The following is a 57,671-nucleotide window of genomic DNA, read 5'->3' on the forward strand; positions in this document are numbered from 1 at the left end:
GTTCTAACAGGTGTGGTGAATAATGAAAGTTCAAATCCTGTATTCTGTATTGTTCCGATATTCGCAGGATAATCACTGATTCCTACAGATGGAGCAACTGGTACATTAAACAGAAGATCCTGACTTTCTCTTTTAAAGTATTCGATATTTCCTTTAATTCTGTTATTCAAAATGGCAAATTCTAATCCTACGTTTAAGTTGAGATTGGTTTCCCATTTTAGATCTGGTGTACCGGCTTTCTCTAATGTTGTTCCAGATTCTCCACCCAGATTAAAGGTTTTGTATAATTCCTGATACGCATAATAAAGCGGCTCTCCATTTGGTCTCAATAATTTATCATTCCCTTGCCCACCATAACTCGCACGTAGCGTTAACTGATTGAAGAAATTCAGGTTTTTGATAAACTCTTCATTCGAAATTTTCCATGAAGCCCCTACAGACCAGAATCTCCCCCATCTGTTATCTTTACTGAATCTGGAAGAACCGTCTGCTCTACCTGAAGCCGATAGGAAATAGGTATTATTAAAATCATATTCCACTTTCCCAAGGTAACTTAACAAGCTTAATTTATCACTATTCCCTCCAAAATCTACCAATAAAGAAGCGGCATCCGGCTCATAGTAATAAGGCAGCCCAAAACGGTTTCTTGTTCCCGAAATAGTCTGATAATCATATTTATAAAATTCTTGCCCTGCTAAAACATTAATGTGGTGTTTACCAAATTTCTTATCATAGGTAAGAATATTACTGGTGGTATAAGAAAGTGTTCTTGTATTGGATTTTGTTACTGAACCTCCAGTCTCACTTCCTTGTCCAAGAAGTGGATTGGTATAATAATGTCCGTTATAGTTAACTAAATCGACAGAAAAACTGGTCTTGAACTTCAATTCCGGAAGGAATGTAAACTCCATGAATCCTTTCCCTGAAAAGTTATCTTCCTTATTATCATTTTTATCTAAAGGCAGGCTTGCCGCAGCATTCTGATTCTGGAGTGCTACCGTAGGTCTGTATTTTCCGAAATCATAAATCTTGTTTCCTTCTGCATCCAGCACATAAGATCCATCTGCATTTCTTTCATAGTACGGATAGAATGATGGAACGAATCTAGCGGCATTAATAATGTTACTCGACTTGGAATCTGAAGAGGTAGGGGCCTGCTGAAGACTATTTGTATAACTTAAATTCACACCAACATTCAACCATTTTTTAACTTCAGAATTGATCTTTAATCTGGTGTTATATCTTTTAAAACCAGATTCAATGGCCATCCCTTTATCATCCAAATACCCCAATGAAAAGAAGTAATTGCTTTTTTCACTTCCACCACTGATATCCAGATCTACCTGATTTCTGGAAGCCACTCTTTGCAAAATATCTCTCCAGTCATCATTCCATAGAGGAGTTGCTCCTGGCAATAGTTTTCCGTCTGTCCCTACAGGTTTTGAATAATTAATTCCATAAGGGTTAATTCCCAGGGCTGAAACAATATTATCCGATGCCATCTGCCCTGCCTGCTGTGCATTCACTTTATCAGACTGATATCCGTTTCTCATCGCTTCCCAGTATAATTGAAAATACTGGTCTGTATTCACCTGTTCGTAATCTTTTACGGCTCTTCCGGAAAATCCCTGACTAATATTAAGATTAACCTTTGCTTCTCCTTTCTTACCGGATTTTGTTGTAATGATAATAATCCCGTTCGCGCCTCTTGAACCATACAATGCACTTGCCGTAGCATCTTTCAAAACGCTGATGGATTCTATATCATTAGGACTTATTGAGTTTATATTTCCGTCAAAAGGAATTCCGTCAACAACAAATAAAGGGTCGCTGGAAGCACTTACCGAACCAATTCCCCTGATTCGAATAGTGGACAACGCTCCCGGTTGTCCTGAAGCTCCTGTAGTCTGAACTCCGGCGATCTGCCCATCCAATGCCTTGGTAATATTGGTGATCGGTCTGTTATTGATCTTGTCCCCTGAAAGAGTAGCCACAGAACCGGTATAGCTGCTTCTTTTAGCTTTCCCATAGGCTACCACTACTACCTCATCAATCTCCTTTTCTTTAAGTGTATCTTTTTTCGGCTTGGAATTCTGTCCACTTACGCTGAAGATTCCCAAGAAAAATGCAGCAACTGGCGGAATCCAAACTTTAGAATTAATTAAACTTTTATTAATCATAATCAATTTTATTTATCATATATTAAAATTTTGCCCTTTGCAGAAAAGTCAGCAAAGGGCATCGATAAATACGATAAACCAAATGCTTATTTTTCCTTTAAAGGCTGAATGTAACACCTTACGCGAAGCAGGTTGTCAAGATTTCATAGGGTCAGTTCCCTCCATCTTTCTCTATAAGCCGATCGAAATATGATTGCAAAGCTATAAACTTTTAGTCTACAAAACAAGTAGACTTATTATTTTCTCATGATAAATTTTCAAAAATTAACATAAGATTATATTAAAAGCCATTAAAATAAGGAGTTGCAGGAATTATCAATTTTTCAAACATGATAAATATCATTAAATATAATTCAATGGATAAAAATCAAAGAGTTGCAGAAATTATAAGCTTTAATTAAAAAAACTTTTTAATTTTATAGAATGAAAGTTTTGATTATAAACGGGCCTAATTTAAATCTTCTAGGCACAAGAGAACCTGAAATCTATGGTACAGTTTCCATGGAAGCTTATTTGGAGAATTTAAAATCCGAGTTTCATTCTCACGAATTAAAATATTACCAGTCTAATATTGAAGGAGAAATTATCAACAGACTTCAGGAGGATGATTTTGATGCCGTAGTGATCAATCCCGGAGCCTTTACTCATTATTCTTATGCGATAGCCGATTGTTTAAAGAACATTCGTAAACCTAAGGTTGAGGTTCACATCAGCAATATCTACAAAAGAGAAGAATTCAGACAAAAATCTGTAACTTCAGCTAACACTGATGCCGTTTTATCCGGATTTGGAATGGATGGATATAGGTTGGCTTTATTAAGTTTAAAGTAAATCCAAATACATAAATAAATACACCTCACTAAGAATGTAATACTCTTTTTTATGAAAACAAAAGACAATGTTTACTGTAATAATGTCGGGGTATATTTTAATCAATTAACAAAAAGAAAGTCTTATACTATTGAGGAAGTAAATTCTGAAAATGTGAGAATTTGCAATGATGAAAGCAAACTTAAATGGTATTCAAAATTTTATTTCAGTTTGCACAATGAACCTGAAATCATTTCAATTCATATAGATGATGAAATTAATGATTCAAAATGTGATGCTATAGAAGTAACAATTGAGTTTTCAAACAGCGATAAATACTGGTTAACTTTCGTAACACCAAAATATTTAGAGGAAATACTGAAATTAGAACCTCATTTTTATTCAAAAAACTTCGTTATCGTTAAAAACCTAAATAAAGATTTAATACAATCCACAATTCACCAAATGGATACACAGAATGAATTAATTGAAAATTGCCATAAATATTAAAAATAAAAAGCCTCATCAATGATGAGGCTTTTATCTATATAAACAATACTATTAGATTGTTTGTTCCTGTAGTTGAGGTCCTGAAGGGATCAATCTCTTACCCTCTTCAGTATCACAATACTGTTCAAAGTTTTTGATATATCTTGAAGCAAGATCTTTTGCTTTTTCTTCCCATTCAGAAGCATTCTCATAAGTTTCTCTAGGATCCAGGATACCTGCAGAAACGTTTGGAAGTTCAGTAGGAATCTCAAGGTTCATGATTGGAACCTGAGTTTTAGGAGCATTATCAATAGATCCATCGATGATTGCATCAATGATTGCTCTTGTATCTTTTAAAGAAATTCTCTTTCCTGTACCATTCCAACCTGTATTCACTAAGTAAGCCTTAGCTCCGTGCTCTTTCATTTTACCAATCAAGGTTTTAGAATACATTGTTGGGTGTAAGGTAAGGAACGCTTCACCAAATGCCGGTGAGAAAGATGGTTGAGGTTCTGTAATTCCTCTTTCAGTTCCGGCTAATTTAGATGTATAACCGCAAAGGAAGTGGTATTGCGCCTGATCTTCATTCAAGATGGAAACTGGAGGAAGTACTCCGAACGCATCTGCTGAAAGATAAACGATCTTCTTAGCATGACCAGCCTTAGATGGTAATACAATTTTATTGATATGATAGATTGGATAAGAAACTCTTGTATTTTCAGTAATAGATCCGTCTGTATAATCTGCTACTCCATTGTTGATGACAACGTTTTCAAGAAGTGCATCTCTCTTGATTGCTCTGAAGATATCCGGTTCTTTTTCTTCTGAAAGGTCAATAACTTTAGCGTAGCATCCTCCCTCGTAGTTGAATACTCCGTTATTATCCCATCCATGCTCATCGTCTCCGATAAGGTATCTTTTTGGATCTGCCGATAAAGTAGTTTTACCAGTACCAGAAAGACCAAAGAATAAAGCAACATCACCTTTTTCTCCTACGTTTGCAGAACAGTGCATTGAAGCCATACCTTTTAATGGTAGGTAATAGTTCATCATAGCGAACATTCCTTTCTTCATTTCACCTCCGTACCAAGTACCTCCAATAATCTGTAGTTTTTCAGTAAGGTTGAACATAACGAAGTTTTCAGAGTTCAATCCTTGAGCTTCCCAGTTCGGGTTTGTCGTTTTAGAACCGTTGATTACAGTGAAATCAGGCTCTCCAAAGCTTTCCAGCTCATAATGAGAAGGACGGATAAACATATTAGTAACAAAATGCGCCTGCCATGCTACTTCAACGATAAATCTTACCTTAAGTCTTGTATCTGCATTTGTTCCACAGAAAGCATCTACAACATAAATTTTCTTTGCTTCAGCAAGTTGGTCCAGCACTAGTTCTTTACAAGACGCAAAAATTTCTGTACTCGTTGGTAAGTTTACTTTACCATCCCAGAAAATCGTATCTCTTGTAACATCATCCTGAACAATATATCTGTCTTTAGGTGAACGACCTGTGAAAATTCCTGTTTTTACTGATACCGCGCCAGATTCTGTAAGTTCAGCTTTCTCAAACCCTTGATTTTCAGGAGAAACTTCAGCCTGATATAATTCTTCGTAAGAAGGATTATACACTACTTCATAGTTTCCTTTAATCCCTAATTTCTCTAAATCCTGGATGATTTTAGTGTTTTTCATTTTACTTATATTTTCTATTTCTTTATTGACTTCAACAAAAATAATATTAATTATTTGTTAAAGGAGGTTTAAATATACTGATATAAGTCAGAATGACAAATAAAAAAACAGGACGGTAAACAATTGATTATAAATAAATTATATTTTTCCATTCAAAAATAGTTGTAAAACCTTTCTCCCAAAAATAGTCTTTAAAGCCCCCAAATTTGGCACTCATCACAAAATCTCCACCCCAAGCGCCTAAACTTTTGACGAAAGAAGGACAATCTGAGAATATTTTATCCTTAACTGTGGGTATTTCAAGAAAATCGGCAATTTTACGCTCATGAATCATCATTAATTCCGAAAAACTTTCCAATTCACTGCATAATAAAATTTTCTTTGTGATATCTGAAAATTCATTAACAAGTTCAGGAGACTTAATTTTGGACTTGTAAAGATTGATTCCTTCTCTGCTATCTTGTTTTTGATTTAAATGGATAAAAATCAATTCATTTTTAAAGGATGGGTTAAAGTTTACCTTTTCAAACTTAACCTCAGGCTTGCTTCGAAAAAGAATGGCAGATTTCTCCTTTGCAACAGCAATGTCATATCCACTGCCTCCTAAACTGATGGTGTTTAAATGAAAAGGATCTATCTCAGCCCATTCTGCAAGGTTGTTCATTAAAGTAGAACTGCTTCCAAGGCCAAAATCCGCAGGAAACTGAAGATTGGTCTTTAAATGGTAAGTGAGGTTGTTTTTGAATTGAGTAGTAGAAAGCAGATGAACATTCTTTAATGTTTTTAAAATAAATTCAGCGCTTGATGGAATATTGGTTTCCAGAATCTGCCAGTTTTTATAATCTATGACAGCGGTTAACCAATGTTTGTCTTGATGGAAAGCTTCCCAGAAAATCAGAGATCTATCATCATCTTTTTCATCAAAAAAAAACTCTTGTCCCAGCTTGGTAGGTACTGCTAAGACAAGAGCTCCATCGATTGCGAAATATTCTGAAGTAAGCATAAGCTTTCCCGGTGAAAATATCGCGTTCATATTTTTTAATTAGATTGCAGACGCAGCATCTACTGATCCATCAATTTTCTTGATTAATCCCTGAAGGGTCTTTCCTGGTCCAACTTCTATAAAGTTAGATGCACCATCTTTGATCATATTCTGAACAGACTGCGTCCATTTCACAGGACCTGTAAGTTGAGCAATAAGATTTTGCTTGATCTCATCAGGGTTTGTTACCGCTGTAGTGGTGATATTCTGATATACAGGAATTGTTGCTTTTCTGAACTTTGTGTTCTCAATAGCAGCTGCCAATCTTTCTTGTGCAGGCTGCATTAATGGTGAATGGAAAGCTCCATTTACCGGTAATAATAAGGCTCTTTTTGCTCCTGCTTCTTTTAATTTAGCGCAAGCTTCTTCTACTGCAGAAGTTTCACCTGAGATTACCAATTGTCCCGGACAGTTATAATTTGCAGGAACCACTATCCCACTGATCTGAGCACAGATTTCTTCAACCTTAGCATCTTCTAATCCTAAAATAGCTGCCATAGAACTTGGATTTGCATCACAAGCATCCTGCATAGCCTTAGCTCTCTCAGATACTAATTTCAACCCATCATCAAATGATAAAACACCATTGGCTACCAATGCAGAGAACTCTCCTAGGGAATGTCCTGCTACCATTTCAGCGCCAAGGCCATTTACTGCTTTTAATGCTGCTACTGAATGTATAAAAATAGAAGGCTGGGTAACCTCGGTTTTCTTTAGATCTGCATCTGTTCCGTTAAACATAATAGAAAGAATATCGAAACCTAAAATTTCATTAGCAGATTCCATCAGATCTTTAATATCTTTTCTGGAATCATACAATTCTTTTCCCATTCCTATGAACTGAGAACCCTGACCTGGAAATACAAGTGCTTTCATGTATTGAATTAAATATTATGCAAATATAACTATAATGTTAACAATATTCCTTTTTATGAAGTATATCATTTAAGGAACTAACCTGATTACTCTGTAACCAGTGTTTACATAAGCTCCATTAGCTTTTGATTTTACAAACTCAAATTTTGTTGCCAACTGAGTCTGAACCTTATTCATTTGTTTAAAGATTTCTCCTTTTTTATTTTCTCTAGTCAGCATATCATTCACCACATCAAAACCTACAACGGCATATTTTGGAGGTGTTTTGCAGTATTTACTTTTATAAGCTGCTAAAATTTCCTTTTCAAAATTACCCTCTGTATTGATTTTTCTATCCATCAGATAGACCAAGCTTGCCTGGCTTAATTCATCCACTTTCTTTTCGAAAACTGGGGCATAGAACATACTGAAAGCCTTTACTCCTTGTACTTCTTTAGAAAGAGCTGTGATTTTGTTTGCAAAAGCATCTCCCATATCATCATTTGCCAAAATAGCAATAACCGGAGCAGATTGTCCTGTCATCATATTCTGATCTAGCTGAATATCTGCCGGAGAATTAACAATAACAATATTAGGATTCTTTACCGCTTTTTCAAGACCAGATTTAATGTAATTTGCATTTTCTTTTTTAGCGTCTGCAACTACATATATTTTTTGATCTGAATATACAGCTTTTACTTCTTCTACAATTTTGTCTGCATACGTCTGATTGTTTGTTTCAACAATAATCAGATTGCTGTAGTTGTACAATTCCGGTGTATTGGCAAATGGTGCTACTACAGGAATCTTTTGATTTTTAGTAAAATCCAGAACATCAATTACGTTTGATTTGAAGAATGGACCAATAATAAGATCTGTATTATCAGGATTGATCTGCGTTAGAGAGTTTTTGAAAGAAGCTTCATTTCCTGAATCTACGATTTTCACATCCAATTTCAGTCCTCCTTTTGCATTTCTCTCAATAGCTAGCTTGGCACCCGTCAAAAAGTCAAGAGCCATTCCTCTGTACTGCGTTTCATTTGTGCTATATCCAAAAGGAAGCATCAATACTACGCTTAGGACCTCTCCATTTTTCTTAACATACGCAGCATCCAGTTTTTTGATTTTCAAAACCATTCCGGTCTTCAATCCATGTGAAAGATCTGGGTTCAACGCAATCAATTCATCGATTGAAACTCCAAATTTATTTACGATAGAGAATACAGTATCACCCTGCTGAACAGTGTAAGTAACATAATCATCTCCTACAACTACATTGGAAGCAGTGGATGATTTTTCGTTTCCTGAATCCATTTTTTCTTTTGGATTAGCAACAGGTTCAGTAACGGTAGCTGTATTGGTATTTGATTTTTTTATTTTAATGGTATCTCCAGGTTTTAATCCTTTCTCTTCCAATCCTGGGTTTAGAACAAAAAGATCCTGTTGACTGATACCAAATTGTTTTGTAATTCTATAATAATTATCCTTAGCCTGAATCACATAAGCTTCTCCCTCAGCAGCGGGTGTAGTTGTTTCGGATTTTTCAACAGGAGTTTCTACAGGCTTTGTGGCAACTACAGCTTGTTGATCTCCGCCATATTTTTTTATGCTCGCAAGAGGCAATGTAATCTCATCACCAATTTTCATATGAGAATCCAATTCAGGATTCAACTTTCTTAAATCGGTTTCGGAGATTCGGTATTGTTTTGTAATTCCGTAAATTGTTTGCTTAGGCTGTAAAACAATCTTACCAACTGTTGTACCTGCAGCATGGGTTACTTTTTCAGCAACCACTGCTTTGGTAACAACCGGAGTTTTTTTCTCTGAGTTTATAGTTAAGACATCTCCAATAGCTAGCTTGCCATCTTTATGCTTTGGGTTTAGCTTCAGCAATTCATCTACAGTTATTCCATACTTTTTTGCAATGTTGTAAGGGTTATCACCTTGTACAACCGTATGTGATTTCTGGGCTGAAACTCCCAAAACCATACATAAACTAGATAGAATAAAAAACCTCTTTATCATATTCGATAATTATAATTTACAAAAATACTTCTTTAAAATTAAATGGCAACAATTATTAATTTGGAATCTTGAACCACCATCTCTTCCAAACAATTTTCAAGCCATGAATAGCCGTAATCTGAAAAGAATACACTAAAGTTGTAGACTCTTTCCTGCCAGGTTTTAGATGGATGTACATCTAGAAACAGATTTTCAAGTCTTTCCAGTAATTCGTTCTGTTTTATTTTTTCGGCATGAAGCAGACGTTTTTTCATTCTTTTAAAAGATTTCAATTGTCTTACTTCTTCTGCTTTTACCATATTTCCAAAGGATTTCTCTGTAGATTCCGCAGAAGTTTTCAGCTGAGCAAAATTGTTGATTAAAAGTTCTTCTTTCTCTTCCAGTAATTTTAAAATAGGATTATTCTTTAAAATTTTATGATTGGTAATTACTGTAAAGTTTTGGAAAAAATCTTCAATTTTAAGATCCAGCTTCTCAACTTTTCCTAATGTTTTCTCTTTCAGGAAAAGCATAGAGTTTCTTGGGATCAGGATTGGAAACGGAATATTAATTTTTGAGAAATAATCTTTCAGTTCCAGCCAGTACATGATTTCTGCATTTCCTCCAATGTAAGCTAAATTGGGCAATACCTTCTCCTGATATACCGGACGCATTAGAGCATTTGGACTGAATCTTTCAGGATGATTTTCCAGCTCTGCGATGATTTCTTCTTCTGTAAACTGGATATTGGTATCTACAACACTATATTTCTGACCATTAAAATCTATTCTGTCTCTTGTTTCAGAAAGATAAAAAAGATTGATATCACGAGGATTTACCTGAACCTTTCCGTATTTTTCTGTTAGGAAATCGACTTTATTCTTTGATGTTTTTTGCAAACTGAAATGAAGCAATTCATCTTTAAAAACATCTTTGATCTGTTCTTTAAGCGTTCTTGAATCGCCATCCAATATTAAAAGTCCAAATTCAGAAAAAAGGCGGTTAACCAATATTTTGATGGCTTGCGTTAAGGTATTTCCAACTTTATAGGCCTCTTTCATCATTAAGATCAATTCAGTACCAAAAATAGAATCCTTGAACTCTTTTTCAAATTCTGAAATAAAATAGGTGTCATTAATTTGAATTCTACCTACAGGACCACCAGATGTCTCGTTAGTTTCGTAGTAGTTATTTTCGGTCTTGAAATGGTTGATCTCTGCAAAATCATGATCCTCGGATGCCATCCAGTAAACCGGTACAAAGTTAAAGTCCGGAAAATGTTCTTTTAGGTAGGTACACGTCTTAATGGTCTGCAAAATTTTGTAGACAAAGAAAACAGGTCCTGAAAAAAGGTTCAACTGATGCCCTGTTGTGATCGTAAACGTATTAGGCAACTTAAGATTTTCCAGATTTTCTTTCTGTTTTGAAGAAAGGGTAAGCTCCGACAATTGCTTTTCAAACACATCAAATAAAACACCCCTTTGCTCTGATGAAAAGGAATCTTTTTTCAGATGGATTTGCTGGCTAAAGTGATCCAAAGAGAATGTATTGTTTTCAAAACCCTCAATTCTTTGATTCAAAAAATCCTTCACCAATTGAGGGATGCTTTCTATATCGTTAAATGATATTTTATTAATTGTTTTCAACTTGTATAATTTTTAGTTGAACATATACCACACAATCCCAATATTCAATCTGAAATCATACACCGGATAATGTGGGAACGCATATGCTTTGTTATGAGAAATAAAGGTTCCCATTTGCTGACCTTCTATGAAAAAGAACATCTTTTTAACTTTCATATTAATGTATAGATCAACCATAGGCTGTCCTCCGATTGAGAAAGAATCTGTATTGGGGAGGATATATTCATTAAGGATTGGTGAATAATCTCTTGAAGCAAACTTAGAGAAATAATACACCTTAAGTCCTGCCTGAATTTCAGCTGCCTTTTTGAATGCCTGTGTCTGGTAGAAGAAATTGGCTCTTCCGATAAAACTTGGCATCGGTAACAAATTTTTATTAGTCATTACATTTTGGAAATGTAATCTTGTATTCAAATGGAATTTACCATAACTGAATGTTGCATCTCCACCGATCTGAGAAATATTCACTGAGCTTTCGCTTTGTTTTGGGGTGGCTCCGAATCCAGGTTTAGCATCGTTATCAAGGTACGTATAATTATCAATTCTGAAATAGTTGGCAAAGATTTGTGTCTTGAACCATTTCAGATTGATACTTCCCCCAATTTCCATCACAGATTGATTCTTCGCATTTTCAAGATAATAATTGAAATTGTTGTACACCGAAGTATTTAATAAGTAGTTGAATGATGGATAAGCGCTTTGGAAATTCACTTTTGCATTAACAAAGTAATCTTTTATGGGTTCAAATTTCAGGTTGTTGGTTGTTTTAAGAAAACTCTTAAACTGACTTCCGTTGGAAAACTCTAAAAATGAATTCAACTGAACTTTATCCCATAGTTTTACCTGTAGATTTCCTACAGCTCCAATTCTATTCTCCTTAAGCTCTTCAGGAAAAGGAACCCCGTTAAGGGAAACAAGATCTCTTATTCCCAACTTAATGGTCTGGTAACGAACCCCCGCATCCAGCTTGAATTTTTCATTGTTAAAAACCAAGCTTACTGTATTACTAAAGTTACTGGAGTATTTTTTTGTAGTCAGTGGAAAACCGTTAACTAATTCCGTAGGCAGATCATACCAGTAAGCTTCCAATGCCCCTTGATTATAATAGTATTTATTTCCTTGGTGAGACATTGTATGTCTGATACTGAAAGGAAACTTTTCCGCATTGAATGGCGTAAACTGGTGGCTCAAATAGTATCTTCTATAAGCATATTGTGAGCTACTAGATGCTAAATTCACCTGAGCATTCTGTCTATTTTTATAATCACTGGACCCCTCTTGAAACAGATTATCTTCAGTAATACCACCACTTTCCTGATTATTTATATTTTGATGAAGATAGTGGGCAAAAAGTTCATAGTTCCCACTTTTAGAAGTATAATGTCCCGAGAATAGGGTATTGTTATTTGCTGATAATGAATTTCTATACAATCCTTGCGAGCGAAGTCCCATATATTCAAGGGCAAAGTTGAATCTTTTTCCAATATTTTGGGTGTAGGTAGATTGCAAAGCGGCTCCGTTTCTCATGGCATTATGATAGATAAACGTTGCAGTAGGAGTTTTTACATCATAATACTTTACATCATTGGCTCCAAGAATCATGTAAGATTTATTGGATGGCAGTAAGGAAAGATTTTGTTCAGCATTTACTTCAAATACCAATGGATTGAATCCTGCTCCTATATTAGCAGGCTGTACTCTTCCAAAGTTATCAGCATTATTGTATTGTGAAAAAATAAGGGTTTTATCAAAAGTCATCACCGTATCAAAAACTTTCTTTTCTGAAAATTGGGTTTGAAATTGATAGTCGTTAATGGTAGGTTTAAAGATCTTTAAGGAATCTTTCTTGCCTGAATCTATGACTATGGTATCTTCCGATGGCTTAGACTTGTTTGCATCTGTTGTATTTACAACTTGTGCCTTGACAGCAAAGCTAAAGAGAGTGATTATGAAAAGTATATACTTCATTATTCATTATTGTACAGCAAAAATAAGAAATAATAGTAAATAAAATAGGCTGTCTCGAAAGTGAGACAGCCTATTTAGTATTATCAATATTAAACTAGCCGATTAAGGGTTTTGTTTAATATTTGGATTAGCCAAAATTTCCGTTTGAGGAATTTGGAAAGTAAATCTTAAATCTCCAGCTGGAATATTGATTCTACCTGCAGCAAGATTATGGTTAGTTCCTGGGTAGTCTCTTAATAGACCAACTCCTAATCTCTTCATATCAGTCCAAGCACATCCTTCACCCCAAAGTTCAATTCTTTTTTGTAAGATAATTTCGTTAATTAATGCAGGTCCTGATGCTGTTACAGTATAAGCAGAGTTTCTTTTTAAAGAAATTTCGTTTAGAACATTTTTAGCACCAGCCTCATCTCCTGTTCTTGCCAAAGCTTCAGCTTCAATATAATACATCTCTGAAGCTCTCATATAGATATAATCTCCTCCTTGTCCTATTGACTTATCAATAAACTTAAGGCCAGCATATTTAGGTAAGCCTACTCCACTTACTCCATCATAAGGAGCTGCATTATTAGCAGACTGGAAAGCTTTTTTTCTATAGTCAGTTGCAGGCATTGCGTCATACAATCTTCTATCAATTAACTTATTAAAAGCAACAGCATAGCCTCCCGGATCAGTATTATCAAAGTGTGCAAAGAAACTCGCTACGAAAGAAGTAGTAGCTTCAGAGATAATACCTCCCCAAATAGCATCTGGGCTTGACTGAAGATCATAGAAACCATCCAACCATTGTTCTTCTGTTGGTTGTACAACACCCGTTCTTGCATTCTTAGCCATTGTAGCAGCAGAAGCATAATTACCCATTTCTAGATAAACTTCCGCAAGAAATGCCTGAGCAACACGAGTATCTACTTTCTCTTTATTTTCTCTAGTATAACCACTTAAATATCCTAATGAGTCTGTTAAATCCTTAACAATTTGTTTGTAAACAACATCTACACTAGAACGAGGTTTCCCCACCAATGTAACTTCAGTATATAAAGGTATGCTATCGTCAGCTAGATGACCTACATAGGTTGGTCCAAAAACACGAGCCAACATAAAGTGCATATACCCTCTCAATGCAAGAGCCTGACCATAGATCATTTTATTCTGAGGTGACACTCCAGTCTTTTCAATAGAAGCAATAACATAATTCACAGCTTTAATTTGCTGATAATATGTATTCCAAATCATATCAGTTCTAATACTTGTTTGGATTCTTGCTGTATAGTTATAGAAATTATTGAACCAGCTTCCTCTATTATTCAACATATCATTAGACATCATATCCATAGCAGAAAGTACCGCTTTATGTCCCCAAGCTTCGTGAGTAGAAGATTCTGCCAGACCGTAAGTATGAAGACTGGTATAAACCCCGTTTACAAGCCCTTGTAGAGCTGTAGGTGATGAATCAATCTGATCCTGATTGATTGTTGACTTCAAATCTGTGTCCAGATAATCCTTGCTACACCCTGTCAATATAATAGTGGAACAAAATAGTATTCCGAATATTTTTTTCATTTTAATTAAAATTTAACTGTTAAACCAAAAGAGATTGTTCTTTGTGCTCCATATTTATTGGTAGAAACACCATTGGTAGCTAATGAGTTACCCAAGTTAATCAAACGTGGATCCATTCCTTTTCTTTTTGACCAAACTGCCAAGTTAGTACCGAACACTCCAAAAGTAACTCCTGAAATTCCTTCTGGTAATAGATTCTTGCTAAGATCATAAGTAATGGAAGCATCCTCTAAACTGATATAATCTGATTTGATCAAGAATAGATCAGAAGCTGACATATTATTTTGTCTAGATCTATCAACAGCTGGCATTGAAGCATTAGTGTTATTAGGTGTCCATGTATTGTAGATATCCTTGTGGAAATTAGTAACATCACCTGATGATCTAGATGTTAACATACCTGCATAAGTAGCATCATACATGTACCCTCCGAATTGGTATCCGAAATTCACAGAAAGGTTAATTCCTTTATATCCTACTTTAGTTCCAAATCCTCCATAATATTTAGGGTTTGCAGATTTATCTAGTGAATAAAGAGTAGCAGCAGCATAGTTCTCAGTAGTTGTTTGTCCTGTAACATTACCATTTGCATCTTTTGTATCTACATACCATATACCATTACCATTAGCAGCATTTACCCCTGCAAACTTTCTCATATAGTAAGTATATGCTTCTTGCCCTTCATTGAATTTAAATGATCCTGCAACGAATGAACTTGGTAAAGAGGTAATTTTATTTTTATAATATGTACCGTTTCCATAAACTGACCAGTTAAAGTCTGCTCCTTTGATGATATCTGCTGAAATATTCAATTCAACCCCAGTATTCTGCATATCACCAACATTTCTTGTTTGGAATGCAGTTCCTGTAGATGTTGCTATAGGGAAGTTAAATAATAGATCATTTACTTTTCTCTGGAAATATTCAACATCAATGTTAACTCTATTGAACAATTCTAATTCAAAACCTGTATTAAAGTTCTTAGAAGTTTCCCATTTTATGTTATCATTTCCTTCATATACCTGTACAATTGAAGTGTTTCCACTTGCATCAGGGATATTTTCCCATTGAGACTGGTAAGCCTTGTAGTTTCTAGCAAATCCAAAATAACTTCTGTGATTTAAAGTTACTGAAGATGGGTAATATAAAGCATCATTTCCTTGCTCTCCGTAACTTGCTTTAAGTTTTAAACTTGAAACAATTTTGTTACCTTTTAGGAAGTTCTCGTTAGATACCATCCACGCACCACCTAAACCAAAGAAATTCCCCCATCTGTTTTCTGGACTGAATACGGAAGAACCATCTCTTCTGAAACTGGCATTAACAAAGTATTTATTGTCATAACCATAATTCACTCTGGATAAGAAACCTTCAACATTATAGTAGTCATTATAACCATTCAGATCAGAGAATCTTGATCCGTTACTAACGTTATTCAAACCAGGAATTACTAAGTTTGTTCTTGTTCCTGAAAGCATCTTTGAACTAAAGTCATTATTTTCATGACCAACCATAATATCTAGATTATGATTTCCAAAGTTCTTTTTCCAAGATAATAACTGTTGGTTATTGAATGTTTGTTCAAACGAAGTGGAAGATCTTACCTGTCCATTATATGGATAATAATCTCCCCCTAAACCATTTCCATAAACACTATAGTTACCATCAACGATATCCATACCGAAGTTATAGGTAAAGTTAAAGCCATCATAGAAATCCCAAGATAAGCTAGCTCTACCACTAATATTATCCTCAACATTTCTAACTTGGTCTAATTGAGCCTTAGCATATGTATTCAATCCACCTCCATAAGGTCTCATTAATCCCATTCCATTAGGGTTTCCTGGATGACCAAAATCATACATCACATCTCCTTCTCTGGTATATTTTAAGCTACCATCAGAATTTCTTGCCCAAATTGGATAAATAGGAGCGATACTTCTCCCCCATCCTATTAGGTTAGAGTAAGTTGCATTTCCTGTTAAAGAGTTTGGAGCAACCTGATCAGCTCTGGTATAGTTGATTGCAGTACTTAATTTTAATTTATCTGTGATTTGATAATCAACCTTTGAACGTCCTGTAAATCTCTTAAACCCTGAATTCAACAAGAAACCTTGGTCATTTAAATATCCAGCTGAGAAATAGGTGTTAAGTTTATCTGAACCTGCCTGAATACTAACGTTATATTCCTGTCTAGTGTTTGGCTTAAACATTTCTTTTTGCCAATCATCTTGATATAAAAGCTTAGCATTTGGATTAAGTCTTCCTGTTACAGGATCAATTAATTGATCACCAGGCACGTTATAAGCGTTATAACGTAGTCCTTCATCTCCATCAATAAGATCAGCAGCAGCAGCAGCAGATGCATCTGCATAATTCATACCCTGAGCCATATTGGTTATTCTAAGTCTCTCAAAATAAACCTGATAAAACTCTCCCGGGTCTGTTATTAAATCATACTCTTTTACAGCTCTTGAGTTAACCCCAAATTTTGTATCAAAAGTAATGTTCATTTTTCCTTTTTTCCCTTTCTTAGTTGTAACCATTACAACCCCGTTTGCCCCTCTACTTCCGTATAATGCGTTAGCAGATGCATCCTTTAAGAAAGTGATACTTTCAATATCATTATTATTCAATGCATTGATATTCCCATTATAAGGCATCCCATCTACTACATATAGAGGGTTGTTAGAAGAAGAAAGTGATCCGATACCTCTAAATCTAACTTGTGGTGGATCCCCAGGTTGTCCTGAGTTCGTAGTAATCTGTACCCCACCCACTTTACCGGATAGTGATGTAATCATGTTACTCGATTGAACATTAGCTAATTCTTTAGCATCAATCTTTGCAACAGATCCAGCAATAGATTGCTTCTTTTGAGTTCCGAAAGCAACAACTACTACTTCATCAATCTCCTTCGTTTCAGAAATTGTATCATTAGTTTTTTTTTGTGCCAGCAACGTCTGTCCTCCCATAAAGAACAAAACTCCTGCAGATAATACACGTAGTTTAACATTCATATTAACAAATTTTAATATATTTTAGAGGCAAATATGTTAATAAATATTAACACTAGCAAATTTTTTACTTGCAAACATGGTGCTTTTATTCACAATCCGATAGGCCAACAGCTACATATATAGAAGAATTCATAATTTTTCATGATTTAAATTTAACAAAATTTAAAATCACGCTTTGAAAACCCCAATTTTAACACTTAATAATCAGTTAAAAAAAAATTATTTATAATAAATCTAAATTATAATAGTACTAATTTTCAACGAACTAAGTAGATCTAAGTAAAATATCAACCTTATTTACAGAATTGATTATCGATATATAGTAAAATTTTAACAAATGACTTTTCTATAAACCTAAAAAAGCCTTTTGAAACATCAATTCTAGATAGTGTATTATATCCTCTTAAAGGGAAATCGTAAAACTCAGCATCATCCAGAAAAAACTTTTCAAAGGTTAAAATTTCCTTATCTACATTCTATAAGGAAATCCATAAATAAAAATAGCTATCATGAAAAAAAGAAGCCATAGTAACTTTCCTCAAGTACAGCAAAGCAAATTCTGACAAGGGTAAGAATCCAGTTAAGAAAGATATTATTTACAGAAATTCTACACAAAAAAGCCGCCCCAATGGGACGGCTTTTTATAATTTATCTGAATTATGTTATTTCAGTTTTTTCTTAACAGCTACTTCTTCGTAAACTTCAAGAATATCTCCGACTTCAATATCGTTATACCCTTTCAGGTTCAGACCACATTCGTAACCTTTAGTTACTTCCTTCACATCATCCTTGAAACGTTTCAAGCTTTCAAGCTCTCCGTCAAACTTCACGATACCATCTCTTAGCACTCTTACTTTAGAGTTTCTAGCCACTTTTCCTGTAAGAACCATACATCCTGCAATTGTTCCGACTTTAGAGATTTTAAATACCTCTCTGATCTCAACATTACCGATTACTTGTTCTTTAATCTCAGGAGAAAGCATTCCCTCCATAGCTTCTTTCACTTCTTCAATAGCAGCATAGATTACAGAATAGTTTCTGATCTCAATTTCTTCTCTATCAGCAAGATCTTTAGCGTTACCACCAGCTCTCACGTTAAATCCAATAATAATTGCATCTGAAGCAGCGGCTAAGTTAACATCAGATTCAGTAATCTGACCTACTCCTTTATGAAGAATATTTACGTTAATCTCTGCAGTAGACAATCTTTGTAATTGATCAGATAATGCCTCAACAGAACCATCCACGTCACCTTTCAAGATAATGTTCAATTCTTTGAAATCACCTAAGGCAATTCTTCTACCTAATTCTTCAAGTGTAGTATGCTTCTTAGTTCTGATTGAAAGTTCTCTCTGAAGCTGCTCTCTCTTATTGGCAATAGTTTTAGCCTCACTCTCATCTTCATATACTTTAAACTTATCACCAGCTGTAGGCGCTCCGTCTAAACCTAAAATAGTTACAGGAATAGATGGGCCTGCTTCTGTAAGGTTTCTTCCTCTTTCATCAAGCATTGCTTTTACCTTACCGTGGTTTTTACCAGCCACTACATAATCTCCTACTCTTAGTGTACCTGTTTGTACCAACATTGTAGCAACATATCCTCTTCCTTTATCTAGTGAAGCTTCAATAACAACTCCTTGAGCATTTCTATCAGGATTAGCTTTTAAATCAAGCATTTCTGCCTGAAGTAATACTTTCTCTAATAGAACATCCATATTATTACCAAATTTTGCAGAAATTTCCTGCGCCTGAACATTTCCACCCCATTCTTCTACCAGGATATTCATTCCTGAAAGTTGCTGACGGATATTATCAGGATTTGCAGTTGGTCTATCTACCTTGTTTAAAGCAATAATCATTGGTACACCAGCTGCTTGTGCGTGGGAGATTGCTTCTCTTGTTTGTGGCATTACATCATCATCGGCAGCAATCACAATAATTGCAATATCCGTGATTTGAGCACCTCTGGCTCTCATCGCTGTAAATGCTTCGTGACCAGGAGTATCTAAGAAAGTAATTCTCTGTCCGTTTTCAAGCTTCACATTATAAGCACCAATGTGCTGTGTAATTCCTCCAGATTCACCAGCAATTACATTCGTTTTTCTGATGTAGTCAAGCAATGAAGTTTTACCGTGGTCAACGTGACCCATTACCGTTACAATTGGAGCTCTTGATACAAGATCCTCTTCGTTATCGATTTCTTCTTCGCTATCGCTTTCTTCAAGATCAGCATCGGAGAATTCAATTTTATAACCGAATTCATCTGCTACTAATAATAAGGTATCAGCTTCCAGTCTTTGGTTCATGGTAACCATAACCCCAAGTGAGAAACATGCAGAAATCACTTCTGTTGGTGAAACGTTCATTAAGCTCGCTAATTCACCTACTGTAATAAATTCTGTAACCTTTAGAGTTCTGTCTTGTGCTTCAAGCTCTTGCTGACGTTCATCCTGTTCTCTACGATACGTTCTCTTATCTTTTCTGTGTTTTGCAGATTTAGATTTACCTCCTTTATTGGTAAGTTTTTCAAGTGTTTCCTTGATCTGGTTTTTAACTTGTTCGTCAGTTAATTCAACTGGCATAACTCTCTGACCAGGTCTGTTGTTTTGACCACCTTTCTTAAATCCACCACCTTGACCGCCTGGACGGTTTTGGTTATTGTTTCCGAAACGGTTTCCACCTTGACCTCCCTGACCTGGTGGACGGTTTCCTTGACCCCCTTGTCCTGGTGGACGGTTTCCTTGGCCGCCTTGACCACCATTGTTATGCGGGCGGTTTCCACCTTGCCCACCTCCTTGGTTGTTATTTCCGGAGTTTTGATTATTCCCTTGGCCTTGTTGGTTATTATTCTGACCTCCGGGTTTTTCAATTCTTTTTCTTTTCTTTTTTGCTCCAGAACCTGGTTTTGGTGCAAACTGAGTTAAGTCAATCTTTTCTCCGACAATCTTAGGACCGTCAAGTTTTTGATAAACTGTCTCGATTTTCTGAGGTTCCTGAGATTCTGGTTCAGCTTCTACTTTTGGAGCTTCCACTTTTTTCTCTTCCGTAACGACAGGTTTGGGAGTTTCTTTCACTGGTTCCACAGGTTTTATTTCTTCTTTTTTCTCCTCTACTTTTGGTTTGTCTTTTTTCACAGGTCTATTTCTAGATTCTATTTGAGACAAATCAATTTTATCTAAAACTTTAAATTCCTGCTTTTCAGGAGCTGCCTTTACTTCCGGTTCTTCTTTCACTATTTCTTCTTTCTTTTCTTCAACCGGTTTCGCTACAGGCGCCACAGGAGCTGCAGGTGCCTCTTCAACTTCGGGCTTACTAGGTTCTAGATCTATCTTACCTAAAATCTTAGTTTCTGGTTTATTTGCTTTAGCTCTTATCACTTCAGGGGTTTTCTTTTCTTCAATTTCCAGTTTTTCTTCCGGAACTTTAGTGATCACCACCTCATGGGAAGCTTTTCTTTGTTCGCCATCTTTAGCAAACTCAGCTTCCAATGCAGAATATGCCGATTCTTCCAATTGAGCGTTAGGATTGCTTTCAACCACGAAACCTCTAGACTGTAAAAACTCTACTAATCTGGACATCGAAATGTTGAATTCCTTAACCGCTTTATTTAATCTAATTTTTGGCATCTATATTATTTACTGTTTTTTAATTTTTAAAATTAAAGTATTTCCTTTTTACTGTTTATTAAGATTTATTTTACATCTTAATCTTCAAATTCTTCTCTCAGAATACGCTTAACATCCTCGATAGTTTCTTCTTCAAGGTCAACCATATTTAGAAGACTTTCAGTTTCTTTATCTAATACTGATTTTGCAGTTGTAAGTCCTACTTTCTTAAACTCATCCAAAATCCACTGCTCGATATCGTCATTAAATTCTCTCAATTCAACGTCGTCATCCTCGCTGGATTCTCTGTATACATCAATTTCATATCCTGACAACCAAGAAGCCAGTCTAATATTCTGTCCTTGTTTTCCAATTACTTTAGAAATCTCTTCAACAGGAGTATATACTAACGCGTAGTTTTGCTCCTCATTGATATCAATTTTATTGATGGTAACATTTCCTAAAGCTCTCTTCACCAAAATCTCAGGGTTTTTAGACCACTGAATAACATCGATGTTTTCATTTCTCAACTCTCTTACAACCCCATGAATTCTGGATCCTTTCACTCCTACACAAGCTCCTACAGGATCAATTCTGTCATCATAAGCATCTACTGCAATCTTCGCCTTTTCTCCAGGTATTCTCACTACCTTTTTCAAGATAATGGTTCCATCCTGAATTTCAGGAATTTCCAGCTCTAATAACTTCTCAAGGAACTTAGGTGCAGTTCTGGAAATAATAATCTGTGGTTTTGAACCTTTAAAGTCTACTGTCTCAACAATAGCTCTGATATTCTCACCCTTTTTAAAGAAATCAGATGGGATCTGGTTTTCTTTTGGTAAAATAAATTCGTTTCCTTCATCATCCAGCAAGATCACATGCTTATGACGGATATGGTGGATTTCTCCAACAACAATTTCACCAATTTTATCTCTAAATTGCTCATACAGCATTGCATTGTTATGCTCCTGAAGTTTTGTAGCCAAGATCTGCTTCAGGGTAAGAATATTTCTTCTTCCTAACTGAGCAACAGGAATTTCCATGGTAAAGTCTTCGCCTACTTCGAAAGTAGGGTCAATTTTCTTTGCTTCAGAAATTTCAATTTCCAGGTCATCGTCTTCAGACATTTCGTCTTCAACAATCGTTTTATTTAAAAATATCTGAAAATCTCCTTTATCCGGGTTTACAATCACGTCAAAGTGGTCATCTGAATCAAATCTTTTTCTCAAAAGTGTCTTCAGTGAATCCTCAATAATTGCCATAAGATCAATCTTACTGATCCCCTTTTCGTCTTTAAAATCACCAAAGGATTCAATCAACGCTATATTATCCATCTATTCTTTTTTCTTTTTAAAATTTAATTACTACTAATGCTTTTTTAATCTCAGAGTAAGGAATTTCCTTTTCCTCCTCCACGTCTACTTTCCCTTTTCCAATATCTTTTGGTTTGCGGTAACGTAAAACAAGTGTGATCTTATCTTCATCTGCCTTTGACAGCTCTCCTTCAATTTTAGAAGCATCTTCCAACATCACCTCAATCTCTCTTCCTAAATTTTTTCTAAACTGTCTTGGAGTAGACAATGGTTCACTTAATCCTGCAGACATTACCTGAAGGCTAAAGTCATGTTCTTCACGATCCATATTGAATTCAACTGCACGGCTTGCATCAAGGCAATCTTGCAAAGAAACTCCGTTGTCACCATCTAAAATCACCGTAATATCATCCCCTGTAGAGAACTTAAGATCAATAAGAAACAGATCTTTTCTGGTCTCAAGGAATTCATTTAATAATTCTTCAATTCTTTTTCTAAACTCCATAAATTTTTATCTTGATTTACCAGTACGAAAAAAGGCTTTCTTCCGAAGCCTTCCCATTTTTTCCGTAAATCCAATGCAAATATACGTCTTTTTTCCAAAAATGCAAAATTATCTTATTATCAAGTAAATAGCGTGAATTCCATTTACCATAAATTAAAAGAGCAAGTGAAAGTATTTTTATTATTTTTGTCTTTGAATTTAAAAAAACAAACATTTTGAATATAACAATTGTAGGAACAGGTTATGTAGGATTGGTTACAGGAACTACTCTGGCAGAGCTTGGCAATTCAGTATACTGTGTTGATATTGATGAAAAAAAAGTAGAAGGTATGAAAAACGGCATTGTTCCCATCTATGAGCCGAACCTTGAAGAGATGTTCCTTAGAAACATCCAATCTGAAAGACTATTCTTCACTACTAATCTTAAAGAAGCCCTGGACAAAAGTGAGGTAATTTATTTAGCCCTACCCACCCCTCCCGGAGAAGACGGATCTGCAGATTTGTCTTATGTACTTCAGGTTTCCAATAATATCGGTGAGATGATGACGGAATATAAGGTCATTGTGAATAAAAGCACTGTACCTGTAGGCACTGCGGACAGGGTAAGGGAAGCGATCTCTTCTAAAACCAACATTCCTTTTGATGTTGTTTCAAATCCAGAATTTTTAAGAGAAGGCTTCGCTGTTGAAGACTCTATGAATCCCTCAAGAGTAGTTGTTGGAGCCAGTTCCGAGAAAGCAAAAGACATTATGGCTAAAATATATCAGCCATTTACCAATACAGGAATTCCTATTATTTTTATGGATGAGAAATCATCTGAACTTACGAAATATGCCGCCAATTCATTCTTAGCTGTAAAAATCACTTTTATGAATGAAATTGCAAATTACTGTGAAAAGGTAGGCGCTGATGTAGATAAGGTAAGATTAGGAATGGGAAGCGATGACAGAATTGGGCATAGATTCCTGTTTCCGGGTATTGGATACGGAGGAAGCTGTTTTCCTAAGGATGTAAAAGCACTTATAAAATCCGGAAAACAAGAGGATTTTAATTTCCAGATCCTTGAAGCGACAGAAAATGTAAATACCGCACAGAAAGTAATTCTTGTTTCTGAAATTGAAAAATACTTCGGAGGAAATATTAAAGGAAAGAAGATTGCCATGTGGGGGCTTGCATTCAAAGCCAATACAGATGATATCAGAGAGGCTTCTTCTTTAGATAATATTGCCCTCTTATTAGAAAAAGGCGCAGAAATTGTAGCTTATGATGCTGTTGCAGAAAATAATGTAAAAAAACTTCTTGGTGATAAAATACAATATGCCAAAGGCATGTATGATGCACTGGAAGATGCAGATGCTTTATTTATTTCTACTGAATGGCCTGAATTCAAAAATCCTAATTTTGAGCTTATGGCTAAAAAAATGAAAAACAAGGTAATTTTTGATGGAAGAAATATGTATCCGCTAGAAATCCCGGAACAAAATGGATTTTATTATAAAAGTATAGGTAGAAAGACAATCTCAAAATAAATAAATGAAAAGTATAATCATTACCGGAGGAGCCGGATTTATCGGATCTCATGTTGTAAGAGAATTTGTAAAAAACAATCCGGACATGACAATCATCAACCTTGATGCATTAACCTACGCCGGAAATCTTGAAAACTTGAAGGACATTGAAAATGAACCTAATTATGTTTTTGAAAAAGCTGATATTACAAAACCTGAAGAACTAAGAAAAGTTTTTGAAAAGTATAATCCGGACGCTGTTATTCATTTGGCAGCAGAAAGCCACGTGGACAGAAGTATTACAGATCCAATGGCTTTCATCAATACCAATGTAAATGGAACGGCTAATCTTCTTAATCTATGTAAGGAATTTTGGACATTAAATCCTGACCATACCCACGGAAGATTCCCCAATGAGAAAAGAACAAACTTATTCTATCATGTGTCTACGGATGAAGTGTATGGAAGTTTAGGAGAAACCGGTTTTTTCCTTGAAACAACTTCTTATGATCCACAATCACCGTATTCTGCATCAAAAGCAGCATCTGACCACTTGGTAAGAGCCTATGGAAATACATATGGGATGCCATTCATTGTTTCAAACTGTTCAAACAATTATGGCCCCAATCACTTTCCGGAAAAGTTAATTCCACTTTGTATTTCCAATATTATCAATGAAAGACCTTTACCTATCTACGGTGACGGAAAATATACCAGAGACTGGTTATTTGTAATTGATCATGCCAGAGCGATTCATCAAATCTTCAATGATGCAAAAACTGGTGAAACCTATAATATCGGAGGCTTCAATGAGTGGCAGAATATCGATTTGGTAAAAGAACTTATCAAGCAAATGGACGCTAAACTAGGTAAACCTGAAGGTCATTCTGAAAAGCTAATCACTTTTGTAAAGGATAGACCAGGCCATGACAAACGTTACGCTATTGATGCCACTAAACTCAATAAAGATTTAGGATGGAAACCATCTGTAACTTTTGAAGAGGGATTGGGGAAAACCATCGATTGGTACCTTGAAAACAAAGAATGGTTAGAGAATGTGACCAGTGGAGATTATCAGAAGTATTACGAAAACCAATACAACTAAAACAACATAATGAAGTATATTGTTTCATTGTTTTTTGTAGCATTCTATTCTTTTGCCGTGGCTCAGGAGCTTCCCCCTCCGCCTCCGGCAATGTCAAATTTGTCTCAACAAAAGTTGATTGATGAATTTATAGAAGCATCTCATTACAAGGAAGCATTGATCAATTATGCTAAAGAGTATCTTGAACTCAAAATGTTTGATTATAATGTAGATCCCCCAAAGGAACTGCTTACAAAGAAACAAGCCAATTCAATCATCAACAGTTTTAATTTTGATGATTTTAAAATTTCATTATATAGTTCATTCTCTTTTATATCAGAAAAAAATCTAAAAGAGCTGATCAGGTTTCATAAGAGTATAGGAGGCGAATTGTCCAGAGGCAACTCTGCACTATTAATGACTCCTACCATTGATCTGAATATTAAAAATCAGATGGACTATGCAATAGAGAATATAAAATAATAAAAAGATGAAAGGAATAATATTAGCCGGAGGATCCGGAACAAGACTTTACCCTCTAACAATTGCCGTAAGCAAGCAGCTAATGCCTGTTTATGACAAACCTATGATTTACTATCCGCTCTCTACTTTGCTTTTAGCAGGGATTAAGGATATCCTGATTATTACAACTCCGCATGACCAAGCAGGATTCATCAAACTTTTGGGTGACGGATCCCAAATTGGCTGTAATATAGAATATATTGTACAGCCAAGCCCGGATGGTTTAGCTCAAGCCTTTATTCTGGGGGATCAATTTATTGGTAACGACCCAGCAGCACTTGTTTTAGGAGACAATATCTTCTATGGTTCCGAAATGGGCAACTTACTAAAAAACAAAACTAATCCCAATGGAGGTGTAGTTTTCGCCTACCACGTAGCTGATCCTGAAAGATATGGTGTAGTAGAATTTGATGAGAATTTCAAAGCTGTTTCTATTGAGGAAAAACCGTTGAAACCTAAATCAAACTATGCTGTTCCAGGATTATATTTTTATGATAATGATGTCGTGGAGATTGCTAAAAATATACAACCATCTGCAAGAGGTGAGCTTGAAATCACGGACATTAACAACGTTTATCTAAAGAACGGAAAGCTTGAAGTTGGTGTCTTGGATAGAGGAACCGCATGGCTGGATACAGGAACTTTTGATTCTCTTCATGACGCTTCTGAATTTGTGAGCGTAATTGAAAAAAGACAAGGTTTCAAAATTGGATGTATTGAAGAAATTGCTTTCAGAAATAAATTCATCAACGAAGAAAAGTTATTGGAAACGGCTGCAAAGTATGGAAAAAGCGGCTATGGAGAATACCTGAAACAACTCGTAGGGAAATAATTACATAATTTATAGATCTTACAAACTATTGGCTTTATGGCCAATAGTTTTTGTCCATAACAACAAATATCAATATATTAGTTGTTATTTTTTAGTTTTATATGAATAATCATTTGCAAACTGAAAAATCCGGTAAGAATTAATTATTATAAATTTGCAAAAACTTACACAGATGAATGAACCACAACAAAAGTGGACAGAAACGATTGAAGCAGATCATTCTTTATTTGATTTAAAACTCAAGGAGGTCTGGAGATATAAAGATCTTATTTACATGTTTGTAAAGAGAGACTTTATATCAAGCTTTAAGCAAACCATTTTAGGACCGATTTGGTTTTTTATTAATCCTATTTTAACAACGATCGTATATTTGGTTGTTTTTGGTGCTATTGCCAAGCTTCCTACAGATGGCGCTCCGCCTATTTTGTTTTATCTGGCAGGCGTAACACTTTGGAATTACTTCTCAGCTTCACTGCTGGCAACCTCCAGTACATTTGTAGGAAATTCAACTATTTTTGGAAAAGTATACTTTCCAAGGCTTGTTACTCCTATTTCCATTGTTATTTCTAACCTGATGCGCTTTTCCGTGCAGTTTCTTTTATTTATTCTTGCATGGGCCTATTATCTAAGCCAAGGAAAAGTACATCCTAATATATGGATTCTTGCAACTCCTTTTTTAGTTATATTAATGGCGTTTTTCGCCCTAGGTATGGGGATGATATTTTCTGCGCTTACTACCAAATATAAGGACCTTAGTATGCTACTGGGATTTGGAATCAGCTTATATATGTATGCAACTCCGGTAATCTATCCGGTTTCTTCACTTCCTGCCGGTTTCAAAAAACTGGCGTATTACAATCCTCTTACAGGGATTTTTGAATGTTTTAAATACGCCTGGTTAGGCGTAGGTGATTTCTCGCCTTTAATGCTGGGAATCAGTACGGTCATTATTCTTATTCTTTTACTAATAGGAATACTTATCTTTAATAAGGTTGAAAAAACCTTTATGGATACTGTATAATACTTGGGAATTACCTTCTATTAATTTAAAATTCAAATTAAACATGCTGGCTTTAAAAGCAGAAAATATATCAAAACAGTACCGCCTCGGACAGGTGGGAACGGGAACCTTATCTCATGACCTTAATAGATTTTGGCACAAGGTAAGAGGAAAGGAAGATCCTTATTTAAAAATAGGTGAAGCTAACGACAGAACAACAAAGGGAGATTCTGAGTATGTTTGGTCTCTTCGTGATATCAATTTTGAAATTGAACAAGGGGATGCCGTAGGAATCATTGGAAAAAATGGAGCTGGAAAATCTACCCTGTTAAAACTACTAAGTAAAGTTACCAAGCCTACTACAGGGCAAATATACACCAATGGAAGAATCGCTTCACTGCTAGAAGTAGGAACTGGTTTCCATCCTGAGATGACAGGCCGTGAAAACGTATTCCTGAATGGAGCTATTCTGGGAATGACCAGAAAAGAGATCAAGCGTAAATTTGACGAAATTGTAGATTTTTCGGGTGTTGAAAGATATATTGACACTCCTGTAAAAAGATATTCTTCAGGAATGTATGTTCGTCTTGCTTTTGCCGTAGCAGCTCACTTAGAATCTGAAATTCTTATTGTAGATGAAGTATTGGCTGTAGGTGATGCAGAATTCCAGAAAAAATGTCTGGGAAAAATGGGAGATGTTACAAAAGGAGAAGGAAGAACAATTCTTTTTGTAAGCCATAATCTTCCTAGCATTTTGCAGCTTTGCAAAAAAGGAATTCTTTTAGAGAATGGATTATTGAAAGGGTCTTCTGATATCAGCACGATCATAAGCATGTATTCCCACAATGCGGAAAGTGAAGATATCATTCCTAATTCTGACAAAGAGGTTTACTTGAAAAATTTCAATTCCTATAGTGAAGATGATAATGAAAGCAATTTACAAACCGCTAAAAATGGTGTTTTGGAATTTAACATCTACTCTAGCCAGAATTTAAAAAATGTTAAAATAGGTATTGGCTTTAATGATGACATGGGAAACAGGTTATTTACTCCTTTCTCTGCTCATTTTCAAAAAATGTTTGATCTATCCATCGGAGAAAACATGATTTATTGTACAATAGATAATTTCCCACTAAAATCAGGTAAATACACCTGTGAAATTTATATAGGTGACAATGCTGAAACATTAGATTACTACGACAAAGGACTAAAAGTGAATGTGAAAGATAATTTCACATTAGAAAAACCCGATTATTCACAAGGATATTTTATTATAAACCAAAACTGGACAAATGAGAGAAAATAATATTGAAGAAGAATTATTCTGTACAAATTTTGAACTGAGAAATCTGTCTGACTTACTTGTATATGGAAAAGCAGAAAGATGGGTATATGGCTTTATGTTAAAAAGATATGAAGACGAACATCTGGATAGATATAAATATGCACAAGGCTACACAAAAGGGAAAAAAGTTCTGGATATTGCCTGCGGTTGTGGCTATGGCACTTATCTTCTGGCAAACCAAGGTGAGGCTGAATCTATAATTGGTGTGGATCTAAGTGAGGAAGCAGTTCGTTACGGAAATTACAGATACTCTCACCACAACCTAAAAAGATTAGTTGAAGATGGTGTAAAATACAAAAATGAATATCCTTTCGATGTCATTGTAAGCTTTGAAACCATCGAGCATGTTCCTGATTACATTGACTTTATCGACAACTTATATAAAAACCTAAGCGATGCCGGAGTGTTATTAATCTCTACTCCCATTACTAAAGTTACCAATACAAAACCCAATAATCCATTTCACGTTATTGAATGGAATTTCTATGATTTCCACAAGCTGTTTACAGATAAATTCGAAATCGTTGAGATTATGCTACAACAGATAAAAATACCGGGTGAAAGAAAAAGACAAGAATATACCATCAAAAACCGTATTCTCAATAGAATATCTCCGGAAAAAGTATTAGATATAACCGGAAAAGATATTGAAAAATTCACTAATCAATATGATATGAATTTATGTAATGAAGGGTATCAGCTACTAGTATTGAAGAAAAAATCCAGTAAGTAAAATATTGAATGGTTCTTCTGAACAAGAATCAACTAAGTATTAAATCATCATCTATTTATTGTGTAGTTCATTACTGATTGGAAAAATATAACATAAAAAACCTGATACAATGACGCCTCAGAATCATCAGAATAAGCTGGCTATAGTGATCCCTTACTATAAGATAGATTTTTTTGAGGAAACCTTAAAATCTGTTGCAGCACAAACCAACAAGAACTTTACTTTATATATAGGTAATGACGCCAGCCCAAATGATCCCCTGCCCATCATTCAGAAATATTTTGAAGGGGGGACCTATCATTATTTTGATTATAAAAAAAATATTGGCGGTCAAAATCTGGCGCTTCAATGGGAGCGAATATTGGAAAATGTTCAGGAAAAATGGTTTCAGATCTTAGGGGATGATGATATGATCTCTGAAAATTTCGTAGATGTATTTTATCAAAGCTTACCTTTAGTTGAGGCTAAAAAGATTTCTGTGATTAAGTTTTCACATCAATGGATTGACGAACATGATCAGGTGATAGAAGATTTTGATTATGATTTTTCAGAGCTGAAACCGTCAGAGTTTTTCATCAAAAAATACACTCACGAAATACAGAGCAGTCTTTCCGAAAACATCTTCAAGCTTGACAGCTATAAAAAAATAGGGTTTCAAAAAATGACATTAGCTTGGGGAAGCGATGATTTGGCCATATTTTTATTTGCTCAAGGAAATAATATCCTCTACACCAAGAACAGCAAAGTAAAGGTAAGAATTTCAGGTTCCAGCATTTCAGGTTCAGATCATTTAGATGATCAAAAGCAGAAAGCTTATTTTGAGTTAAAGGAAATTCTGGTTACCCAGTATTCTTCATTATTTGATTACCAGTTCATATCCGGAGTGGTAGAAGAATATTTAAACGTCAGTAATTACAAAACCTATAATGCTCATTATTCGATAATATTCTTTTATCTTAAACATTTTAAAATTAAAGCTTTTTTAAAGGCACTCAAAAAAATTTATTACATCAAAAGAAAATGTCGTCTACAATTTCCATCATAGTACCATGCTATAATCAAGAGAATTATCTTGATGAATGTCTGCAGTCTTTATTGAACCAATCCTTTACAGATTGGGAATGCATTATTGTAAACGACGGGTCTACGGATCACTCCGCAGAGGTAGCCAAAAGATGGCTGGAAAAAGACAGCCGGTTTATCTATATATATAAAGAAAACGGAGGTATTTCTTCTGCAAGAAATGCAGGTCTTGATAAAGCTTCAGGAGAATATGTACAATTCTTAGATGGAGATGACATTCTTGATCCTGAAAAATTTTCAAAAAGTCTCATCGGAAATGAAAATTACGAATTGATTGTAAGCCAGTTTACAATCTATAGAAACGGCCAACACTTACCTGGTTACAACAGGATTGAACAAGACTATCTGACATTTGACAATATCGTTTTCGGATGGAATCTAAAATTCACCATTCCCATACATTGTGCTTTAATTTCCAGAAAACTACTGGATGGGTTTCGTTTTGATCTTACCTTACAACATAATGAAGACTGGTTGATGTGGATATACATCACCAAAAACCACCCGAAAGCCGTGCTTATTGATGAACCGTTAGCCCATTATCGGAAAGAAAATGATAAACAAAGTTTGTCTTCTGATTATAATAACATTCTTCTTCGCAGGGTTCAGCTACTTCCTGTCCTAAAAAAATTATACGGTGAGGATCTTCACGACAGACTGGCCTATCATATGATTGATGTACATACCAATCAGCTTATACAATTAAGATCTGAGTTTAATAAAATAACAGGTGGTAGATTTATAGCAGGTTATCTCGCTTTTAAGAAGTATTATTATAACCTTTTTCAGAAAAAAAAATAACCACATCTGCTCGTGAGATTCATTCAAATTCAGGAAAAATTTGAGATATTGAATTTCATGTTTGATGTTATCTGATCGTCTTTGATTACAAAAACAAGATAAATTCATAATTTTACACCCTCAATAGTCGTTTAGCAATCTAATGTATCTCTCATCCCTGAGGTTCAAAACACCTCCGAGGTTGGTTTAATAATAAGAATAGCCTTAACTTCGATGATTTTATTACATTGACAATTGTTGAACATTTTAAATATATTAATGGAAAAACATAAGCCACATATTCTTCTTCTTGACAAGATAGGTTCTTCAGAATTAGGTTACATTACAATAGCTGAAGCACAAAAGGATGTACCTTTTGACATACAACGTGTATATTGGACTTATTATACTCCACAAGATGTGACCCGTGGAGGTCATGCACATAAAAAACTTCAACAGGTCATATTTGCAGTGTCCGGAACAATAACCTTTAATACTGAAGATAAAGAAGGAAATAAGGAAACTTTTGTTTTAGATCATCCTACCAAAGGATTGTATATCCCTGAATTAATTTGGAGAGATATTCAGTTTACTCATAATGCCGTTTTGCTTTGCCTGGCTTCAGAATTGTATGATGAGAAAGATTACTTCAGAGATTTTGAAGAATTTAAAAATTATTAACATGATACATCCTTTAGCTGACGTACAGTCTCAAAATATAGGTGAGGGAACTTTTGTATGGCAATTCTGTGTCATTTTAAAAGGAGCAAAAATTGGAAATGGATGCAATATCAATTGCCAGGTTCTTATAGAAAATGATGTGATCATTGGAAATAATGTCACCATAAAACCGGGAGTTCAAATTTGGGACGGGGTTAATCTTGAAGACGATGTATTCATTGGGCCTAATGTAACATTTACCAACGATCTTTTTCCTAAATCTAAAAATAAGGATTTTAAACTGGAAAAAACATTTGTAAAAAAAGGAGCTTCTATTGGAGCCAATGCCACAATCCTTGCAGGAATTACCATTGGGGAAAATGCCCTTGTTGGCGCAGGAAGCGTTGTAACTAAAGATATACCGGAAAACGAAATATGGGTAGGAAACCCCGCTAAATTTTTAAAGAAAAATCAACATGATAAAATTTCTTGATTTACAGAAAGTAAACCTTAATTATCAACAAGAAATAGAAGAAGCCTTATTACAGACATTCAGATCCGGATGGTATCTTCAGGGAGAAAGAAATAAAGGTTTTGAAACCAATTTAGCCCAATATATAGGAACTAAGCATGCCATTGGTGTAGCTAACGGACTAGATGCATTGCGTCTTATTCTGCGTGCCTATATAGAACTTGGCATAATGAAAGCAGGAGATGAGATCATTGTTCCTTCCAACACGTATATCGCATCCATATTAGCTGTTTCAGACAACGGTTTAGTTCCGGTATTGGTAGAACCTGAACTTAATACCTACAATATTGATATTTCTAAAATTGAAGAAAAAATAACTTCAAAAACAAAGGGTCTTCTCATTGTTCACCTTCAGGGAAGAGTTGTTTTTTCTGATCAGCTTAAAGAAATAGCAGCAAAGCATAATTTAAAAATTATTGAAGACAATGCTCAGGCCATAGGAGCAGAATGGAATGATAAAAAAACAGGAAATCTGGGAGATGCTGCCGGATTCAGTTTTTATCCCGGAAAAAATCTGGGTGCATTAGGTGATGGCGGCGCCGTGACGACCAACGATGAGGAGCTGGCTAAAACCATCCGAGCTTTGGCCAACTACGGATCTAACCAAAAATATGTAAATATTTACAAAGGTTTAAACTCCAGATTAGATGAGCTTCAGGCAGCTGTTTTAGATGTTAAGCTGAAACATATTGACGAGGAGAACAACACGAGGAGAACAGTAGCCAAAAGGTTTATTGAAGAAATCAAAAATACAAATATCATTCTCCCTGAAAATCCTGAAAATGAAGCAGAGCATGTATGGCATGTTTTCGTTATCAGAACAACCAAAAGAGATGAGCTGCAGGCTTACCTTACAGAACAAGGGATACAAACCATTATCCACTATCCTATTCCTCCTCATCAACAGCAAGCGTATAAAGAATGGAATGAGCTTTCTTTCCCTATAAGTGAAAAAATTCATGCAGAAGTTTTAAGTCTTCCTATTTCCTCTGTTTTAGAAGAAGAAGAAATACAAATGATCATTAAAACGGTAAACAACTTTTAAATGGAGCAGCCATTAGTAACAATTGTCGTAGTTTCCTATAATCATTCCCGGTTTATAAAAGAAAATCTGGACAGTATAAAAAATCAGACCTACAAAAATATCCAATTAATTGTGGGGGATGATGCTTCTCCTGATCATTCAGTAGAAGTTTTTGAAGAATGGTTGAGAGAAAACAATTACCCTGCAGAAAAAAACTTTCACACTCAAAATACAGGATTGCCTACAATGCTTAACGAGTGTGTTGAACTTGCCAGGGGAAAATATATAAAGATAATTGCGGCTGATGATTTTCTTCATCCGGAGTCCATTGAAAAATCAGTTTCTACCCTTGAACAGCTGGGAAATGAATACGGAATGTCTTTTTCAAACACGCATGTTATAGATAATGACAGCCAAATCATTCAGGATATTGCAGATTATGATGCGATGGGAAAAGTAGATCCATCCATTTTTAAAGAAGACTTATTAAAAGGTAACAGAATTGCGGCTTTAACCGTACTGGCAAAAACAGAAGTTATTAGAGAAACCGGCACCTATGATACTCAATTTATTATTGAGGATTACTACCGTTGGCTAAAGATCAGTCAAAAATATTTGATCGCCTATATTCCTGAAAAGCTGGCTTATTACCGGCTGCATGAAGAAAATATTTCCAAGGTTAAAGCAGAAAAAATTGAAAAAGAGGCTGCTTTACTTCAGATGCTGTTTGATAAAAAAGGTATTGCAAAGAGTAGCATCAATACAGCTATCGAAAAATTTTATTTCTCAGGAACAGAACTTTCAGAGGAATATCTTACTTCATATCGTGCCTATCCCTTTCATCTAAAAAAGTTGGATTTTGCTATAAAAAAGAATCTTCCCGTTCCTTTATACAAGATATTAAAGAAACTTTTTTAAAATAGCATATCTTTGAAAATAATGTCGTAAAAGAAATTATTACAACCCCTTGCAGAAGTAATACTGAAAAAAACAAAACACAATGACTTCATCTGTAGCCCTCTGTACTTATAATGGCGGAACATATATCGCAGAACAGCTGGAAAGTATTCTCAGCCAGACAAAACCTGTGTATGAGATTATCATCTGTGATGATGGTTCTACCGATGATACTTTAAAAATTCTTTCTGATTATAATGACCGTTACCCCAACCTTATCAAAGTACACCTCAACCCTGAAAATCTAGGCTATGTAGGAAATTTTGAAAAGGCAATGAGTCTTTGTACCGGAGACTTAGTGTTCTTATGTGATCAGGATGACCGATGGTATACCCAAAAAGTTGCTACCATCACTGAAACATTCGAAAAGCAATCTACTGTGGACATTGTATGCCACAACATTAAGCTTTTTGGCGAAATGATCAATAATTCAGAGGAAACAACTTATTGGGATCTGGACAACATCAAACCACAGGATTTTACTCAGCCACAGGATATTATTAAAAGAATTTTATACCATGGAAATATATTTCCGGGGATGAGTACAGCGATCAGAAATACTTTTTTGAAAAAAAATCTACCCTTAAAAAAAATCAATCCTGTAATCATCCACGATTATGAGCTTTTGCTTCTTGCCTCCAACAACGATTCTGTATGGATGGAAAAAACCATTCTAGGAGAATACAGAATTCACCCTAAACAAAGTATTGGGTATAAGACTTTTTCTCACTTTAAGGCTTCCGAAGAAGAACTATTAACCCGAGAAGCTTTATTTGCAATATTTCAAAGACATCCTTTTGTAAAAAAAGCGATTATCAAACTTAATTTAAATAATAATCTGGAAAACGGATATAAGAAATACAGCCTTCAGCAGTATCAGAATTATCTTAAAAAATTGCCTCTTTTGGAGCGCCTAATAGCCAGATTAAAAATGAAATACTATTTTCATATATTTGATTATCTGAAATAATTTGTTGATAATTTAGATATGAAAAATGGCTTTCCCACCACATCATTAATGAAAACACCTAACATATGATTATTGGCAACGGTATTATAGCAAATGCTATAAAATCCCATGACAGAGAGAATATCGTTTTTTTTGCTTCAGGAGTTTCAAACTCACTGGAAACAAGAACATCAGAATTTGAAAGAGAATTTTCTCTTTTAAAAACGGTATGCAACGAAAATAGAGACAAAAAACTAATCTATTTTTCTACCCTTAGCATTCATGACCAGTCCAAACAAAACAGTCCCTATGTAATTCATAAAAAAGAAATTGAACAGTATATAGAAAGCAATGTTGATCATTATCTGATCCTAAGGATTGGAAACATTGTTGGAAAAGGAGGAAACCCCAATACGCTTTTTAATTTTCTTACCACACAGATTACCAACGACACCCAATTTACCTTGCACATTAAAGCAAGAAGACTGCTTTTAGATATCGAGGACATTTCAAAGTTCATAGATTCGCATTGCCTGGAAGCCGGCAATAAAATTATCAATATCTCCTATCCTTACTATTATGATTTAAAGGAGATCATTAGTGCCATTGAAAAAAAGGCCAGCAAGAAAGGATTTTATTCAGAAGTCGACGAAGGGGATTTCTATAAAGTAGATTTTGATCAAGATATTATTACATTTTTCTCCCAAATAAGTCCTGCCGATTATTTGGAGAATCTAACTCAAAAGTATATCTAAAATGGCTACTATCTACGTTATCATCGTTACTTACAATGCCATGAAATGGGCAGAGAAGTGCTTTACCAGTTTAAGAAATTCTTCTGTCCCGGTTAAATGTATCACTATAGACAACGGTTCTACAGATGGAACACAAGAATATATAAAAACGTATTTCCCAGAAGTAGATTTCATTCAGGCACCGGAAAATCTAGGTTTTGGGAAAGCCAATAATCTTGGAATTGAAAAAGCCTACAAAGAAGGAACAGACTTTTTCTATCTGATGAATCAGGATGCATGGATATATCCTGACAGTTTTCAAAAACTATTAGAAGTATACAATAATCATCCGGACAACCATACAATTGGAATTCTTAGCCCTATGCACCTTGACGGAAGTGAAAAAAAATTGGATCTTCACTTTGAAAATTATTTGGCCAAGGACCTGAGAAATAACAGAATGCTTTCTGACATCTATTTTGGAGAAGCAAAAGAATACTACGAAATAAGCTTTGTGAATGCCGCACATTGGTGTATCCCAAGGAATATCATTGAAAAAATAGGAGGTTTCAATCCTTATTTCTTTCATGGAGCCGAAGATTACGAATATGTAAACCGAATTACCTATTTCGGGCTTAAAATAGTGGTATGTACCCAAAGCAAAGTTATACATGACACCGTTCAGTCATTTTACAAAAAAGAACCTAATGATAAAGCTGAACTATTGAAGAATAAAAGGCAGTCCATGATCATGCAAAGGGAAACCAAATATCTTGACCCCAACTATGGTTATGATACCAAAAGGGAAAAGACTGCTCTACTCTCTTTTGCCCTAAAAATGGGAGCCAAAGGAAATATAAATGAGTATAAGTTTTATATGGAGCAGTATCAGTATTTTTCTAAAAAATGTAAAGAAATAGAAACTGCCAGAAAAACATCTATGACCGCAAAGCATCCATTCCTGAATCTTTAAGCCCCAATGAATATGGAAAAATTACCCATAAGTATCTGCATCCTTTCCTGGAAAACAGGAAAAACGCTGAAGAATACGCTCAAATCCTACAGTAAATTCGGTCTTCTGAACATGACCGAGGATATTGTTATTCTTTTTCAGGAAGTAAGTAAAGAGGATAAGAAACTGGCGGATCAGTATAAGATCAGATACATTGGTCTACAAGATAATATTGGAATCGGGAAAGGGATGAAAATGCTTGCAGAAAATGCAATTTGTGATAACATTCTCTTTCTGGAGCATGACTGGGAGCTTATTGAAGACCAAAAAACCGTATTTACACAACTGAATGGCGGACTGGAAATGCTTGACAGCGGATTTGATGTAATCCGCTACCGCAGCAGAGAAAATCCGGGATATCCACTCATATCAATCAGACACAAGGGAAATGAGCTGAACTATTATGATGACTGGCATGAGTGCACCTCTCCACATCTTTTAGAATCTTTACACTGGCTGGATCCCGCAGCCGAATTTCCTGATAAAATACAAAAGCAGGGAGAATTTTTTATCACTACCTCACGCTGGGCCAATTGGACCAATAATCCTTATCTTGTCAAGAAAAAATTCCTGCTGGGTACCATTATCCCATTTTCAGGGGAAACAGCATCACTGGAAAGAAATATTGCAGCCTGGTGGGTAAAACAAAACTTCAAAATTGCACAGGGAGAAGGTCTTTTTATGCACAATGACCTTACCAAATATCCGAAGAAAACCATTATTCAGAAAATAACAGGAAGGCTGAAAAATAAATTTAAATAACACAACTAAGATGAAAATTCTTTTCCATGAGGATGAACTCAACTATAGAGGGACTTCCATCGCAGTATATGATTATGCAGATTTCAATGAAAGATATCTGGGAAATGAATCTATAATTATTTACAATAAAAACTCAAAGACCAATCATCCATTGGGAATTGAAAAGTTTGAAAAACGCTTTCGTGTACACGGTTACTCCGATTTTAAGGAAGTTGATCAACTCATTCGCGAAAGTAACATAGACCTTTTCTATGCTATTAAAAACGGATATGTAGACGGAATAGATTCTAAGGAATGTAAAACCGGCATACACAGTGTTTTCACCCATTTTGAACCTCATGGAGATGTCTATGCTTATGTTTCAGAATGGCTGAGTGAGGAAATGACAGGTTCAAAATATCCCTACGTCCCTCATATGGTCAATTTTGACTCTCAAACCAATGAAGATTTGAGAGCAGAGCTGAACATCCCTCCAAAGTCAAAAGTATTTGGATATTATGGCGGACACATTAGCTTTAATCTTGTTTTTGCCCAAAAGACGATTGAAAAAATAGCATCCAGGTATAAGGATGTCTATTTTATCTTCATGGGCGTGGATCCTTTTATCAAAAAGAAATGGTGGAAGTCTGCTCCATCCAATATTATATTTTTACCTCCAAGTTCGGATATTATTATGAAACAGAAATTTATCAATACTTGTGACGCTTTGCTTCATGCCCGTGAAAGAGGAGAAACATTCGGGATCACCGTTGCGGAATTTGCCATTATGGGAAAACCGGTGATTGCTTTTGCCAATCCCCCTGAGAAAGCCCATATCAATCACATGAAAGATCAGGCTTACTACTACCAGGACAGTAAAGAACTTCATGATATTATTCTGGATGCTGATCTCAATCTGTCGGCAAAGGAATTATATGAAAAATTTCTTCCTCATCCCGTAATGGATACTTTTAAAAAGGTGTTTATTGATTAAAGTAAATATTAAAAATCCAATTTAATAACCAATCAAGAGGCATATGAAAACAAAAATAATCAATTATATAATTGGTTCAATATTTATCATTTACTATTGGATCTGTCTTCAAAACAGCTATCTTCAGATCGCTTTCCATAAAAATGGATGGTACCTTGGTGAATGGCTGATTAATTATCAGGATGGCGGGTTCAAGCGCCGAGGACTTTTCGGAACCCTATTCATATGGATCAATGAGCTCACCAATATTCAGCTGGAATATATCGTATTTGCATTTGTAGCTCTACTGTATGCCCTGTTTTTTTCACTTTTGATACAGCTTTTTGTTCAGAAAAAAAATACACTGCTTACCATAAGTATCCTTTTACTTCCAGCAGGATTGGGGATGATGTTGAAAGATCCTACCATCATTGCAAAAAAGGAAATCTTCATTTTTGTTTTGTATCTGATTTATTTTTTATGCCTTCAATCAAAAAAGAGGGTAAAAGATCTTACCGTTACATTTTTTATTATTGTTGCCATTCTTAATCATGAAGCTGCATTTTTCTATATCCCTTTTGTAAGTTTTACCTACTTTGTAAAAGATAGCTCAACAACTTTTATCAAATTAAAAAAAATCTTGTTTTATCATCTTGCCCCTGCAGCGGTTGTCATGTTACTGCTTTATAAATTCGGGTATAGCATCAGTACAGAAAACTCTTTGCAATTTCTGAAAAACCACGGGCTGGAATTGGTTCTTAAAGGTATTTACGGTTATGATCCTCAATATAATGTCCTGAATTTTTACAAGTCTCATCTTTATGGTTATCAAACCTACCTGATCAGTCTGTTTTTCGCCTCCCTTACCTTTTTCATCTACTGTAAATTTAATAAGATACATATCAGCAAAAAGTTTCTGATAATCCAGTTCATTTTCCTGATTCCTCTATTTTATATTGCTTATGACTGGGGAAGATGGATTAATATTTTCTTTACATTGTTAACTATCTTTATAGCAGGAGAAAGACAATTAATCAGTTCGGCGAAAGAAAATAGGATTGCCATTGCTTTAATCATATTCAATTCATTATGGACGATGATGCTTTTCACGGCAGGGTTCATGACCTTTCCGGCACTTGATGCTTTCATTAAAAAACTTTACTATTTTTTCTATTTCAAAATTTTTTAAAGGATATATAAATACCCGGCTCAAGCTTGGATAATAAGTATGAAAACAAAAATAATCAATTACATAATCAACTTAATATTAATTACTTATTATTGTATAAGTATCAAAACGTCCTACTTTCTGATTGTAACACAAAAGGGAGGGTGGTGCTTTGGAGAATGGATTATCAATTATCAGGATGGAGGTTTTAAGCGTAGAGGACTTTTTGGGACTCTTTTCATATGGATCAATGAGCTTACCCATATTCAGCTTGAATACATTGTGTTTGCATTTGTATTTCTCTTATACACGGTTCTTTTCTTCCTCCTGATACAACTTTTCCGAAAAGAAAGAAACAACCTGCTTACTATTGCTCTTATATTACTTCCTGCGGGCTTGGGAATGATGTTTAAAGATCCTAACATCGCCACAAGAAAAGAGATTTTATTCTTTCTACTTTATCTTATATATGTTTTATGTCTTCGTTCTAAAATTATTATAAAGGACCTTAGTATTACCCTTTTTATCATCATTGCCCTTCTCACCCATGAGGCAGCATTTTTTTATTTACCTTTTGTAGGGATGGCTTACTTTATGAAAAATAAAGGTTCATCACTTGAGAAAATAAAGAGAATACTACTCTACCAGTTCCTCCCATCGGTTATTATCATGCTCCTTCTTTATAAGTTTGGAATAAACCTAAGGACAGAAAATACGATATCATTCTTTAAAGCTCATGGATTGATTCTTAATGAGATGGGAATTTTTGATTACGATCCCAATTATAATGTCTTGAACCATTACAAATCTCACTTATATGATTATCAAACCTATGGAATAAGCATCTTGATTGGAGCATTTACATTTTACATGTACTGCAGGTTCAATAAGGTTAAAATCAATGCCATTTTTCTTGTAATACAAATTATTTTTCTTGTTCCATTATTTTATATGGCTATAGATTGGGGAAGATGGACTTATATCTTCTTCTCTCTGCTAACGATATTTATAGCGATAGAACAGAAAGCAATACTTACCAGGAAGCAGGAAATTATAGCAGGATTAATCATCGTATTTAACCTTTCCTGGAAGATGATGTTGATGACCCAAGGATTTTTAGTCTTTCCGGAATTTGATGGCTTTCTTAAGCGCGTATACTATTTTTTGTATTTTAGAATCACTAATTTGCTTTAAAATTATGGGCAACTTTGTTTCCCGATGAAAATATTAAAATAAACAATGTCGAAGATTCATATTATTATTGTCACCTACAATGCCATGAAGTGGGCAGAAAGATGCTTTAGCAGTCTAAGGAGATCTTCTGTTCCTGTAAAATGCTTCGTTATAGATAACGGATCTACAGATGGCACTCAGGAGTATATTCAATACCATTTTCCTGAAGTAGATTTTACCCAGTCTGAATCCAATCTTGGTTTTGGAAAGGCGAATAATATTGGCATTGAAAAGGCATATAAAGATGGGGCAGACTTTTTCTATCTGATGAATCAGGACGCTTGGTTGTATGAGAACAGCATGGAAAAAATGCTGGAAGTTTATAACAATCACCCCAACAAAGATGAAATTGGAATCATAAGTCCCATTCATGTGGATGGCACAGAAAAATACCTCGATATTTTCCTGGATCAGTATATCGCAAAGAATTACGAAAAAACAAGAATGATCTCAGATCTGTACTTTCAGACCCTGAAACCTTACTATGAAATTCATTTTGTAAATGCCGCTCACTGGCTTTTACCCACGAAAACGATAGAAACAATTGGAGGCTTCAACCCTTACTTTTTCCATTATGGGGAAGATGATGAATACGTAAACAGAGTTCATTTCCACCAAAAGAAAGTACTTCTTGTTCCTGGTAGCAAAGTTGTACATGACGGAGTGCAGCAACTTCATAAAATAGACTTTAATAAATATGAAGATGTTCGTATTGAAATCAATACGCTAAACCCCAATTTCCCTAACGGTTTACGGCAGGAAAAGAAGTCATTACAACAAAGCATGTTTAAAAGCCTCATGACAGGAAACATGGGAAAGTACAAAGAATCTTCTTTGAAATATAAAAAAATCACAAGAGATAGTGAAAAATTGAGCAGTTTAAGAGAGCAATTAATTCAGGCTGGCCCTACTTTTCTGAATCTATCGTAAATTAGCTCACACAAAAATTGAAAAATAATGATGAAAAATAAAATATTATGTGTGGAATAGCGGGAATTATAGGCAATAATGCAAGAAATTATCAGGAAGAGATTCAGAAAATGACGGATTCACTGATCCATCGCGGACCAGATTCTTCACACCATGAATTTTATGACAATGCTGCATTAGGCCATCGCAGACTTTCCATTATAGACCTCTCTGAAAACGGGAAACAGCCCATGTTCTCCAATACTAAAAATGAATGTATTGTTCTCAACGGTGAAATCTATGGCTATCAGGATATAAAAAAGCAATACTGCGAATATCCTTACCATGGAACTTCTGACACTGAAGTTATTCTTGCCATGTACCAGAGAAAACAGGAAAAACTTATCCATGATCTTCCGGGTATGTTTGCATTTGCTATTTGGGATAACCAGAAGCAACAACTATTCTGTGCCAGAGATCGTTTTGGAGAAAAACCTTTTTACTATGCCATTGGTAAAAACAATGAATTTATTTTCGCATCAGAAATTAAGGCTATTCTGGCGTCCGGACTTATTCAGCCTAAGGTGAGTTCTGATGCACTCTCCCACTATCTTCAATATGGATATGTAAGTTCCAATCAAAGCATTTACAGCAATATATTTACCCTTCCACCAGCACACCAGCTGATCTGGAAAGACGGAAATTTTACCGTATCACGCTATTACAGCCTCCCTGCAAAAGACAGAGTAATAAGCCTTTCTGATGCTAAGGAAGAATTTTTGTATCTTTTAAAAAATGCAGTTAAGAAACAGCTTATTGCAGATGTAGAAGTAGGAAGTTTTCTAAGCGGGGGATTGGATTCATCTTCTGTTGTAGCCTTGGTAGATGAATTTCTACCCCATCAGACTACGATCAGCTTCGGGTATGACCACAAGGACAACGAACTGAAATATGCAAAGGAAATTGCTGATAAATACAAAACCAATCATATAGAGGTTCATGAGCAAAAATCTGATCTTGTCTCCTCTCTTTTAAAAATATCACCATTCTTTGACGAACCTTTCGCAGATGCCTCTTTTATCCCTCATTACGAGATCTGCAGGGCAGCTAAAAAGAATCTTACCGTAGTATTATCAGGAGATGTAGGAGATGAACTGTTTGGAGGTTATCATTTCTATACTGTTGAAAATAAATTAAAGAAGCATTTCAGCTATAAAAATATGATTGCTCAGTTTGGGCTAAAACTATATCAGCAGCTTAAGCCAACCTCATTCCTTACCCAGAAAAATATGGAGTTTTCTTCCATTATGGATTTTCACCTGAATGATGTAAGAAATGCATTCAATAAAAAGGAACGTAACCTTCTAGGGGTAACCTCCGATTATCTGCAAACGTATAGCTTTACTCCCAATCCGGATTCTCTCAACGATATTATGAGGGTAGATCTTGAAAATTATGTTCCAGCCAATATGATGGTGAAATCTGATAGAATGGCTATGGCCAACTCTTTAGAGGTAAGAACTCCATTCCTTGATCTTGACTTCGCTGAGTTCTGTATTCAACTGCCAGATCAATTGAAACTAAATGATACCAATGATAAAATCATCCTTCGTGAGGCCATGGGATCCTACTGGACTGATACCATCAGAACACGACATAAACAAGGGTTTGGTCTTGGAGTAAAAAGCTGGTTTGCAGAAGACAACCTGATGAACTTTTCCAATGACTTATTAAAAGATCCTAATCATAAAGTTTTCAATTATATCGACTTTAAGGCTGCTCAAAATTTCCTTGACAAGGATGAAAGGCATTGGAATCTTTTACAGCTTGCCTTATGGGCTGATAATAATAAATCTGTACTGTAATGCTTGACATCTCTGTTATTATTCCTGTATACAATGCAGCTGAGTTTCTGGAAAAGGCTGTGCAGTCTGCTATACAATTTGAAGAAGTAAGGGAAATCATCTTAATTGAGGATAAATCTACAGATAATTCCCTAAAAATTTGCGAGCATTTAAGCAATGAAAATCCCAAGGTAAAGTTATTTCAGCATGCTGACCGGGGAAACCATGGCGCAGGAGCAGCAAGAAATCTGGGCATTGAAAAAGCAACAGCTCATTTCATTGCATTTCTTGATGCAGATGACTATTATCTTCCCAATAGATTTGATGCAGAAAAAGAACTCTTTAAAGATTTAAAGGTAGAGGGTGTTTTTAATGCCATTGGTACTGAGTATTTAACAGAAAAAGGAAAAGAGGAATTTGAATCCAAATTTAAGGAGACCTCACTCAGTACTGTTAATTATCCGGCAGAGGGAGAAGAAGTATTTAAAGGCCTTCTAGGCTTAACAACTAAAACTTTCGGTACTTCCTTTCACCTCAATTCACTTACCATTAGAAAAGAGTCTTTGGAACCTCATCACATCCGATTCAATAAGGATCTTCGGGTACATCAGGACACGGAATTCATTATTAAACTGGCTTACCATTGTCATTTAAAGACAGGGTGTATAGATAAGGCTGTAGCTATAAGAGGTGTTCACGACAATAACAGGATCACCAAGATTATTAAATATTCTCCACAATACAATCAAAGACAACTTCTTTTATGGAGCTCACTGAATAGTTGGGCTTCCAATAATAAAATTCCATCTGAGCCAAGAAAAAGGATCTATTTAATTTATAAATCATTTGATCTTTCCTTACAAAAAGGATTTGTCAAATATTGTACTATTTTGGGTGAAGTTCTAAAAAACCCGGAAATATTAAAGACCAAGTATCGTTTCACTTATTACAATAAATGAAAATGAAAATTTCAATAATTATTCCTGTTTATAATGCAGAAAAGTATGTATCAAAAGCTGTAGAATCTGCTTTACAACTTGATGAAGTATATGAAGTTATTCTGGTAGAAGATAAATCACCAGACCATGCTCTTCAGATTTGCCATGAGCTCGTAAAAAAACATGACCGGGTAAAACTTTTTCAACATCCTGATCAGGAAAATCATGGAGCCGGAGCCAGCAGAAACCTTGGGTTAGAAAAAGCAACTGGAGACTTTATTGCCTTTCTGGACGCAGATGATTATTTTCTGCCTAACAGGTTTACCGCTGAAAAAGAATTATTCAAAAGCCCAAAGGTAGATGGTGTATTCAATGCCATTGGTACTGAATACCTGACTGAGAAAGGAAAGGAAGAATTTCTTTCCAACATCAATGACAGCGACTTATTAACCGTAAATTATTCTGCAGAAGGAAATCAGGTCTTTAGAGGTTTATTGGGGCTTACCCCTAAAGTATTCGGTTCTTTTTTCACGCTGGATGCTCTTACCATTCGAAGATCTTCCCTCGAATCCAGTAAATTGAGATTCAATGAAGCACTCCGCCTCCATCAGGATTCTGATTTTATTATGAAACTTGCTCATCATTGCTATCTGAAATCCGGAATTATAGATCAACCGGTTGCTATGAGAGGAATGCATGATGATAACCGGATCACCAAGATTGTAAAATATTCTCCACAATACAACCGTAGACAATTCCTCTTCTGGGATTCCCTTGACAAATGGTCCAGAACTTTAACATTGGAAAAGGACGTTGCACAGCACATTTATCTTCAGAAAAAAGCATTTGAACTTTCGACGAAAAAGGGGCTCTCAAAAGCTGCAGACTTATTAGTTTCTATACTTAAGAATCCCAATATATTAAGAACAAAATATAGATTTACTTATTCCCACACTTAGAATGAAATATTTATCAATTTTATAACACACTGGCTTAAAACGTTTATTTAAGGGAGTAAATTAATAGTAAATTTTTCTCTATAGTGAGATTTTTAACATTTTTTACCTCAAAAAAAATAATTTACATAAAAAAAAAACATATTGTAATTACTTCAGTAGTGTTTGCTCGTTATTTTATTGGAAAAAAATATACTTAGTGTGTAAAACTAAAATTAAAAGCTTAAATTTCGTAATTCAAAAGGTACTAAATAAAACACAATTGTAATTCTAAATTTATTATAAAAAGGAGAAATGAAAATGAAAATCTCAGTAGTTATTCCCGTTTATAATGCAGAAAAGTATGTTTCCCATGCAGTAGACTCAGCTCTTCAGCTTGAGGAGGTATACGAGATTATTCTTATTGAAGACAAGTCACCAGATAATGCATTAGCGGTATGCCAACAGCTCGCAAAAAAACATGAAAGAGTAAAGCTTTACCAACATCCTGATAAGGAAAACCATGGGGCAAGCCCAAGTAGAAATTTAGGTATTGAAAAGTCAACAGGTGACTTTATAGCTTTTTTAGACGCCGACGACTATTTCCTATCCAATAGATTCGATGCTGAAAAAGAATTATTTAAAAATCCTAAAGTAGAAGGTGTTTACGGTGCTCTTGGGGTACAATATTATTCTGAAAAAGCAAAGCAACAATATTATCAGTTATTCGGAGACCGATTAACCACCGTCTATAAAAAATATGATCCTAAGGATGTTTTTCCTGGGCAACTGCATATGTTGGGGAGTTTTGGGCTTTTCAGTATTGATACACTAACAGTCCGCAGGGATTCTTTAATCAAGAAAATGAACCCTTTATTCAAATCGCATTTAAGGCTTCATGAAGATACGGAATTCCTGTTCCGTCTTTCTTATTACCTCGATCTCTATCCCGGAATTTTAGATAAGGCTGTTGCCATAAGAGGAGTACACGAAAACAATAGAATAACAAAGGTAGATCTTCGCATGATAGACCCATCATTTTCAAGGGCTTTACTTTGGAATGAGGTAGATCTTTGGTCACAAACCGAAAATGAAATTTCTGATGACATCAGAATCCATATCAAAAGAATGCACCGCAGCTTTGAAATTGCCAAAGCTCCCCGATTAAAAAAATGGGGAATGATTATTAAATATCTGTTCACTGATTATAGAAGTATAAGATCTGGATTGTATAACATCAATTTCAGGCATTCATTAATCTCATAAAAATTAAATACCATCCAAAATTTTGTAACTTAAAAAAAGCAAAATTTTAATAGTTTTCTGCAAAAATCGGCTGAATGGAAAATATTCAGCCGATTTTTGGGTCTTAAACTTAATTTATCAATATATCTACTTTTTTTATGTAAAAAAAATCCAAACATAAGTCCTGATAATTAACTATATTGCAGTGCTCTTACACACAAATGATCTAAAAAATTAAGTTGACAAAAAAATGAAAATCTCAGTAATCATTCCCGTTTACAACGCCGAAAGGTTCGTATCCCAAGCTGTAAAATCTGCACTTCAGTTTGATGAAGTACACGAGGTTATTCTTATAGAGGATAAGTCTCCCGACCAGGCATTGCAGGTATGTGAACAGCTTGCCAAAGAATATGACAGAGTAAAGCTTTATCAACATCCTGATAAAGGAAACCACGGTGCGGGCCCTACCAGAAATTTGGGAATAGAAAAATCTACCGGAGATTTCATTTCCTTTTTAGATGCTGATGATTATTATCTTCCCAATAGATTTGATGCTGAAAAAGAACTCTTTAAACGACCTGAAGTAGAGGGAGTTTATGGCGCACTTGGCGTGCATTATTACACTGAAAAAGCAAAACAACAATATTATCCATTATTTGGAGACAGACTAACTACCGTTTATAAAAGACACGATCCTAGGGACGTTTTTCTTGGACAAATTTACATGTTGGGAAGCTTCGGACTTTTTAGTATTGACGCGCTAACGATACGTAAGGACGCTCTGATGAAAAAAATGGACAGCTTATTTAAGGCCAGCCTAAGGCTTCATCAGGATACGGAATTCTTATTCAGGCTTTCTTATTATCTCGATCTGTATCCTGGTATTTTGGAAAAAGCCGTTGCTATAAGAGGAGTACATGAAGACAATAGAATTACACAAGTAGATTCTAAAAAGGTAAACCCGGCTACAACCCGTGTTCTTCTATGGAAAGAAGTAAACGACTGGGCAGAGAATGAGACTACTATTCCTGATCATGTAAAATTACATATCAAAAGAATGCACAGAAGTTTTCAAATTGCCAATACCTCAACTCCCAAAAAATGGGAAATGATCCTAAAATACTTTTTAACAGACTATAAGAGTATACGATCCGGAATTTATAATATCAACTTCAGGAATAATTTATTTTAGCACCTGCGCAGGTATGAATTCGCGTATTGAAATAGGTATTTAAGATATTTTTTATTGTTTCCTGCTGGCGATGATAGAGTCTGCAATCTGAGAAGTAAGTTTTTTACCGGATTCTTTATACATATGGTTTCCATCCGTATAATCATAATCTGCATAATTTTTTGAAAAGTCAAAAACCTTTACATTTTGTTTGCGGGCAATATCCTGCAATAATTTACTGAAATGGGGGTATTTTTTATTTTCAATAGCCGTGAGACTTTTAGAGGTAGGAATTCGAACAATATAAACAGATCCTTTTGTTCTCAGATAATTGATGATTTCATTAAAAGCTTTTAGACGTTCCGGCGACAGTTCTACACCACCAGCCATCTCTTTATAAAACATTGTTTTTTCATGGGTCCTTACTGCTACAGAGTCGGCATTCATGTCTATGGTTACCTCCAGCCAACCATCATTATGAAGAAAGGTATTCGATCGTCCTGCTTCAGCTCGTTCAGTGTAAATTTTAAACCAACTTCTTGTATAGTGTTTCAGCAGGTATTCATAATTAGGGGAGCAATCATAAAAGTGCATGTCATTGAGCGGAGAATGTTCTTCAGGAAAATCTTTTTCTTTCTTAACATTGTTATTCAATGATACGCTCCACGGATTGACCGTTAAAATAAAAATACCATTCTTAGTTTCGGGATCTAATTTTCTTTTTAACGCTTTAAAATACACCTGACCATAGGGAGACTGCACAATATTCAGGGAAAAATTATCAAAATCTGTAGAAAGTTTATTTTTCAAAACTCCCGACACTATTGCCTGAGAGCCACGCGAATCCCCTAAAATAATATTCTGTGGTTTTTTAACCGCAAAATGCATATAGTTATCATCTGTATTTCCATCTGCATAAGATCCGAGTATGGCCAGTACAATAAATACTGCCACAAAATAAGGGATTATTTTTATTAAAAACTTTTTCATGCTAAAACTGAAAATAAATGAATTCATTATTTCCGAAATTGGCATATCGGAGAATAACATAAATAATTACAAGATAAAAAACACGTCTTATCCATGGATGGAATCTTTTAATTTCCAGCCCATGGAATCTTTCCCTGTTGATCCATTCTATAAAGAGCATCAATACGATCAATGCCATTGCCTTGATCGGCAAAGGATTTGGTATTGAAAGAAGCTCTCTGCTAAAAATTTTACCTATATAATGACAAGCCTGAGAGACAGATTCTGCTCTGAAAAATATCCAGGCGATACAAGTGACTAAAAAGGTGATTAGAATCTGAAAACATTCCTTAACTGAAGGTACTATTTTTCCTTGGGCAGCAACCTCCATATTCTGACGGTTTTTATTCATAATCAGCAACGGCATAAAATATAAAGCATTCAGACCACCCCAGATAATAAATGTCCAATTAGCGCCATGCCAGAACCCCGAAACAAGAAAAATAATAAATGTATTTCTAATTTTCATCAGAAGACCACCTTTACTTCCTCCTAATGGAATATACAGATAATCTCTAAACCATGAAGAAAGTGAAATGTGCCATCTTCTCCAAAATTCAGCAATATCTCTTGAGAAATACGGGAAAGCAAAGTTCTTTAGTAATTCAATCCCAAACAATCTTGAAACCCCCAATGCTATATCAGAATATCCTGAAAAATCACCATAAATTTGAAAAGCAAATAAGACGGCTCCTATTGCAAGATTCCCGGGACTTTCTGTTTGGTAATTGGCAAAGATCACATTCACCAGAGGAGCACAGGTATCCGCAATAACCATTTTCTTGAAAAATCCCCACAGAATCTGGCGCATCCCGTCTACAGCCTGCTCATAATTGAAGATTCTTTTTCTTTGTATTTGGGGCAAGAGATGGGTAGCCCTTTCTATGGGACCCGCTACAAGGAGAGGAAAATAGCTTACGAAAACCGCATAATCTGTAAAGTTTCGTTCTGCCTTTATTCTTTTCTTGTAAACGTCAATCACATAGGACAGCCCATGGAATGTATAAAAAGAAATACCTACCGGAAGAATAATGCTGAGAAGCCATACATTTACCTTGAATCCAAATCCGCCCAAAAGTTCTGCAAAACCATCCACAAAGAAATTATAATATTTGAAAAAGCCTAAAAAACCAAGATTGATTACAATACTTAAGGTAAGCCAAAATTTAGCTTCCCGGTTATTACGGCTATTCTCAATTTTAATCCCCGATAAATAATCCAATCCTATGGAAAACATTAGCAAAAAGAGAAACCGCCAGTCCCAACAGGCATAAAAATAAAAACTAGCCAACAATAACAATCTGTTCTGATGCTGGAATTTTTTATTGAAAACAAACCAATAGAGACAAAATACTATTGGTAAAAAAATGAGAAACCCTATTGAATTGAATAACATATTGTGTCTTTAGAATTTATTAATAGTCCTATACCGCCTTATGATTCTAAAGTTTCAATCTCAATTCAATTCTTTTTGAAAGACAGAAAGTCGTTGAGTTTTTTTCAATGCAAAAAATATTTGTCTTCCAGGGAACATTTGTTATTTCAATCATTATGGGTGTTTTTTAAGTTTTACAAAAATATAGTTTTCTTTAAAGCTTCAAAGTAATCTACTTTTGTGACTCAATTTACGGTTCTTCAGCCAAAAAGGCAACAAAGAAATTCAAAAATAGTATGAGTGTGATAAAATATCCTTTGCCAAAGCTGTTGAAAATAAAGCTTCAGAAGTTTTATCTAAATGAACCTCATCCAGCCACTTATACTGATTCTGTAAGTTGTTGTAGTTAATATAAGATACTTTTGTTTTTGAAGCCACGTTATTCATACGGTTGTCAAAGTCCGGAAATGCAAGATTTTCTATGGAATAAGGTTCCTTATTGATTGGCATTCTTATCACAATGACTTTGCCATGCTTTTTCAAAAAATTAATTGTTTTTTCAAGGTAAGCAATTCTATTATCAGAAACTTTTAATCCATTCATTCTCTCTTGAAGCTTAGCCATGTTTTTTCTATTGAACATTGCTTGCTTTTCAGGAGAAACCTTTTTGATAATCTTTATCTCATACTTTCCGTTATCTAGGATTGTTGATTCACCGATTGGATCAACAGTCGGCTTTATTTTTTTATTGAGTTCGTTCGTAAGGGATGGCTCATAGCTTTCAAATAAATATTCAATATTTGGGTTTATGGCAACCATAGAAGTTTTTGCAACAGATTTATCTTTCTCAATATAAAACTCCGGGCTGTCCGGTTTGTCTTTATCTACCATTAAAACCGCAGGTTCTACTGTAACCACAAAAACGCCGTCTTTTGTATCCGGTTTTATCTTTTTTTCAATAGATTCCAGAAACTTAGGTCCGTATGGGGAATGTGCCCAGGTAAAGGAATAATTATACAATGCTGCATTGGGAAATTTCTGATGTATAATAGGGTCCATAATAGCAGGATCTACCACCGCAGCTCTTGAGCTTCCCAGAATAAGGGAATTTTGTTGGGGTGATGTGAACCTTTTATAATAATCGTCTGTTTTTTTCTCCAAAAAATAAATACCATATACAATGACCAGCAATGGAAGTACAGAAAAAACAGCCAATCTTAAAATTGATTTTTTCATAAATTAAATTATACTTGAGTTCAAAACACTCATTATACATTTCTGCTTACCGGCAAGCTTGGCAACATCCAGTTTTTCAGATACAATACCTTAAAACATGGCATACATAAACCCTTTCGGAGCAATATAAAACAGAAAAACTAAAAATACCAGAACATAATAAAATCCCCATCTCAGCACAACACTTCTTCCTACAAAAATCTCTTTAATGGCATATTCCTTATCCCTATATGACCATTCCAGCAGAAGCATACACAAAGTAAGAATAATAATTCCTTTTTGGATCGGAAAATTAGGCAGCTGGAAAAACGACAGTGAAAATATTCCCTGATAGTATTTTATAGCCATTTCCATATCTCTTGCAAAGAAAAGAATCATCAACAGGGAGAAAAGAACAAAAGTTACAGGAATATTCTTAATTTCCTCCTTTGTTGGAATGAAATTATTTGATGTTTTAATTTTTTTATTCATTTTTCCATTCAAGATCAATGGAATAAACATGATTCCACTTACCAATCCGTGAACAATGTAATGCCACTCTGCACCATGCCAAAACCCTACTACCAAGAAGTTGATAATGATGGCCATAATCAGCCCATACTTTCCATAATCCCTGAAGTTAATGGATAATGGGGTAAAGACATATTCTGTAAGCCATGAAGTAAGGGAAATATGCCATCTTCTCCAGTAATCAGCGACATTCTGTGCAAACAGCGGATAGTTGAAGTTGGGTTGAATTTTAATTCCCAGTAGCTTCGAAATTCCAACCGCCATATCCGTGTATCCTGAAAAATCCGAATATAACTGGATAAAATACAGTACAGCTCCTATAAACAAAGCACTCCCATTTAAGGTTGGATAAGACTCAAATAGTTTAGTGGTAATTACTGCAATATTATCTGCAATCACGAGTTTTTTGAAAAGTCCCCATAACATCTGCTTCAAGCCATCTGAAAATTGAGGTGCCGAAAATTCTCTTTTGATTTTCAGATTTTTCAGGAAAGGAGTTGCTCTGTCAATCGGTCCCGCAATGATACATGGGAAAAAGGCAACAAATATCGAATAATCCAATAGAGACGGAATCTCTTTCAGTTTATTGTTTCTGATATCCAGTAAGTAGCTAATCATTCTAAATGAATAGAAACTGATCCCTATTGGGAAGATGATTTTCAATAAACCCAGTTGGTCTTTAAACCCAAAAAGCTGCAGGAAATCATTAAAGTTTTCAATGAAAAAATTAAAATACTTAAAGTACAAAAGCTGAATCAGAACAATAAAAATCCCTGACCTGAGCCAAATCACCTTAGTTTTCTCACGAGAAGACTTGATCTTGTTTCCTATAAAATAGGTAATGGCTGTCGAAACAATAAGTAATGACAGGAATTCCCAACTCCAGCTGCTATAGAAAATATAGCTTCCTGCGAGCAGAATTATATTTTGAATCTTGGTGGTCTTTCCAAAAAGATAATAAACAAAATATAACGCAACAAAGAAGAGTATAAAACTGTATGAATTAAGAAGCATACAAAAGTTTTATTTAGAAGTTATGGAATCTATCATTTCTCCAACATCATTCCAACTTCTGATTTCCGATGATGTAAAACGTATTCCGAAAGCCTTTTCTACTGCTACAATTAACTGGATATGGGAAAGAGAATCCCATTCTTCAATATCTTCTGCTGTAGTTTCAGGAGTCAGTACAATCTCTTCATTATCCAGTTCATCACGAAAAATACCTGTAAGTTTAGCTAAAGTTTCATCCTTGTTCATAATGCTTAATGAGTTTTATAGTTTATTATTAATATATACCTGCTTGGTTTGATAGTCATTCACATTCAACACCCATTTTTCATCCTGCTTTGTGAATCCCAGTCTTTCATAATGATCCTTTACCATTTGGTTTTTGGAAGTGGGGATAAATTCTCCCTCTATATATTTGTATCCGTTTTTCTGAGCGGTAGCTACAATGGTATTCAGGGTAAAATCCTCCATTCCTCTTTTCAGAACACGGCAGCTCATTAGCCATGTATTGATAAAAAGAGTTTCCTGAGTTTTCTTTTCAAGCACAATAACGCAGATCAGTCCATTATCTCCATATTTATCCTCCAAAGTAAAGGAAATGGTATGATGATCTTCAGATTTCATCAGATCTTCAACATCTTGTTCTGTATATCGTACCGTTCTCAGATTAAACTGATTGGAGCGCTGTGTCAACTGGGAAACCCTTGGTTTTGAAAAGCTATTGAATGCCTGAACATCAGAAACCATATTCATACTTTTCAGAAAGTCTTCAACATTGGTAAAACTTTGTATATCCACAGCTCTCTGTGCTTCAACCTGATATTGCTTTGTTCTTTCGGAATCATTTTCAGAAAAACTTGCTGTTTCAAAAAGGTTTAAGCTGTACAGGTATTCCAGATATTCTGCTGGGTCCTCGGGGAGCTCCGGAACACAAACTTCCGGAAGATTCTCTCTTACAATATTTCTTTCAAATGGATTGTCATCCAGAAACACCATAGAATCATACCCTATATTCAAAATACTCTGTATTTTCCTGATATTATCTGCCTTATTTTCCCAATTGGCAACAAAAACCGCTATATCATCCAATTTAAGGATCATATCCGGATGTTTTTCAAAGGGCTCCTTGGCTTTATCCTCATCATTTTTACTGCAAACAGCAAGGATCACCCCTCTTTTCTGCAGAGCTTTTACCCAATATTGAAATTCTGTAAATGCCTTTCCAATTCCAAAGCTTCCGATTTGAATTTTTTCAAGGCCATCGTCTCCTATGATTCCGCCCCAGGTTGTATTATCCAGATCCAGAATCAGGCATTTCTTAAACTTCCCCTCCAGAGAGGAAATAATCCCTGTAATATGATGAGCAACCACAGGTAATGCATCCAGTGACAATACCATTTCTGTATTCACATAGATATTAGGAGAAAACATAAAATCTCTTCCCCATTTATTTTGAATGGAAACCAGATCTGCTATAAAAAAGTTATTATTCTTGACTGCAATTTCTGCCGAAAGAAGATAGTTAAGTTTATTCTGCTGGAAAACAAATGAAGACTCAACCTTATTGGAAAAGTTCCCAAACACCTGATTGTTGATGGATGGAAAATTACAGTAAATCACCCGGCTTTTTGTTCTGCCCTGAATGGTTTTATAAAGTTCTTCTACATAAGCGATCTTATTGTCAGCAAAAACTGTCTGGGAATCATACGATTTATAATACTGACCCAAAAGTTTATGAGAAGACTCAAATATGATGGTATAATCTGCATTAAACTCGTAATATTCTGAGGTAGGATCCAGTATCTGACGGGAAATCTGCCCAAAATCTGCTTCGAATATCTCCAAGTCAAGACTTTCATTGAGGGCCGTTCCTTTTAAGGCAATATTCAGAAACTGGGTAGCGGTATCGCCTAATAGGGCCACCTTTACTTTTTTAAGTTCCTGAGTGTTTTTGCGAAGTTCTTTTTTAAGCTCCGAAAATGTCTTGTACATAGCTATTTTTTATTGAATTAAAATATAGGTGTACGATTATTATTCTCTTTATAGGTAGGGTATATCGAATATTCACTCGACACGTAGGTGTGGAAAACTCTTTTCATTTTTAAAATTGTGTTGCTTTCCTGCAAAAGTAAAGATTTTTATCTGATATTCAGCTTTTTCAAGTAATCTCTCAATGGTTTTTCTATAAATTGATAAAACAAAATGGAAGTCATAATAAGAACAATCATATAAATTCCAAATATGGTGTTGATATCAAGATGATATTCTTGTAATATTTCTCTTAATATATACAAAATGGGAATATGAGTAATATACACAGCATAGCTTGCCTCTCCCAAATATTCCAAAGGTTTCAATGAAAACAGCTTCGTTAATGTTCCGTTATTTCTGGATATTAAAATAATAAGCGGAATAAAAAGAATCGCCATCAATCCATTGTGATAAAAAAGAGGAACAAAAATTAAGGATATTAAAATAGCTGCAAAAATGATAATCACCGGAATATCAAAGTTCTTCTGTCCAGAGTTTTTCACAAAATATAATCCCGCAAGATTTCCTACTAAAAACTCATTAATATGCATCAAAGGGAAATAATACAGCAGCTCATGACTTTCTGTATGAGGTCCTTTATAATAGGATGAAGCAGCATAAAGATTGCAGAAAACCTGAGTAATAACCCAGATAATGATGGTTACCACCCAGATACTCTTATTTCCCTTGGAATAAAAATAATTGTACAGCAAAGGAAATATCAGATAGAACAAAAACTCTACAGAAATAGACCATCCCGGAAAATTCAGGATCATGGCCTCACCAGGAATCCAGCTCTGAAAACCCAACAGATATAAAAACCCTTTATAAATACTGAAGTTGTAATATCTTGTAATCAAGTAAAGCAGAAGCCCTACTACATATAGCGGATAAATCCTTGCAAACCTGTTTTTATAATAATCAAAGTATCCGATCCTATCTTTTTTGTGATAGGCTACAATCATAATAAAACCTGAAAGAATGAAGAAATAACTTACTCCAACATTCGCTCTCAGAAAGATATTTGAAATATAATCAATGTTATATAAAAACAGATCTTTGTTGAAATGGGAAATGACAATTGCCATCGCAGCAAGAAACCTGGTAAATGTAATCTGGCTTATCTTCATATAAACTGCTAAACAGTCGTGTTATAAGTTTTTATTTAAACATTTTTTCATCCAGAAATTTTCAACAATAAAGAGAATTTATCACTGTTTCCCATTAAACGAATTATAAAAGAGGATCGGTTGTCCTGTTTTAAAAGCTATTTAATAAAAATACCAATATATTTCCCTTCGTATTCTACAACTGTGGTTTCTATCTTATTTTTTTCACAGAAATCCTGATAGGCAGAGTTATCTCCGATATCATCACTGATGAAAACACCTCCTTTTCTCAGATGGCTGTAAAGCTCATCATAAGCCCACATTCTTCCGTTATAACTCTTATCAGAATCATAGTGAAGAACATCAAACGTAGCGTTTTCTGAAAATATCTTCGGTAGTGATTCCCTGTCTGCAAAACGGAATAGCTTCCAGCCCGTCTTAAGAATTTCAGGAACTACATATCCTACATATTGATCACCATCCTGTGCAAGGTAAGGCATATCTGAACTGTATAACGTTCCATTTCTTTTTACCAGTGATAAAAGTGTAGCCAATGAAGACCATCCATAGGCAACCCCTGTTTCCACTACATGTTTAGCATTTGTAAACTCACAGGCATAATAAATCAGCTCCAAAGCACCCGGGCCGCCCATTTTTACGGGACAATCCTTTTCCTTTTGTGCTGCTGTTGCTAAGATTTCCTGATAATTGCTACGGAAAGCCTCTATCTCATATCCAAAAAGCTTTGAAACGGCTTCTTTCTGTGATACCG

General features: G+C 35.1%; 48 protein-coding genes and 1 riboswitch (2 of these 49 only partly in view). Of the genes, 28 read left to right on the forward strand and 20 right to left on the reverse strand.

Going from position 1 to position 57,671, the window contains the following annotated elements:
- Positions 1-2,180, reverse strand: partial view of a SusC/RagA family TonB-linked outer membrane protein gene (locus SCA31_RS05125; RefSeq protein ID WP_410695734.1) — the 5' portion only. The gene continues 757 nt to the left of window position 1, outside the view; only the first 2,180 of its 2,937 coding nucleotides appear in the window; it begins with the start codon at positions 2,178-2,180; the stop codon falls past the left edge of the window.
- Between the two features lie 83 nt (positions 2,181-2,263).
- A riboswitch (SAM riboswitch) is annotated at positions 2,264-2,360 on the reverse strand.
- Between the two features lie 243 nt (positions 2,361-2,603).
- Between SCA31_RS05125 and SCA31_RS05130 the strand changes: the two genes are divergently transcribed.
- Positions 2,604-3,011 carry a type II 3-dehydroquinate dehydratase gene (locus tag SCA31_RS05130; RefSeq protein ID WP_410695736.1) on the forward strand — a complete coding sequence of 136 codons (408 nt, stop codon included), beginning with the start codon at positions 2,604-2,606 and terminating at the stop codon, positions 3,009-3,011.
- 51 nt (positions 3,012-3,062) lie between these two features.
- Positions 3,063-3,500, forward strand: a complete 438-nt coding sequence (locus tag SCA31_RS05135; RefSeq protein ID WP_410695738.1) for a hypothetical protein — start codon at positions 3,063-3,065, stop codon at positions 3,498-3,500.
- A 51-nt stretch (positions 3,501-3,551) separates the two neighbouring features.
- Here the strand turns inward: SCA31_RS05135 and pckA are convergent, their stop codons facing one another.
- From pckA to rimP, 11 genes are all read right to left on the reverse strand, one after another.
- Positions 3,552-5,168, reverse strand: a complete 1,617-nt coding sequence (pckA, locus tag SCA31_RS05140; RefSeq protein ID WP_410695740.1) for a phosphoenolpyruvate carboxykinase (ATP) — start codon at positions 5,166-5,168, stop codon at positions 3,552-3,554.
- 127 nt (positions 5,169-5,295) lie between these two features.
- Entirely contained in the window at positions 5,296-6,201 is a 906-nt protein-coding gene (locus SCA31_RS05145; RefSeq protein ID WP_410695742.1) for a GYDIA family GHMP kinase, read from the reverse strand.
- A 9-nt stretch (positions 6,202-6,210) separates the two neighbouring features.
- Positions 6,211-7,086 (reverse strand): ACP S-malonyltransferase, encoded by an 876-nt coding sequence (fabD, locus tag SCA31_RS05150; RefSeq protein WP_410695743.1) that lies wholly within the window; start codon positions 7,084-7,086, stop codon positions 6,211-6,213.
- Positions 7,087-7,155: 69 nt separating this feature from the next.
- Positions 7,156-9,090: a LysM peptidoglycan-binding domain-containing protein gene (locus SCA31_RS05155; RefSeq protein ID WP_410695744.1), complete on the reverse strand. Its 1,935-nt coding sequence runs from the start codon at positions 9,088-9,090 to the stop codon at positions 7,156-7,158.
- A 38-nt stretch (positions 9,091-9,128) separates the two neighbouring features.
- Positions 9,129-10,715, reverse strand: a complete 1,587-nt coding sequence (gene bshC, locus SCA31_RS05160) for a bacillithiol biosynthesis cysteine-adding enzyme BshC (protein ID WP_410695745.1) — start codon at positions 10,713-10,715, stop codon at positions 9,129-9,131.
- Between the two features lie 12 nt (positions 10,716-10,727).
- The gene (locus SCA31_RS05165) at positions 10,728-12,683 is read right to left on the reverse strand and encodes a putative porin (protein WP_410695746.1); all 1,956 of its coding nucleotides are present in this window, start codon (positions 12,681-12,683) and stop codon (positions 10,728-10,730) included.
- Between the two features lie 102 nt (positions 12,684-12,785).
- Positions 12,786-14,243, reverse strand: coding sequence for a RagB/SusD family nutrient uptake outer membrane protein (locus SCA31_RS05170; protein WP_410695748.1), 1,458 nt, complete (start codon positions 14,241-14,243; stop codon positions 12,786-12,788).
- A 5-nt stretch (positions 14,244-14,248) separates the two neighbouring features.
- Positions 14,249-17,263: a SusC/RagA family TonB-linked outer membrane protein gene (locus SCA31_RS05175; protein WP_410695750.1), complete on the reverse strand. Its 3,015-nt coding sequence runs from the start codon at positions 17,261-17,263 to the stop codon at positions 14,249-14,251.
- Positions 17,264-17,925: 662 nt separating this feature from the next.
- Positions 17,926-20,889, reverse strand: coding sequence for a translation initiation factor IF-2 (infB, locus tag SCA31_RS05180; RefSeq protein ID WP_410695751.1), 2,964 nt, complete (start codon positions 20,887-20,889; stop codon positions 17,926-17,928).
- A 77-nt stretch (positions 20,890-20,966) separates the two neighbouring features.
- A complete protein-coding gene (nusA, locus tag SCA31_RS05185) occupies positions 20,967-22,202 on the reverse strand; it encodes a transcription termination factor NusA (RefSeq protein WP_106916884.1) in 1,236 nt (411 codons plus the stop codon).
- Positions 22,203-22,218: 16 nt separating this feature from the next.
- Positions 22,219-22,686, reverse strand: coding sequence for a ribosome assembly cofactor RimP (rimP, locus tag SCA31_RS05190; protein WP_410695753.1), 468 nt, complete (start codon positions 22,684-22,686; stop codon positions 22,219-22,221).
- A 215-nt stretch (positions 22,687-22,901) separates the two neighbouring features.
- Between rimP and SCA31_RS05195 the strand changes: the two genes are divergently transcribed.
- The 26 genes from SCA31_RS05195 (at position 22,902) to SCA31_RS05320 (ending at position 48,619) form a co-directional block, all read left to right on the forward strand.
- Entirely contained in the window at positions 22,902-24,215 is a 1,314-nt protein-coding gene (locus SCA31_RS05195; protein ID WP_410695754.1) for a UDP-glucose dehydrogenase family protein, read from the forward strand.
- A gap of 4 nt (positions 24,216-24,219) precedes the next feature.
- On the forward strand, positions 24,220-25,299 hold the full coding sequence (gene rfbB, locus SCA31_RS05200; RefSeq protein WP_410695756.1) for a dTDP-glucose 4,6-dehydratase: 1,080 nt from the start codon (positions 24,220-24,222) through the stop codon (positions 25,297-25,299).
- Between the two features lie 9 nt (positions 25,300-25,308).
- Positions 25,309-25,761, forward strand: coding sequence for a hypothetical protein (locus SCA31_RS05205; protein ID WP_410695757.1), 453 nt, complete (start codon positions 25,309-25,311; stop codon positions 25,759-25,761).
- 7 nt (positions 25,762-25,768) lie between these two features.
- On the forward strand, positions 25,769-26,632 hold the full coding sequence (gene rfbA / locus SCA31_RS05210) for a glucose-1-phosphate thymidylyltransferase RfbA (protein ID WP_109621466.1): 864 nt from the start codon (positions 25,769-25,771) through the stop codon (positions 26,630-26,632).
- Positions 26,633-26,804: 172 nt separating this feature from the next.
- Positions 26,805-27,653, forward strand: coding sequence for an ABC transporter permease (locus SCA31_RS05215; RefSeq protein ID WP_410695759.1), 849 nt, complete (start codon positions 26,805-26,807; stop codon positions 27,651-27,653).
- Between the two features lie 43 nt (positions 27,654-27,696).
- Complete coding sequence (locus tag SCA31_RS05220) at positions 27,697-28,938, forward strand: polysaccharide ABC transporter ATP-binding protein (protein ID WP_410695760.1); 1,242 nt, start codon at positions 27,697-27,699, stop codon at positions 28,936-28,938.
- The gene (locus SCA31_RS05225) at positions 28,925-29,710 is read left to right on the forward strand and encodes a class I SAM-dependent methyltransferase (protein ID WP_410695761.1); all 786 of its coding nucleotides are present in this window, start codon (positions 28,925-28,927) and stop codon (positions 29,708-29,710) included. The genes SCA31_RS05220 and SCA31_RS05225 overlap by 14 nt, the downstream gene beginning before the upstream one ends.
- 109 nt (positions 29,711-29,819) lie before the next feature.
- Complete coding sequence (locus SCA31_RS05230; protein ID WP_410695763.1) at positions 29,820-30,755, forward strand: glycosyltransferase family 2 protein; 936 nt, start codon at positions 29,820-29,822, stop codon at positions 30,753-30,755.
- A complete protein-coding gene (locus tag SCA31_RS05235) occupies positions 30,731-31,594 on the forward strand; it encodes a glycosyltransferase family 2 protein (RefSeq protein ID WP_410695765.1) in 864 nt (287 codons plus the stop codon). Before SCA31_RS05230 ends, SCA31_RS05235 begins: the two co-directional genes overlap by 25 nt.
- Positions 31,595-31,852: 258 nt before the next feature.
- The gene (locus SCA31_RS05240; protein ID WP_106916896.1) at positions 31,853-32,254 is read left to right on the forward strand and encodes a sugar 3,4-ketoisomerase; all 402 of its coding nucleotides are present in this window, start codon (positions 31,853-31,855) and stop codon (positions 32,252-32,254) included.
- Between the two features lies 1 nt (position 32,255).
- The gene (locus tag SCA31_RS05245) at positions 32,256-32,726 is read left to right on the forward strand and encodes an acyltransferase (RefSeq protein WP_410695766.1); all 471 of its coding nucleotides are present in this window, start codon (positions 32,256-32,258) and stop codon (positions 32,724-32,726) included.
- Positions 32,710-33,810 carry a DegT/DnrJ/EryC1/StrS family aminotransferase gene (locus SCA31_RS05250; protein ID WP_410695768.1) on the forward strand — a complete coding sequence of 367 codons (1,101 nt, stop codon included), beginning with the start codon at positions 32,710-32,712 and terminating at the stop codon, positions 33,808-33,810. The genes SCA31_RS05245 and SCA31_RS05250 overlap by 17 nt, the downstream gene beginning before the upstream one ends.
- Entirely contained in the window at positions 33,811-34,707 is an 897-nt protein-coding gene (locus SCA31_RS05255) for a glycosyltransferase family 2 protein (RefSeq protein WP_410695769.1), read from the forward strand.
- Between the two features lie 82 nt (positions 34,708-34,789).
- On the forward strand, positions 34,790-35,716 hold the full coding sequence (locus SCA31_RS05260; protein WP_410695770.1) for a glycosyltransferase: 927 nt from the start codon (positions 34,790-34,792) through the stop codon (positions 35,714-35,716).
- 65 nt (positions 35,717-35,781) lie between these two features.
- Complete coding sequence (locus SCA31_RS05265) at positions 35,782-36,450, forward strand: hypothetical protein (RefSeq protein WP_410695772.1); 669 nt, start codon at positions 35,782-35,784, stop codon at positions 36,448-36,450.
- 1 nt (position 36,451) lies between these two features.
- Positions 36,452-37,402 (forward strand): glycosyltransferase family 2 protein, encoded by a 951-nt coding sequence (locus tag SCA31_RS05270; RefSeq protein WP_410695774.1) that lies wholly within the window; start codon positions 36,452-36,454, stop codon positions 37,400-37,402.
- 12 nt (positions 37,403-37,414) lie between these two features.
- Positions 37,415-38,203: a hypothetical protein gene (locus SCA31_RS05275; protein ID WP_410695776.1), complete on the forward strand. Its 789-nt coding sequence runs from the start codon at positions 37,415-37,417 to the stop codon at positions 38,201-38,203.
- A 10-nt stretch (positions 38,204-38,213) separates the two neighbouring features.
- Complete coding sequence (locus SCA31_RS05280) at positions 38,214-39,176, forward strand: glycosyltransferase (protein ID WP_410695777.1); 963 nt, start codon at positions 38,214-38,216, stop codon at positions 39,174-39,176.
- Positions 39,177-39,219: 43 nt separating this feature from the next.
- Entirely contained in the window at positions 39,220-40,344 is a 1,125-nt protein-coding gene (locus tag SCA31_RS05285) for a hypothetical protein (RefSeq protein ID WP_410695779.1), read from the forward strand.
- A 39-nt stretch (positions 40,345-40,383) separates the two neighbouring features.
- Positions 40,384-41,517 carry a hypothetical protein gene (locus tag SCA31_RS05290; protein ID WP_410695781.1) on the forward strand — a complete coding sequence of 378 codons (1,134 nt, stop codon included), beginning with the start codon at positions 40,384-40,386 and terminating at the stop codon, positions 41,515-41,517.
- A gap of 45 nt (positions 41,518-41,562) precedes the next feature.
- Complete coding sequence (locus SCA31_RS05295) at positions 41,563-42,486, forward strand: glycosyltransferase family 2 protein (RefSeq protein WP_410695783.1); 924 nt, start codon at positions 41,563-41,565, stop codon at positions 42,484-42,486.
- A 47-nt stretch (positions 42,487-42,533) separates the two neighbouring features.
- Positions 42,534-44,330, forward strand: a complete 1,797-nt coding sequence (gene asnB / locus SCA31_RS05300) for an asparagine synthase (glutamine-hydrolyzing) (RefSeq protein WP_410695785.1) — start codon at positions 42,534-42,536, stop codon at positions 44,328-44,330.
- Positions 44,330-45,268, forward strand: coding sequence for a glycosyltransferase family 2 protein (locus SCA31_RS05305; protein ID WP_410695787.1), 939 nt, complete (start codon positions 44,330-44,332; stop codon positions 45,266-45,268). The genes asnB and SCA31_RS05305 overlap by 1 nt, the downstream gene beginning before the upstream one ends.
- 2 nt (positions 45,269-45,270) lie before the next feature.
- The gene (locus tag SCA31_RS05310) at positions 45,271-46,206 is read left to right on the forward strand and encodes a glycosyltransferase family 2 protein (RefSeq protein WP_410695788.1); all 936 of its coding nucleotides are present in this window, start codon (positions 45,271-45,273) and stop codon (positions 46,204-46,206) included.
- A 291-nt stretch (positions 46,207-46,497) separates the two neighbouring features.
- Positions 46,498-47,448 carry a glycosyltransferase family 2 protein gene (locus SCA31_RS05315; RefSeq protein WP_410695789.1) on the forward strand — a complete coding sequence of 317 codons (951 nt, stop codon included), beginning with the start codon at positions 46,498-46,500 and terminating at the stop codon, positions 47,446-47,448.
- Positions 47,449-47,677: 229 nt separating this feature from the next.
- Positions 47,678-48,619, forward strand: a complete 942-nt coding sequence (locus SCA31_RS05320; RefSeq protein ID WP_410695790.1) for a glycosyltransferase family 2 protein — start codon at positions 47,678-47,680, stop codon at positions 48,617-48,619.
- Between the two features lie 51 nt (positions 48,620-48,670).
- Here SCA31_RS05320 and SCA31_RS05325 read toward each other — a convergent pair whose 3' ends face one another.
- The 8 genes from SCA31_RS05325 to SCA31_RS05360 all read right to left on the reverse strand — a co-directional run.
- On the reverse strand, positions 48,671-49,552 hold the full coding sequence (locus tag SCA31_RS05325) for a hypothetical protein (RefSeq protein ID WP_410695791.1): 882 nt from the start codon (positions 49,550-49,552) through the stop codon (positions 48,671-48,673).
- 37 nt (positions 49,553-49,589) lie between these two features.
- Entirely contained in the window at positions 49,590-51,023 is a 1,434-nt protein-coding gene (locus SCA31_RS05330) for an MBOAT family O-acyltransferase (protein ID WP_410695792.1), read from the reverse strand.
- A gap of 264 nt (positions 51,024-51,287) precedes the next feature.
- On the reverse strand, positions 51,288-52,238 hold the full coding sequence (locus tag SCA31_RS05335; RefSeq protein ID WP_410695794.1) for a hypothetical protein: 951 nt from the start codon (positions 52,236-52,238) through the stop codon (positions 51,288-51,290).
- Between the two features lie 90 nt (positions 52,239-52,328).
- A complete protein-coding gene (locus tag SCA31_RS05340; protein ID WP_410695795.1) occupies positions 52,329-53,762 on the reverse strand; it encodes an MBOAT family O-acyltransferase in 1,434 nt (477 codons plus the stop codon).
- Between the two features lie 9 nt (positions 53,763-53,771).
- Complete coding sequence (locus SCA31_RS05345; protein ID WP_410695797.1) at positions 53,772-54,008, reverse strand: acyl carrier protein; 237 nt, start codon at positions 54,006-54,008, stop codon at positions 53,772-53,774.
- Positions 54,009-54,023: 15 nt separating this feature from the next.
- Complete coding sequence (locus tag SCA31_RS05350) at positions 54,024-55,751, reverse strand: HAD-IIIC family phosphatase (RefSeq protein WP_410695799.1); 1,728 nt, start codon at positions 55,749-55,751, stop codon at positions 54,024-54,026.
- A gap of 146 nt (positions 55,752-55,897) precedes the next feature.
- Positions 55,898-56,920, reverse strand: coding sequence for an acyltransferase family protein (locus SCA31_RS05355; protein ID WP_410695800.1), 1,023 nt, complete (start codon positions 56,918-56,920; stop codon positions 55,898-55,900).
- Positions 56,921-57,057: 137 nt separating this feature from the next.
- On the reverse strand, positions 57,058-57,671 hold the 3' portion of the coding sequence (locus SCA31_RS05360; protein ID WP_410695801.1) for an O-methyltransferase. Its footprint extends 157 nt past the window's final position; 614 of the gene's 771 nt are visible here — the last part of the coding sequence; its start codon lies beyond the right edge, outside the window; its stop codon occupies positions 57,058-57,060.

Source organism: Chryseobacterium sp. SIMBA_028, from assembly GCF_046535285.1.
Classification (GTDB): Bacteria; Bacteroidota; Bacteroidia; order Flavobacteriales; family Weeksellaceae; genus Chryseobacterium.

Excerpts from the sequence above, each read along its gene's own strand:
- SCA31_RS05130 (WP_410695736.1), top strand. The coding sequence starts at position 2,604 with ATGAAAGTTTTGATTATAAACGGGCCTAATTTAAATCTTCTAGGCACA.
- SCA31_RS05135 (WP_410695738.1), top strand. The coding sequence starts at position 3,063 with ATGAAAACAAAAGACAATGTTTACTGTAATAATGTCGGGGTATATTTT.
- pckA (WP_410695740.1), bottom strand. The coding sequence starts at position 5,168 with ATGAAAAACACTAAAATCATCCAGGATTTAGAGAAATTAGGGATTAAA.
- SCA31_RS05145 (WP_410695742.1), bottom strand. The coding sequence starts at position 6,201 with ATGAACGCGATATTTTCACCGGGAAAGCTTATGCTTACTTCAGAATAT.
- fabD (WP_410695743.1), bottom strand. The coding sequence starts at position 7,086 with ATGAAAGCACTTGTATTTCCAGGTCAGGGTTCTCAGTTCATAGGAATG.
- SCA31_RS05155 (WP_410695744.1), bottom strand. The coding sequence starts at position 9,090 with ATGATAAAGAGGTTTTTTATTCTATCTAGTTTATGTATGGTTTTGGGA.
- SCA31_RS05165 (WP_410695746.1), bottom strand. The coding sequence starts at position 12,683 with ATGAAGTATATACTTTTCATAATCACTCTCTTTAGCTTTGCTGTCAAG.
- SCA31_RS05170 (WP_410695748.1), bottom strand. The coding sequence starts at position 14,243 with ATGAAAAAAATATTCGGAATACTATTTTGTTCCACTATTATATTGACA.
- SCA31_RS05175 (WP_410695750.1), bottom strand. The coding sequence starts at position 17,263 with ATGAATGTTAAACTACGTGTATTATCTGCAGGAGTTTTGTTCTTTATG.
- infB (WP_410695751.1), bottom strand. The coding sequence starts at position 20,889 with ATGCCAAAAATTAGATTAAATAAAGCGGTTAAGGAATTCAACATTTCG.
- nusA (WP_106916884.1), bottom strand. The coding sequence starts at position 22,202 with ATGGATAATATAGCGTTGATTGAATCCTTTGGTGATTTTAAAGACGAA.
- rimP (WP_410695753.1), bottom strand. The coding sequence starts at position 22,686 with ATGGAGTTTAGAAAAAGAATTGAAGAATTATTAAATGAATTCCTTGAG.
- rfbB (WP_410695756.1), top strand. The coding sequence starts at position 24,220 with ATGAAAAGTATAATCATTACCGGAGGAGCCGGATTTATCGGATCTCAT.
- SCA31_RS05205 (WP_410695757.1), top strand. The coding sequence starts at position 25,309 with ATGAAGTATATTGTTTCATTGTTTTTTGTAGCATTCTATTCTTTTGCC.
- rfbA (WP_109621466.1), top strand. The coding sequence starts at position 25,769 with ATGAAAGGAATAATATTAGCCGGAGGATCCGGAACAAGACTTTACCCT.
- SCA31_RS05215 (WP_410695759.1), top strand. The coding sequence starts at position 26,805 with ATGAATGAACCACAACAAAAGTGGACAGAAACGATTGAAGCAGATCAT.
- SCA31_RS05220 (WP_410695760.1), top strand. The coding sequence starts at position 27,697 with ATGCTGGCTTTAAAAGCAGAAAATATATCAAAACAGTACCGCCTCGGA.
- SCA31_RS05225 (WP_410695761.1), top strand. The coding sequence starts at position 28,925 with ATGAGAGAAAATAATATTGAAGAAGAATTATTCTGTACAAATTTTGAA.
- SCA31_RS05230 (WP_410695763.1), top strand. The coding sequence starts at position 29,820 with ATGACGCCTCAGAATCATCAGAATAAGCTGGCTATAGTGATCCCTTAC.
- SCA31_RS05235 (WP_410695765.1), top strand. The coding sequence starts at position 30,731 with ATGTCGTCTACAATTTCCATCATAGTACCATGCTATAATCAAGAGAAT.
- SCA31_RS05240 (WP_106916896.1), top strand. The coding sequence starts at position 31,853 with ATGGAAAAACATAAGCCACATATTCTTCTTCTTGACAAGATAGGTTCT.
- SCA31_RS05245 (WP_410695766.1), top strand. The coding sequence starts at position 32,256 with ATGATACATCCTTTAGCTGACGTACAGTCTCAAAATATAGGTGAGGGA.
- SCA31_RS05250 (WP_410695768.1), top strand. The coding sequence starts at position 32,710 with ATGATAAAATTTCTTGATTTACAGAAAGTAAACCTTAATTATCAACAA.
- SCA31_RS05255 (WP_410695769.1), top strand. The coding sequence starts at position 33,811 with ATGGAGCAGCCATTAGTAACAATTGTCGTAGTTTCCTATAATCATTCC.
- SCA31_RS05260 (WP_410695770.1), top strand. The coding sequence starts at position 34,790 with ATGACTTCATCTGTAGCCCTCTGTACTTATAATGGCGGAACATATATC.
- SCA31_RS05265 (WP_410695772.1), top strand. The coding sequence starts at position 35,782 with ATGATTATTGGCAACGGTATTATAGCAAATGCTATAAAATCCCATGAC.
- SCA31_RS05270 (WP_410695774.1), top strand. The coding sequence starts at position 36,452 with ATGGCTACTATCTACGTTATCATCGTTACTTACAATGCCATGAAATGG.
- SCA31_RS05275 (WP_410695776.1), top strand. The coding sequence starts at position 37,415 with ATGGAAAAATTACCCATAAGTATCTGCATCCTTTCCTGGAAAACAGGA.
- SCA31_RS05280 (WP_410695777.1), top strand. The coding sequence starts at position 38,214 with ATGAAAATTCTTTTCCATGAGGATGAACTCAACTATAGAGGGACTTCC.
- SCA31_RS05285 (WP_410695779.1), top strand. The coding sequence starts at position 39,220 with ATGAAAACAAAAATAATCAATTATATAATTGGTTCAATATTTATCATT.
- SCA31_RS05290 (WP_410695781.1), top strand. The coding sequence starts at position 40,384 with ATGAAAACAAAAATAATCAATTACATAATCAACTTAATATTAATTACT.
- SCA31_RS05295 (WP_410695783.1), top strand. The coding sequence starts at position 41,563 with ATGTCGAAGATTCATATTATTATTGTCACCTACAATGCCATGAAGTGG.
- asnB (WP_410695785.1), top strand. The coding sequence starts at position 42,534 with ATGTGTGGAATAGCGGGAATTATAGGCAATAATGCAAGAAATTATCAG.
- SCA31_RS05305 (WP_410695787.1), top strand. The coding sequence starts at position 44,330 with ATGCTTGACATCTCTGTTATTATTCCTGTATACAATGCAGCTGAGTTT.
- SCA31_RS05310 (WP_410695788.1), top strand. The coding sequence starts at position 45,271 with ATGAAAATTTCAATAATTATTCCTGTTTATAATGCAGAAAAGTATGTA.
- SCA31_RS05315 (WP_410695789.1), top strand. The coding sequence starts at position 46,498 with ATGAAAATGAAAATCTCAGTAGTTATTCCCGTTTATAATGCAGAAAAG.
- SCA31_RS05320 (WP_410695790.1), top strand. The coding sequence starts at position 47,678 with ATGAAAATCTCAGTAATCATTCCCGTTTACAACGCCGAAAGGTTCGTA.
- SCA31_RS05330 (WP_410695792.1), bottom strand. The coding sequence starts at position 51,023 with ATGTTATTCAATTCAATAGGGTTTCTCATTTTTTTACCAATAGTATTT.
- SCA31_RS05335 (WP_410695794.1), bottom strand. The coding sequence starts at position 52,238 with ATGAAAAAATCAATTTTAAGATTGGCTGTTTTTTCTGTACTTCCATTG.
- SCA31_RS05340 (WP_410695795.1), bottom strand. The coding sequence starts at position 53,762 with ATGCTTCTTAATTCATACAGTTTTATACTCTTCTTTGTTGCGTTATAT.
- SCA31_RS05345 (WP_410695797.1), bottom strand. The coding sequence starts at position 54,008 with ATGAACAAGGATGAAACTTTAGCTAAACTTACAGGTATTTTTCGTGAT.
- SCA31_RS05350 (WP_410695799.1), bottom strand. The coding sequence starts at position 55,751 with ATGTACAAGACATTTTCGGAGCTTAAAAAAGAACTTCGCAAAAACACT.
- SCA31_RS05355 (WP_410695800.1), bottom strand. The coding sequence starts at position 56,920 with ATGAAGATAAGCCAGATTACATTTACCAGGTTTCTTGCTGCGATGGCA.